The sequence below is a fragment of the Arcicella lustrica genome (assembly GCF_034930985.1).
GTDB classification, from domain to species: Bacteria; Bacteroidota; Bacteroidia; order Cytophagales; family Spirosomataceae; genus Arcicella; species Arcicella lustrica.
On record NZ_JAYGIM010000001.1, the window covers coordinates 173,015 to 230,685 of the forward strand.

Annotated in this window: 38 protein-coding genes (2 of these 38 running past the window's edge); 28 read left to right on the forward strand and 10 right to left on the reverse strand. The window is 34.8% G+C overall.

Going from position 1 to position 57,671, the window contains the following annotated elements:
• Together VB798_RS00765 and VB798_RS00770 are read right to left on the reverse strand one after the other, a co-directional pair.
• On the reverse strand, positions 1-710 hold the 5' portion of the coding sequence (locus tag VB798_RS00765; RefSeq protein ID WP_323254931.1) for a hypothetical protein. 496 nt of this gene lie to the left of the window's left edge; the window shows 710 of its 1,206 coding nt (coding positions 1-710); it begins with the start codon at positions 708-710; the stop codon falls past the left edge of the window.
• 116 nt (positions 711-826) lie between these two features.
• Entirely contained in the window at positions 827-1,363 is a 537-nt protein-coding gene (locus VB798_RS00770) for an RNA polymerase sigma factor (protein WP_323254933.1), read from the reverse strand.
• A 643-nt stretch (positions 1,364-2,006) separates the two neighbouring features.
• Here VB798_RS00770 and VB798_RS00775 point away from each other — a divergent pair.
• The 3 genes from VB798_RS00775 to VB798_RS00785 all read left to right on the forward strand — a co-directional run bounded on the left by VB798_RS00775 (position 2,007) and on the right by VB798_RS00785 (position 14,069).
• Positions 2,007-10,472, forward strand: a complete 8,466-nt coding sequence (locus VB798_RS00775) for an Ig-like domain-containing protein (protein ID WP_323254935.1) — start codon at positions 2,007-2,009, stop codon at positions 10,470-10,472.
• A gap of 111 nt (positions 10,473-10,583) precedes the next feature.
• Positions 10,584-11,570 (forward strand): PorP/SprF family type IX secretion system membrane protein, encoded by a 987-nt coding sequence (locus VB798_RS00780; RefSeq protein ID WP_323254937.1) that lies wholly within the window; start codon positions 10,584-10,586, stop codon positions 11,568-11,570.
• Between the two features lie 84 nt (positions 11,571-11,654).
• Entirely contained in the window at positions 11,655-14,069 is a 2,415-nt protein-coding gene (locus tag VB798_RS00785; RefSeq protein ID WP_323254939.1) for an OmpA family protein, read from the forward strand.
• Between the two features lie 278 nt (positions 14,070-14,347).
• On the opposite strand, the gene VB798_RS00790 is transcribed toward VB798_RS00785, so the two are convergent.
• From VB798_RS00790 to VB798_RS00805, 4 genes are all read right to left on the reverse strand, one after another.
• Positions 14,348-15,442: a hybrid sensor histidine kinase/response regulator gene (locus tag VB798_RS00790; protein WP_323254941.1), complete on the reverse strand. Its 1,095-nt coding sequence runs from the start codon at positions 15,440-15,442 to the stop codon at positions 14,348-14,350.
• A gap of 91 nt (positions 15,443-15,533) precedes the next feature.
• The gene (locus tag VB798_RS00795) at positions 15,534-15,950 is read right to left on the reverse strand and encodes a response regulator (protein ID WP_323254943.1); all 417 of its coding nucleotides are present in this window, start codon (positions 15,948-15,950) and stop codon (positions 15,534-15,536) included.
• Positions 15,951-16,356: 406 nt separating this feature from the next.
• Positions 16,357-18,165, reverse strand: coding sequence for a PAS domain-containing sensor histidine kinase (locus tag VB798_RS00800; RefSeq protein WP_323254945.1), 1,809 nt, complete (start codon positions 18,163-18,165; stop codon positions 16,357-16,359).
• A 399-nt stretch (positions 18,166-18,564) separates the two neighbouring features.
• Positions 18,565-19,629 carry a phosphatidylinositol-specific phospholipase C1-like protein gene (locus tag VB798_RS00805; RefSeq protein WP_323254946.1) on the reverse strand — a complete coding sequence of 355 codons (1,065 nt, stop codon included), beginning with the start codon at positions 19,627-19,629 and terminating at the stop codon, positions 18,565-18,567.
• A gap of 179 nt (positions 19,630-19,808) precedes the next feature.
• On the opposite strand from VB798_RS00805, the gene VB798_RS00810 reads away from it, so the two are divergent.
• The 21 genes from VB798_RS00810 to VB798_RS00910 all read left to right on the forward strand — a co-directional run bounded on the left by VB798_RS00810 (position 19,809) and on the right by VB798_RS00910 (position 51,047).
• Positions 19,809-20,315 carry a rhodanese-like domain-containing protein gene (locus tag VB798_RS00810; RefSeq protein ID WP_323254948.1) on the forward strand — a complete coding sequence of 169 codons (507 nt, stop codon included), beginning with the start codon at positions 19,809-19,811 and terminating at the stop codon, positions 20,313-20,315.
• 79 nt (positions 20,316-20,394) lie between these two features.
• Entirely contained in the window at positions 20,395-20,796 is a 402-nt protein-coding gene (locus VB798_RS00815) for a nuclear transport factor 2 family protein (RefSeq protein ID WP_323254950.1), read from the forward strand.
• 11 nt (positions 20,797-20,807) lie between these two features.
• On the forward strand, positions 20,808-21,401 hold the full coding sequence (locus tag VB798_RS00820; protein ID WP_323254952.1) for a GNAT family N-acetyltransferase: 594 nt from the start codon (positions 20,808-20,810) through the stop codon (positions 21,399-21,401).
• A 9-nt stretch (positions 21,402-21,410) separates the two neighbouring features.
• Positions 21,411-22,313, forward strand: a complete 903-nt coding sequence (locus tag VB798_RS00825; protein WP_323254954.1) for a carbon-nitrogen hydrolase family protein — start codon at positions 21,411-21,413, stop codon at positions 22,311-22,313.
• A gap of 79 nt (positions 22,314-22,392) precedes the next feature.
• Positions 22,393-25,317: a sensor histidine kinase gene (locus tag VB798_RS00830; RefSeq protein ID WP_323254956.1), complete on the forward strand. Its 2,925-nt coding sequence runs from the start codon at positions 22,393-22,395 to the stop codon at positions 25,315-25,317.
• A gap of 133 nt (positions 25,318-25,450) precedes the next feature.
• Positions 25,451-26,083 carry a response regulator transcription factor gene (locus VB798_RS00835; RefSeq protein ID WP_323254958.1) on the forward strand — a complete coding sequence of 211 codons (633 nt, stop codon included), beginning with the start codon at positions 25,451-25,453 and terminating at the stop codon, positions 26,081-26,083.
• A gap of 126 nt (positions 26,084-26,209) precedes the next feature.
• Positions 26,210-27,901 (forward strand): hypothetical protein, encoded by a 1,692-nt coding sequence (locus VB798_RS00840; RefSeq protein ID WP_323254960.1) that lies wholly within the window; start codon positions 26,210-26,212, stop codon positions 27,899-27,901.
• Between the two features lie 19 nt (positions 27,902-27,920).
• Entirely contained in the window at positions 27,921-34,160 is a 6,240-nt protein-coding gene (locus VB798_RS00845; protein WP_323254962.1) for a hypothetical protein, read from the forward strand.
• Between the two features lie 132 nt (positions 34,161-34,292).
• Positions 34,293-36,461: a fibronectin type III domain-containing protein gene (locus VB798_RS00850; protein ID WP_323254964.1), complete on the forward strand. Its 2,169-nt coding sequence runs from the start codon at positions 34,293-34,295 to the stop codon at positions 36,459-36,461.
• 139 nt (positions 36,462-36,600) lie between these two features.
• Positions 36,601-37,218: a TetR/AcrR family transcriptional regulator gene (locus VB798_RS00855; RefSeq protein WP_323254966.1), complete on the forward strand. Its 618-nt coding sequence runs from the start codon at positions 36,601-36,603 to the stop codon at positions 37,216-37,218.
• A gap of 79 nt (positions 37,219-37,297) precedes the next feature.
• Positions 37,298-38,620, forward strand: a complete 1,323-nt coding sequence (locus tag VB798_RS00860; RefSeq protein WP_323254968.1) for a TolC family protein — start codon at positions 37,298-37,300, stop codon at positions 38,618-38,620.
• 32 nt (positions 38,621-38,652) lie between these two features.
• The gene (locus VB798_RS00865) at positions 38,653-39,702 is read left to right on the forward strand and encodes an efflux RND transporter periplasmic adaptor subunit (protein ID WP_323254970.1); all 1,050 of its coding nucleotides are present in this window, start codon (positions 38,653-38,655) and stop codon (positions 39,700-39,702) included.
• A 15-nt stretch (positions 39,703-39,717) separates the two neighbouring features.
• Complete coding sequence (locus VB798_RS00870; RefSeq protein ID WP_323254972.1) at positions 39,718-42,861, forward strand: efflux RND transporter permease subunit; 3,144 nt, start codon at positions 39,718-39,720, stop codon at positions 42,859-42,861.
• Positions 42,862-43,361: 500 nt separating this feature from the next.
• Positions 43,362-44,696, forward strand: a complete 1,335-nt coding sequence (locus VB798_RS00875; RefSeq protein ID WP_323254974.1) for an inositol-3-phosphate synthase — start codon at positions 43,362-43,364, stop codon at positions 44,694-44,696.
• Positions 44,697-44,755: 59 nt separating this feature from the next.
• Positions 44,756-45,217 (forward strand): phosphatidylglycerophosphatase A family protein, encoded by a 462-nt coding sequence (locus VB798_RS00880; RefSeq protein ID WP_323254977.1) that lies wholly within the window; start codon positions 44,756-44,758, stop codon positions 45,215-45,217.
• Positions 45,218-45,220: 3 nt separating this feature from the next.
• The gene (locus VB798_RS00885) at positions 45,221-45,634 is read left to right on the forward strand and encodes a GtrA family protein (RefSeq protein WP_323254979.1); all 414 of its coding nucleotides are present in this window, start codon (positions 45,221-45,223) and stop codon (positions 45,632-45,634) included.
• On the forward strand, positions 45,615-48,227 hold the full coding sequence (locus VB798_RS00890; RefSeq protein ID WP_323254981.1) for a DUF5686 and carboxypeptidase-like regulatory domain-containing protein: 2,613 nt from the start codon (positions 45,615-45,617) through the stop codon (positions 48,225-48,227). The genes VB798_RS00885 and VB798_RS00890 overlap by 20 nt, the downstream gene beginning before the upstream one ends.
• A gap of 27 nt (positions 48,228-48,254) precedes the next feature.
• On the forward strand, positions 48,255-48,959 hold the full coding sequence (locus VB798_RS00895) for a CDP-alcohol phosphatidyltransferase family protein (protein ID WP_323254983.1): 705 nt from the start codon (positions 48,255-48,257) through the stop codon (positions 48,957-48,959).
• Positions 48,949-49,485, forward strand: coding sequence for a DUF4833 domain-containing protein (locus VB798_RS00900; protein ID WP_323254985.1), 537 nt, complete (start codon positions 48,949-48,951; stop codon positions 49,483-49,485). The genes VB798_RS00895 and VB798_RS00900 overlap by 11 nt, the downstream gene beginning before the upstream one ends.
• Positions 49,466-50,413, forward strand: a complete 948-nt coding sequence (locus VB798_RS00905; protein ID WP_323254987.1) for a phosphatase PAP2 family protein — start codon at positions 49,466-49,468, stop codon at positions 50,411-50,413. The genes VB798_RS00900 and VB798_RS00905 overlap by 20 nt, the downstream gene beginning before the upstream one ends.
• Positions 50,414-50,792: 379 nt before the next feature.
• Entirely contained in the window at positions 50,793-51,047 is a 255-nt protein-coding gene (locus tag VB798_RS00910; RefSeq protein ID WP_323254989.1) for a SemiSWEET transporter, read from the forward strand.
• Between the two features lie 49 nt (positions 51,048-51,096).
• Here the strand turns inward: VB798_RS00910 and VB798_RS00915 are convergent, their stop codons facing one another.
• Together VB798_RS00915 and VB798_RS00920 are read right to left on the reverse strand one after the other, a co-directional pair.
• Positions 51,097-51,651, reverse strand: a complete 555-nt coding sequence (locus tag VB798_RS00915) for an NADPH-dependent FMN reductase (protein WP_323254991.1) — start codon at positions 51,649-51,651, stop codon at positions 51,097-51,099.
• Positions 51,652-51,728: 77 nt separating this feature from the next.
• Positions 51,729-52,205, reverse strand: coding sequence for a YdeI/OmpD-associated family protein (locus VB798_RS00920; protein ID WP_323254993.1), 477 nt, complete (start codon positions 52,203-52,205; stop codon positions 51,729-51,731).
• Positions 52,206-52,374: 169 nt separating this feature from the next.
• Between VB798_RS00920 and VB798_RS00925 the strand changes: the two genes are divergently transcribed.
• Complete coding sequence (locus VB798_RS00925; protein WP_323254995.1) at positions 52,375-52,938, forward strand: hypothetical protein; 564 nt, start codon at positions 52,375-52,377, stop codon at positions 52,936-52,938.
• A 247-nt stretch (positions 52,939-53,185) separates the two neighbouring features.
• Here VB798_RS00925 and VB798_RS24345 read toward each other — a convergent pair whose 3' ends face one another.
• Positions 53,186-53,422 carry a helix-turn-helix domain-containing protein gene (locus VB798_RS24345; protein ID WP_407654132.1) on the reverse strand — a complete coding sequence of 79 codons (237 nt, stop codon included), beginning with the start codon at positions 53,420-53,422 and terminating at the stop codon, positions 53,186-53,188.
• A gap of 233 nt (positions 53,423-53,655) precedes the next feature.
• Here VB798_RS24345 and VB798_RS00930 point away from each other — a divergent pair, with 233 nt between their 5' ends.
• The 3 genes from VB798_RS00930 (at position 53,656) to VB798_RS00940 (ending at position 57,027) form a co-directional block, all read left to right on the forward strand.
• Complete coding sequence (locus VB798_RS00930; protein ID WP_323254997.1) at positions 53,656-55,689, forward strand: hypothetical protein; 2,034 nt, start codon at positions 53,656-53,658, stop codon at positions 55,687-55,689.
• Positions 55,690-55,698: 9 nt separating this feature from the next.
• Entirely contained in the window at positions 55,699-56,253 is a 555-nt protein-coding gene (locus VB798_RS00935) for a hypothetical protein (protein WP_323254999.1), read from the forward strand.
• A 111-nt stretch (positions 56,254-56,364) separates the two neighbouring features.
• Positions 56,365-57,027 (forward strand): SH3 domain-containing protein, encoded by a 663-nt coding sequence (locus VB798_RS00940; protein ID WP_323255002.1) that lies wholly within the window; start codon positions 56,365-56,367, stop codon positions 57,025-57,027.
• Between the two features lie 138 nt (positions 57,028-57,165).
• Here the strand turns inward: VB798_RS00940 and VB798_RS00945 are convergent, their stop codons facing one another.
• Positions 57,166-57,671 carry the 3' portion of a YceI family protein gene (locus tag VB798_RS00945; protein WP_323255004.1) on the reverse strand. It continues 145 nt past the right edge of the window, so only the last 506 of its 651 coding nucleotides appear in the window; the start codon falls outside the window, past its right edge; it ends in the stop codon at positions 57,166-57,168.

The following is a 57,671-nucleotide window of genomic DNA, read 5'->3' on the forward strand; positions in this document are numbered from 1 at the left end:
AAACCTTTACTGTTGTGGTAGCCCAATACAGTTCTAAAACCAAGTTGTGAACCACCGCCACGTTCTAAAAAATCACCAAAAGGTACTTGAACACCAGCCAAAGCCCCAATTGAAACAGATTTTGGTATCAACGAAAAATGATTTTCTGTAATAAATGAATCTTCTTCAATTTCCACTGATTTAAAAGATTCAATCATATTTTTTTTATCAAGGGATGGAGTATATAAAATTGGACTTTTGAAATTCAATTTATTGAGTCCCATATACTTTTCTCTTTCAATTAAAGATTGTTCTCCAGTAGTTTTATTATCATATTTTTCGAAGTAAGCGTTGTTTTGGTTATTGGTAAAGTTTTCAGTGGAATTGGGTGTTTGTACTATTGTTTTGGTGACGAATACTTTTTGATAAATGGTATCGTACACCACTGTTTTTTGAAAAACGGTATCAGGTTTGCTTGAATATTTAGCATGAACTTCTACCAAACGGTTCTCTAATGCTGCTAGTTTTTGCTGAGTCTGATTTAAATAATGGTACAATACCGCAGAAACGCCAAACATAATAGTTGCTATTGAGGGGATAGCCCACATTAATCTGGTTATTTTCCGCTTTAAATCTCGTCTTTCCAAACGCCCTTCCATTTCCCGCCAGTCACTTCCCGCAAAATTTGGGAGCTGCGAACCAAACAGTCGGTCAAAATCTTGTTCATCCATGATTTCAGTGCTTTATTAACTAAAAATGAGTATCTTTTTTTATCGTAAATGGCTAGTAATTAATGTTTTGAAGTGTTAATCACCATCGCTATTTAAAAGATAATCGTTGAGGTTATTTAAAAATTATTAGTTAAAATCAATTCTTGTAATTTTTTTCGGGCTTTATGAAGGTTAGAAAGTGAAGTGCCAATTGAAATATTCAACATTTCAGCAATTTCTTTATGTTCATAACCTTCTATAACGTGTAGATTGAAAACAGTTCTGTAAGCAGGTGGTAATTGCTGAATGAGGATAGCAATTTCTTCAACCGAAAACTTTCCAAACAAATCCATTTCCATTCCCATTTCCGATGCTTCCACTAATTCAGCAGTAGGAATTTCTTGATGTGATTTCCGAAGGTGATTAATACAAGTATTCACTAAAATCCTTTTGAACCAGTTGACAAAGGGATAATCAGGCTTGTATTGATCTATATTACTAAACACTTTCATGAAACCATCATTTAATAATTCTCTCGATGTATCAATATCTGCCACATAACGTACACAAACCGACAAACCATATCTATAAAAGCTTTCATAGAGCTCACGCTGTGCGTTACGGTCATTCTTTCGGCACTGTTTTAATGTATGTAGTAGTTGTTCTGTCCTCATCTGTATCAGAATACACCGATTGTTTTCTTCGTATTGCTTCTATCTGAAAAATATTTTTATTTTTTTCTTCATCGTTCGCTATAAAAGGAAAAAGCCTTTAATACTTTCTGAAAATACTTGAAATTTTATGGAAATAAAAACGACGATTTGCTTCCAGTTTTGCTTTTGTGAAACGCCCTTATTCTTATTTGTTGAAAAAATATTCAACGAATTGATAAATGCCCATTTATGGATTTAAAGTCGATATTTTGAGTGTTAAAAATAGTTTATACTTTTTCGTTCTTTGGCACAATTTTGGATGCTTTTTGCATGTGAATCAACCATTTGACGATAAAAATAGCTCCAAAATCTCTGGAAATATATTTTGTTATCGTTCAAGGTGCTGAATTTCAGCACTTTAATTGTTTTGTATTTAATGTGTAATTTTTAATAACTCAAATAGCTCTTTTAGTGATTTTTATCAGAAAACTAAAAATTGAAGCGAGTTTAAATATATTTTAATCAATTTGATTAGACACTCAATTGTTCATCTAACACATTCAGAGGAGTATTTCAGGATATAAAAATGGACAATCTACTAACTGTACGGATAATGAATCAATTTTTTTACCAAAGCAACTCGATTGATAAAAGCAAAAAACTAATGAAAACAACACTGTTGAATTGGTTTAGTGACTGCTCGTTTGAAGTAGTTGCCAAAAATCGTGCACCAAAAATAGCTGCTAATTTTTTAGCGTCATTTTGGGCTGTGTTATCATTATTTAGCAATACTAAGACACAAAACCGTTATGCAATGGTTGTTTGTCGTGCTTTTGTTGGAGTAATGTTTCTGACACTGATTTCATCATTCAAAACTGTTGCTGCCTTGCCAGATTTGTCGGTAAGTACAAGCGTCAGCAATCAAAGCCCAGCAGTTGGTACAGACATTACTTATACCGTAAAAATTACCAATATCAATCCTGATAAAGCCACAGGAGTAGAATTAACCGATGTCTTGCCTCAAGGTGTTACGTTCAAATCATTGAATGTAAATGGTGTTGGTTCTGCTACAACTAGTACAACATCTGGCATTACGAGTGTAATTTGGAACGTTGGCGAAGTAGCTGGAAGTACAGCAGAACTAACGATGACCATCGTTGCTACTGTTACACAAAGAGGCTTTTGGTATAATACTGCAGAAATTACGAAAGAGACAGAACAAGATACAGATTCTACACCAAATAATCATTTGATTTTAGAAGATGACCAAGATGCTACTTGTTTTTCAATTGAAGAGTATTTTTATAATGGAGATGAATATACAACGAGTTTACCAACAGGTTTCACAAATATCGTTTGGACTAAAAAAGTAGGAGTTTCAGGTACTCCAACAGTTGTTACCAGTACTACTTCTGGTGTTACGCTTTTACCAGATGGAAACATCAGAATAACAGCAATCACTGATTATACAGAATTTGCTTTTACAGCCAATAACGGACGTTGCCCAGTAAATGGATGTTGTGCAATTAAATTTATACCGGGTGCATTTGGTTCGATTGGAAGTGTTGTTTGGAGTGATGTTGATGGCAATGGAATTAGAAATACAGGTGAAGCTGGTTTAAATGGTATTACGGTTGAATTGTATGATGCTACTGATAATACGCTTTTAGCAACGGATGTTACTGCTGACGGTGGAAGATACTTATTCAGTGATTTAATGTCTGGTTCTTACAAAATTAAATTTATTTTACCATCTGGAAGAACATTTGTAACACCTAATGCTCCTGGAAGTAATGTTAATAATGACTCTGATGCAGGAACAGGTGGTTTTACAAACAATATTGCAATTGATGTAACGAAACCTTCTGGTGATGTTGGTAGAGATAATCTAACAATTGGTGCTGGTTTGGTTTCAGATTGTATTATTGGAACTGGAGCTTTAACCGCAACCAATACAAGTTTGTGTTTGCCAGCGGCAGGTGGAACGGTTGTTCTTACTGCAACAACGGGTGTATCGCCAACAGTACCTACTAATTATTCTGTAAGTTATATTTTAACAAAAGGGACTACTAATACAATCCAACAAATTAGCAGCACACCTTCATTTACAGTTGGGCTTCCTGATGATTATAAAATATTTACTTTAGTATATGATGCCAATTCAGCTAATAGCAATTTCTTGAATTTATCATCTGTCATTTTTGGGGTTACTAAAGCAAGTGATTTAGTAACGACCATTAATACAAGTGGAAAATGTGCGCAATTAGATGCTGTAGGTGTAGGATTTACTGTAAAAACTACTTTGGCCGCTCCATTTATATTAGGAACAACAGTGTGTGCAGGCGGAACAGTAACGATAGGAACTCCAGGTGTTACAAATCCAATTTTCCAATGGTTTACTTCAGCTACTGCTACCACTCCATTTGCTACTACTTCTTCAATCACAGTATCTCCAACACAAACGACTACTTATTTTTTAAGTATTGTTAGTACAACAGGTAGTGCTTGTCCAAGTGAAAAAGCATCTGTTGAAATAGCAGTTACTCCGAAACCTACAACGCCATCAGTAATTGCAAGTATTGCTAATAATTGTGCCATTAATGCTAGTACAGTGAATTTAGCTGATGCCATTACAAGTACTGTTTCGGCAGGTGGAACTTTTGAATGGCATACTGCTAATTCAACTTCTTCGGCAGTTATTTCAAATCCTACTGCTATTGGTGCAGGAACTTATTTCCTTTTCGAAAAATCAAGCAATGGTTGTTACAGCGATGGCGCAATGGTTGTTGTAAATATTAATTCTTGTCAATGTACTAATCCTCCAGTAGTTAGTTTAACAGCACTTTTACCAATTTGTGGAGGTGTTGCAAGTCCTGTACAATTAAATGCTATTTTGAGTGGTGGTGCAACAAGTGGCGTATGGACGACAGATGGAACGGGAACTTTTGATAATGCCAATAGCTTAACAGCAAAATATACGCCATCTGTAGCTGATATGACAGACGGTTCAATTGTTTTAACATTTACATCGAATGACCCAGACGGAGCAGTTTCAGTTTGTAATGCAGCTGTTGCTAATACGATATTAACGATTAAAGCAAAACCAGTAGCACCTTTAAACTTGAAAAGTGACACGCTTATTTGCTTAGGAAGTTCAACTAAATTATTTGCGGTGAGTGCAGGTAATACTATTAAATGGTACACCTCTGCCACAAGTATAACGGCGATTGGTATTGGCTCTGACTTAGGTTTTGCTGTAAGCCCAACTAGCGAAGGTACTTTTACATATTTTGCTGAAGCGACAAGTCCAGAAGGTTGTGTGAGTGACCGTACTTCAATTTCATTCAAAGTAAAAAAATGTTTTACTGATTTAGCTGTTGTAAAAACGGTTATTACTTCTCCAGATGCTTCAACTTCGCCTTCTTATTTATTAGGTCAGGAAATTGCCTATACAATTGATGCTAGAAATATTGGTACGTTAAATTCTAACAATGTAACAGTTACAGATTTATTACCACAAGGAGCCACTTTTGTAAGTGCTATTCCTACAGGTCAATATAATAGTACAACGGGTGTTTGGAATGTTGGCAGCTTATCGGAAGGTTCAAATAAAATACTTTTAATTAATGTAAGATTAACCAGAACAGGTTCAATTGCCAATACTGCAACAATTACTGGTACTGAAGATGATCCCAATTCATTAGCTAACAATACTTCAACAGCAACCGTAACGGTTACTCAACGTGCAGATTTAAGTTTGGTAAAAACGGTTTCCAACCTTACTCCAAATGTAGGAGATACGCTTACTTATACTTTAACGGTAAGCAATGCTGGGCCAAACGTTGCGACCAATGTTGAAATCAAAGACATTATTCCTGCAGGTTTAACATTTATCTCAAGTACAAACACAACGCATACCTCTGGCGTTATCACTGGAACGATTGCTAGTATTCCTGTTGGTTCTTCACAAGTATTTACTTACCGAGCAAAAGTTGTTTCTGCAGGAACAATTACAAGTGCAGCCGAAGTAACAAAATCAGATCAGCCAGATCCAGACTCAACTCCTGCGAATGGTACGAATAATACAGAAGATGATAGAAGTTCAGTAACAATTGTAGCGACTGAATTATGTAATCTTGTTGCGCCAGTAATTACTGCAACAAATAGTACAATTTGTTTGAATGGACAAACTACTTTAACGGCAACGGGTTGTACAGGTTCTACGATAGTATGGAGTTCTGGTCAGACAAATGTGGCATCAATTACAGTGAGTCCAACAAGTACAAGAACTTATACAGCGTCTTGTCAAAGAAATGCTTGTCAAAGTCCAGTTTCAAATGTTATCAGTATTACAGTTACAAATATTGCTTCGCCAAGTTTAGCTTCATCACAGGGTTCAATTTGTGTAGGCGAATCTTCAGTATTGACAGCAACAGGTTGTAGCGGAGTCGTTGAATGGCAAGTAGCAGGTTTACCAACAGGAAATACTTTAACAGTAACACCTTCTACTTCGCAAACATTTACAGCAAAATGTAAAGCTTCTGGTTGCGAAAGTGCTTTGGCTTCAATCAGTATCATTGTTACTCAGAAACCAAATGCTCCAGAAATTTTAGCAGAGAAAACGGAAATTTGTCCTTCTGAATCTGTAACCTTAACAGCTTTAAATTGTAATGGTTCAGTAAGATGGAATACTGGTCAAACAACAACTTCTATCTTAGTAACTCCATTAGTAGAAACAAGTTATACCGCTACTTGTACAGTAAATGGTTGTATCAGTAATGCTTCAACTGCTAAGGTTATTAAAGTAGTACCGATTCCAGCACCAACGATTAATACAACTGGTTTAACGATTTGTCCAGGTGCTTCTACTACTTTATCGGCAAGTGGTTGTACAGGTATTGTAACTTGGTATTTTGATGATAAAACGGCTACTGGAGCAAACCTTACGGTTACACCAACTCGTTCAACTTCTTATGCAGTGACTTGTAGTACAGCTTTTTGTACTTCTGTAAAATCACAACAAGTAGTGGTTGCCGTTGAAAATCCTGCTATTCCAGTAATTACTTCTGCTACTTCAAGTATTTGTTTGGGAAGTGCTGTACAACTTACAGCTACTGGTTGTGCGGGTACAGTTAACTGGTCGGATGGTCAAAGAGGTACAATTGTATCAGTAGCACCAACAACTACAACATCTTATACTGCAACTTGTAGTATCGGACAATGTACAAGTGCGGCATCATTGAGCAGAACGATTACTGTTACAAGAACTACAGCACCAGTTATTACTTCAGACAAAACAACTATTTGTTTAGGACAAAGCATTACTTTAACAGCTACAGGTTGTAGCGGAACAGTAAGATGGTCGGATGGTACAACAGGAAATCCTAAAACTATTTTGCCAAGTGCTAATGTTAGATTTACTGCTACTTGTGAAAGTTCAGCGTGTATTTCTCCAAATTCAAATGAATTATCATTGGTAGTGAATACTACTTCAACAATTAGTTCGCCAGTTAGCATTAATACAATTATTGCCGCAGGTGCAAGAGCTAACTTGACTCAACTGGTTACAAGTAGCACACCAGCAGGTACTAATTTAGTATTTAGAACTACGAATTCTCCATTATCGACTGCTGTTTTAACCCCAACTACTGTTGGTGCTGGTACTTATTTCGCCTTTTATCAATCAGCTGAAGGTTGTTACTCAGCAGGTGTAAGAATCATTGTTTATGATGGAAGCAACGCACAGAATGCTGATGTTGCGCTTCAAATTTCAGCAGATAGAACGACAGCTAAATTGGACGAGAATATCAATTTCTTGATTTCTGTGACTAACAATGGACCAGATGTTGCGAGAAATATAATGATTACCAATCCGCTTCCAGCTGGTTTAACATTTGTTTCTAGTTCAAGTGGATTAACTGTTTCAGGTGGACAAATCCTAATTAATCTTGATTCGCTTGAAAGAGGACAAGTAAGAACATTCGCTTATGTTGCTAAAATGAACGTAAGAACAAGCGTTGTGAATCCAGCTTCGGTTACTTCATTTAAAGATAGTAACCTAACAAACAATAATGGCTCAGTAACAATTATTGGAGAAAATGCAGATTTAAGTTTGGTAAAAACGGTTTCGAAGCTTACACCAACTGTAGGAGATACGCTTACTTATACTTTAACGGTAAGCAATGCTGGACCAAATGTTGCAACCAATGTTGAAATTAAAGATATTATTCCAACAGGTTTAATATTTATCTCAAGTACAAACACAACGCATACTTCTGGAGTTATCACTGGAACGATTGCTAGTATTCCTGTTGGTTCTTCACAAGTATTTACTTATCGGGCAAGAGTTGTTTCAGCAGGAACAATTACAAGTGCAGCCGAAGTGACTAAATCAGATCAGCCAGATCCAGATTCAACTCCTGCGAATGGTACGAGTAATAATGAAGACGATAGAAGTTCAGTAACAATTGTAGCGACAGAATTGTGTAATCTTGTTGCGCCAGTGATTACTTCTGATAAAACAACGGTGTGTTTAGGACAAGCCATTACTTTAACAGCAACAGGTTGTGTTGGAACAATAAGATGGTCTGATGGTTCAACTGGAAGCCCTAAAACTATTTTGCCAAGTGCTAATGTGACATTTACGGCTACTTGTGAGAGTGGAGTATGTATTTCTCCAACTTCAAATGGATTATCATTTGTGGTGAATACTACTTCAACAATTGCTGCGCCAGTGGCTATTAATACAAGTATTGCGACTGGAACTACTGCCGACTTAACCAGACTGGTTACAAGTAGCACACCATCAGGTACAATTTTAGTATTTAGAACTACAAATTCACCAATATCAAATGTAGTATTAACACCAACTGCGGTGAGTGTAGGTACTTATTTCGCTTTCTATCAATCGGTTGATGGTTGTTATTCTGCTGGAACAAGAATTATTGTTGATAATGGAAATACTAGCATTGAAGCAGATGTTGCAATTAAAATTGAAGCGGATAGAACTAGCGCAAAATTGGATGAGAATATTAATTTCTTGATTTCTGTTACTAACAATGGACCGAACACAGCAAGAAATTTAGTGATTACCAATCCACTTCCAGCTGGTTTAACCTTTGTTTCTAGCTCAACAGGATTGACAATTTCAGGTGGACAAATCTTAATTAATCTTGATTCACTTGAAAGAGGACAAGTAAAAACATTTGCTTATGTAGCCAAAATGAAAGTAAACACTACAGTTGTAAACCCAGCTTCGGTTATTTCATTTAGAGATAGTAATCTTACGAATAATAACTCTTCAGTTACAATTAATGGAGAAAACACTGGTGTAGATTGTAAAATTGGATTAGCGATGTCAGTAGCTGATACTTCAATTGTAAGACCTGGAGTTTACAATGTTAGATATCGTTTAATTGCCAAAAACTTCTGTAGCGATACGCTTAAAAATATCAGCTTAACCAGTAGCTTGGCAAGTACTTTCAAAAGCCCAGTTACGGTGACAGTAATTCAAAATCCAACTTTAGGAAGAGGTTCTAGATTAGTTGTAAATAATGGTTTTAGTTTGCTAGATTCTAATTTAGTTAATAAGGCTACCAGTTTAATGTTACCAAATGCTGTTGATACAATTACTTATGTTGTTCAAGTGGTAACTGGCGGCAATACTGGCCCTTACAACAGCCAAGCTTTAATTACTGGAACTCGACCAAATGCTGAAGTACTTACAGCAAAATCTAGTGATGGAACAAATGTAAACGCCACTCCAAGTATTACGAAAGTACCATTAGGTCCACCAAATACAATAATTGGTTTAGCGAAAGAACTTGTAGCAACTGGACTAAAACGTGATTCTGCCAATGTTTGGACGGTTCCTTACCGAATCAGAGTCGTAAATATGGGCGCTTTTGATATTAAAAAGCTGAGTGTAAAAGATAGTTTGGATGGCGTATTTACTTTTAAAGGTGCAGTATCGTTAGGAAAACCAGTAGTAACAAGTACGAAAGCTGGCATTACAATTAATCCAAATTATACGGGTAAAGGCACTAATACCAATTTATTAGTTGATTCATTGAGTACATTGCTTAGAGGAGATTCAGCCATTATTAATTTAACAGTAAGGGTGAATGTTGCTGCTGCTACAGATTCTGTTTTCAATAACGTTGCAGTAGGAATAGGACTTGGTGTAGATAATAAATCTTATACCGACGTATCAACGAATGGAGTAAGTCCTGATGTAAACAAAGATGCTAATCCAAATAATGATAATGTTGCCACACCAGTAATACTTAAAAAAGAAAATGGTTTGAATTCTCAGGCTTCGATAGGTCTTGCTTTAGCAGCTGTAACAGATACTGTTGCTCAGTCAGATGGTTCATACAATGTTACTTTAACGCTAGTTGCTAAAAACTACGGACCAGTATTGTTGAATAAAGTTGCTTTGAGCAATGATTTAGAAACGACGATTGGTAAGCAAGTTGGTTCATGGACTATTTTAGGAAGACCAACAATGGTGAAAGGAGTGAATGCTGTTTTGAATACAACTTTCAATGGAAGAAGAGACACAGTCCTTACAGTGGCAGAAAATACGGCTTTGGCAGTAGGAGACAGCATTGTGATAACTTATGTGGTAAATGTTACCAAACCTTTGATTGATACATTATTCACTTTCGCTCATGCAAAAGCTGTGAGTGTAGAAAGTACTCCAGTTGATGTAACAGATTCATCAGTAAATGGTGCTAATCCTGATCCAAATAAAGATGGTAAACCTTTGGAATCGTCGCCAACACCAATGGTATTCCCTAAGAAGATTACAGTAATATCAATTCCTCATGGATTCTCGCCAAATGGTGATGGGGTGAACGATACATTTGTAATTGATGGAGTAAATGCTGATGAAAGAGCCAATCTAGAAGTATATAACCGTTGGGGAAGTTTGGTGTATGCTTCTACTGATTATAAAAATGACTGGAACGGAATGCCAAATACTGGTCTAAGAATAATAGAAGTTGGAGATGGCTTACCTTCTGGTACTTATTTCTACGTGGTAACGGTTTACAAACGAGTATCAGGTGATAAAGTAGCATTACCTGTAAATGTTGAGCCAGTACGTTACATGACAATTTCTCGATAGAACATCATTTGTTACCATTTCAAATACGGAATGGCAACAAATGAAATCCAATTAATCTTAGAACAGAATTGAAAATTCTGTTAAAACATAAAAAATTTAAATTTGAATCACATGAAGTTCAAAGGTTTGCTTTCAGGAATTAAATATGTGACAGCCCCATTGTTGTTAATCATCGCTGTACATTCGGTTCGGGCCCAGCAAGAGGTTCAATATTCTCAGTATATGTTCAATATGCTACCCTTGAACCCTGCTTACGCTGGTAGTCGTGATGTACTGAGTGCCACTGTTGTACACAGACAGCAATGGGTAAACATTACTGGTGCACCTACAACGCAATCTTTTTCAATAGATAGCCCAATCAATGGAGAAAAAGTAGGTGTTGGTTTCCAAGCGTATAATGATAGAATCGGGGATTATAGAAATGTAGGAATGTATGGTTCTTATGCCTACAGAGTAAAAGTTACGCAAAGAGCTACTTTAGCAATGGGGATTCAGGCTGGTGCAACTAGTATTTCTGGAAATTTAACACAAACCTTAGTTACTCAAACAGGTGATCAAGCCTTTACTTATTCATTTAATAAATGGTTGCCGAATTTTGGAGCTGGCGTATTTTTGAGTGACGACCGTGGTTATATCGGTTTTTCATGTCCTAGTTTGATGAGAAATAAGCTGACAAGTACGCAGACTGGTACCGCTACCGATTCAGCATCTCGTCAGGAACGTCATTATTTTATCATGTTGGGTTATGTATTTCCATTAGGAAGCTCGTTTACTTTAAAGCCGTCTTTTTTATCAAAAGTTACTCGTGATGCAGCTTCTTTTGATTTGAATATGAACCTTTGGTATAACGATAGAATTGCTTTAGGGTGCTCTTGGAGAACCAATAACTTGAAATTCTCTTCACCATTTACCAACCAAAATGGCGATGCAGTTATTGGAATGTTGGAAGTACAAGCTACCGATCAAATCCGTTTTGGCTATGCTTATGATTATGCAATTAATGGTTTAAAAAGTTTACAAAAAGGTTCGCATGAATTTATGCTTCGTTATGAATTTGGTTATCGTAAAACGAAAATTCTTACACCACGTTATTTTTAAAAAATCAATACTGAAAGAGTTAAATACTCAAAACCAAAGAGAAACCTTCTAGTAAAAACCATAGCTAGTAAAACATTTAAAACGATGATTAATTTGAATAAAATTATACTCACTTTCTGTATGGTGTTGCTTGCAACAGCTTGTACGATTGCTCAGACATTAAAAGATGCGGAGTATCATTTCAAGCAGATGAGTTACCTAAATGCTTCTGAATTGTTTGAACAGGTGCTAAAAGGTAAACTATCAGATGCAGACCGACAGGCTGCGATGATAAAATTAGCTTATTCATACAGACAAATGCGTGATTCACAAAACGCAGAAAGAGTTTATCATGAACTGGTATCAAAAGGAGTAACATTTTCTGGTGCTGATACAAAGGTATATTTATACTATGCCCAAGCATTGGCTTCTAATGGAAAATATAAGGAAGCACAAGATGTTTATGAACAATATTCAAAAGTAGAAATTGCAGATAAAAGAAGCGGAGGTTTCCAGAAATTATATAAAAACGTTGATGTTTTAAACAGAAATGCTACTTGTTATAAAGTAGATTACTTGTCAATCAATACCGACCATGCCGATTTTAGCCCAATGTATTACAAAAATGGTTTGGTTTTTAATTCAAGTAGAGTTAATGAAATTGGTTTGAAAAGAATGTTTTCTTGGGATAATTCACATTTCCTAGATATGTATTATTTAAGTGATATTAACCAATTAACGGCGACAACGCCTGCTGGTTTGGGAAGTTCAGCAGATGATAAATTGAAGATTGGGAAAAAAGGAAAAGCTGTCGGTGAAGATGTATATACTCCTCCAACTGCCAATGATACTCGAACAATCGGAACATTCAGTGGGTCGAATATCTATCGAAATTTCGTAGAAACACCAGGTGTAAAAACGGAAAGTTTTAGCAAAAGCTTAAATACTAAATATCATGAAGGACCAATGACTTTTACCAGTGATGGAAAGAGAGTAATTTTTACTAGAAATAATTACAATAACGGTAAATACAAAACTTCTGCTGATAAGGTTAATAAACTGAAAATCTATACTGCTGAAGAAAAGGGTGGAGAATGGGTAAATATCAAAGAAATTCCATTTGATAATAACGATTATTCAACGGGACACCCCTCGCTTACGAAAGACAATAAACTGATGTATTTTGTTTCGGATATGCCAGGAGGTTATGGTGGAACTGATATTTATGTTTGTGAATACAACGATGGAAAATTTGGTAAACCTATTAATATGGGACCAACCATTAATACTTTAGGGAATGAAATGTTCCCATTTGTAGATGAAAGAGGTAATTTATATTTTTCATCAGATGGTCATCCCGGATTAGGCGATTTAGATATTTTTTATGTGAAACTTTCAGGTACAAAAGTATTGAGTAATGTCTCAAATATGGGAATGCCAATCAATTCAAGTAAAGATGATTTTGGATTGATTACTGATGGAGAACGTAAATCAGGCTATTTTTCTTCGAACCGAAAACGTGGAGGAACTGATGATGATATTTACCGTTTTACTCGTGAGTGTGATGAAAAACCAGAATGTCAAGAACTGCAAGTAATTGTATATGATGCAGATTCAAAAATGCCTTTAGATAATACTGATGTTGCCGTAGTTGAAAATGGCAAAACAGTGATGAAAAAGACAGATTCAAATGGTTCGTTCAGAATTTGTATTGATTTGAACAAGCAATTTGGTTTCAATGCAAGTAGAGATAGTTATTTGCCTAATAGTGTTTCGTTTACAAGTACTGAAAGTAATATGCTGAGAGCGCTTGAGATTCCTTTGATGCGAGTACTCATGAGTGACAGTACCGATGTTGCGGTTTCTAAAAATACCTCTCCTTGCCCTGCAACTAAAATTGTAAAAGGAAGAGTAACAGTGAATAAAGATAAATCGTCGTTAGGTGGTGTAAAAGTTACACTTACCAATGAATGTGATGGCACAATACAAACTGTTGTGACTGGTCCAAACGGGCGTTATCAGTTTGAAATTTGTGAAGGATGTGAATATACGATAGATGCTTCTAAAGATAATTTTGCTTCAAAAGGAAACAAAATAGATAAATTAGGAAAAGACGGCCCACAAGAAATCAATGCTAATTTAAGTATGTTTGAAGAAGGCGATGTCATTGCTATCGACAATATTTACTATAATTATACCAAGTACAATATTCGTCCTGATGCAGCTAAAGAATTGAATAAATTGTTGTTATTGATGCGCCGTTATCCGAATATGAGAATTGAAGTTCGTTCTCATACTGATAGTAGAGCAACAACAGAATTCAATCAAACGCTTTCTGAAAATCGTTCAGCTTCGGTAGTTCAATATTTGGTAAAAAGAGGGATTGCCGCTAACAGATTTGAGACTTCTGGCTATGGCGAAACACAATTATTAAACGAATGTGCCGACGGAATAGAATGTACAGAAGAGCAACATCAAACCAACAGACGTTCGGAGTTTAAGATTATTCAGTTAAAATAAGTGGATTAATAATCAAAAACATGAGTCATCCCGAATTTTAAAATCATAAAAAAGCGGTCGAAAAGCTAATTTAGACCGCTTTTTTATGATTGATGGGTAACGAATTCCTACTGTTTGAGCGGAGCGAGTTTAGGAATTCTTGATTTTTTTGTTACTTTTTGCATCAAGGCAAAAAGTAAGGACGAGAATAAATCTCAAAAACATTGAAATCTTTTAAAACTTGCTTTTTCAAGAGAAAATTCGGGATGACTCATGTTTTTGATATAAGCTTCTGAATACTATTTCAGTACTCTTGGCAATGTAATATTTACTTCAAAAATACTATTTGTACAGGTTACTTCTAATTGCCCACCAATACTTTTCACCCATTCATTTACGATGTATAAACCTAAACCTGTACCATTCTTATCTTTGGTAACATGTGCTTGGTAAAAAGGTTTTATCGCCTGAGTATCCATTTCATAAATACCCAGAAAGTGATTTTTTAAATTTAGTATCAGTTCTGAATCGGTAGTAAGTATTTCAGAATAAATTCTATAATCTATATTCGCAAATTGAATGATATTTTGATACAGTTCTGAAAGTATGTTCTCAAGAAAAATGCCGTCGTAGCCTTCAAGAGGCAAGGCTTTATGATTTGCAATTAAATGGAAATCAGTGGATTTGCTTTTCTTGAGTTGATTGAATAACTTATTTTCAAGCTTTACAATATCTACTTGTTCTTTGGCTGCATGTTTCCAAGGATTTATGCCATTGATTAGCTGATTGTACCAAAGTAATTTTCTTGTAATTCTGAGCATCCTATTGCCCGAAAGCCTAATGCCATCAATCAGTACTTGAAGCTCGTTGATGTCTAATAAATCAGAATTGTCAATATGTTCTGACATCAAATCAGTAAAATTGACAATGCCATTTAGTGGAGTAAGGTATTCATGATTCGAGATACTCAGAAAAATATCGGTAGCATTTTTTCTGATTTCGACATCAGCAGAGGCTTTTTTAAGAGAGCTAATTTCTAACCTAGAATTAATCGTCTCTACTAAATCTTTGGTGGTAAATGGTTTCGTCAGGAAATCATCCGCACCCAAATTCATTCCTTTTCTTTTGTCAGATAAATCGGCTCTTGCTGAAAGAAAAATAAATGGAAGATTGACCAAACCTTTTTCATAACGGATAATTCTGAGAATCTCATAGCCATCCATTTCACCAAGCATAATATCACAAATTACGATGTCGGGTTGAATTTCCTCAATTAATTGAATCCCGATTTCTCCTTCTTCTGCAACAAAGCAACTAAATCCGCTTATTTCTAAAATTGTTTTTGTATTATCTGCAAGCAAAAAATCATCCTCTATCAATACGATTTTAGTCATAATTGTTTTTGTAAAATATTGTTAATCATAAATCAAAAATCACACTTTTTTGCTAAAAAGCTTTTTTGATGTAGAAGAACATCTATATTGATTAGAGAACCGAGTTGAAGTTGTTAGTAGCAAGAAGGAGGGCTTCTTGTAACCTGTTTTTACTTACAGGTTTTTCGAGATACGCTGCAGTTTTTAACGTAATTCCAGCTAGATTACACAACTCATCGAAACTATTTTGGCTGGCTGCTGATACGATGATGATTTCAATATGTTTGTCAGAAAATTCTTCTGGATTGCTTTCTAAGTAAAATAGAAATTCGTAACCATCCATTACTGGCATATTCAAGTCTAATAAAACAATGAGTTCTTTTTCAGTAGATTGTTTTATCCATGCTATAGCCTCTTGACCATCGGTGGTTTCGCTGTAAGATATATTAAATGATTGTAGTGAACGAGAAAGTAAAATTCTGTTGAGATGTTCGTCATCTACAATTAAAGTCTGGGGAATATTATTCATTTCGTTTCAAAATTTTATTAATAGAGATCAAATTCTCTTTTAATAATTTTAAAGAGACTGAGTTATTAATATCGTACCGAGTACCTAAGTTTATAAAACTCAATAACTCAATTTGTTTTATTGACCGATTGAAATTGTATTATACAATCGGTAGATTTAAAATAAGTTTAATAATGGAGTACTTTCAATTGCTGTAAATACTCTTCAGGCAATTGAAGTAATATTTATAGTTTATTAAGTAATTTATAAATTTATACTAAGGCAAATTTTACTTATTTTTTGATAATTATCAAGAAATACGCTTTTGGCTAAATTACTTATTTATTCATTAATAACAAAAATTATAAATGCTCTTTTTTGATTGTTCGTCTCTTTTTTACTCCGACAATTATTATATTTATTTTTATTATAAATAACTGAAATGAAGGATGAATGTTGAACCTTTGCTTTCTTCGCTCTCAAAATTGAGCTTACCTCCATTTAGCCTAACAAGATTCTTCGCAATGACTAAACCTAAACCCGTTCCTTCAATTCTCCCAACATTGCTGGCTCTGTAAAATGAATTAAAGATTTTATTTTTTACTTCTGCTGGAATACCAATGCCGAAATCTTGAATAATAATTTCAAAGGAATTTTCATAAAATGACAAACTCAGTATTGGATTTGGTCGATTTCTGGAATATTTAAAGGCATTTGAAATCAGATTATCAAGTATGAGATTGAGATGGAGTGGGTCTATTTCTGCAATAGCTGGTATGCCTGTTACTTTAAATTCAATTGTACGACCATCTTTTTGCAAGGCATTTTGTCCTTCAAAGCAAGATTTTACTAGTTCGATAACATTTACACGTTCTTTGTTGCAACTCAAATTGTTAGATTCAATTTTGCCAACAATCAATATTTCGTTCATCAAACTCGTGATTCTATCAATTTGACTACCAATAATATTAACATGCTTTTTGATATGCGGATTTTGGTCTTTGTCTATCAACTGAATAATCTCAGTACTTGAACGAATTGTAGAAAGTGGCGTTCTGAATTCATGCGATGCTACATTGACAAAAAGCGTTTTTAAATCATTCAATTCTTTTTCTTTTTGTAAAGAAGTCATTAAAATTTCTTCAGTACGTTTTCTATCGTTGATTTCCCTTGAAGAAGTAATGATGCGATGTGTGAGGTCGTAATCGTCAAAAAATACTTTAGAGTTTGTTTCTAGCCAAACATATTCGCCATCGGCATTTCTGAAACGATAACTAATATAGGATGAAGTAGTTCCTGCAAAAGGTAGTTGTTCTTTATCAACCAGTTTTAAATCGTCGGGATGATAATAATCCGAGAGTTTCTTCCCAAGTAAATCTTGTGGTTCATAGCCTGTAATTTGCTTAATTGAGGGCGAAATGTACAACAATGTGCCTTCTAAATCGTGAATACAGACTAAATCCTTAACATTGTTGGAGAGTAATTCGTAGATATGAGCATTTTCCTTTTGTCGGGTAATGTCTCTGAGTGTACCGGTAGCGCCAATTACAAATCCTTTTGCGTCTGAAATAAAAGTTACAGAAGCTTTAATCCATTTTATTTCACCTGTTTGGGTGATAAACCTAGCGAGATGTTTACTGGTAGTTTTTTTTTCTCGAATGAGGGCATCAAAAAGCTGCTCTTTTTTGTCAGCATCTTCAGGGTGCATGAAATCGTAGAAAGGTTTTCCTAATGATTCCTCATTGCTATAACCAAGAATTTTAGTCCATGAATCATTCAGGAAAGTCCAACGCCAATGTTCATCTGTTTTAAATATAATATCACTTATGAGGTTGATTACTTCATGATATTGACTTTCAGAATAAAGACTGTTTTCAGTGATGAAAGGTTTCGCATCATCTGGTAAGTAAAATTGAACTAAAATCATCGAAATTTCGCCATTTTCGTCATTAATTGGCGTAAACTTATGGTTTAGTTTTTGAGGTTCAATACTTATTTCACGTCCTTCAAATGCGTTTTGATAACTTTGGGCTAAAGAAATAAAAAACTGTTTTTGAGATGTTATTACTTTGCTTACTTTATTGATTTGTGGTCTTTCATTAAAACTATAAACATAATTTCTAATATAAGTTTCATTAAAATACATGAAACGGTATTCTTTATCTAAAATGTAAACATTGCCTTCTAATGAATTCAATATTACTTCTGATAGATAATTAATTGAGGAAGATTTCATCTGGTAAATGGCGGTTTTAATTTTTCAAAATGATGATAACTCACTACTCAATCGGACGGCTATTTATATAAGAGATAAAACAAAAAAGTATTCATTTTTAGCGAAAACAAATACGCAAGGTTTCATCAAACACCTGATTAGCAATATCATTTGCTAATTGTATAATTTAATTTTTGGCAGTTTTAATCTATATTTTGAAAAGGCTAATTTAATGTTGTGCGGTATCAAAATAGCTTTTCGTTACTCATGATAAAATTCCGAAACCCAAAAGATTTCGTGTTTAAAAAATGTAGATATAGTTAATTTGATAAAAGGAAATTAATTAATCGTAGAGACTTTGCATGAAGGATTGCGAATTCAAAATTACAAATTGAGCTTAATTTACCCAATTGTTATTTACTAATTAAATAATGGATTTTTCCTGATAAATACATCCTGCTCGAAAGATACTCTATATTCAGATAAAAAGTGAGTACTTTTTAGATAATAATCTGTAGAAATGATTTGAGCACCCGAAATTTTAGCGGCTTCAAATTGAGAATAATCATTTTGGCGAGCTTGAACGGTTTCTGCATCAGCACGAGTTCTGACGATGTAACCCTTTGATACATATTCTTTGATTAATGTTTGATTCTTTTTGGGGTCATTTAAAATTAATATAGCTGCTTCAGGAGTATTAGGAATGGCATTAGCAAACATTATTCTGCCTTTTAGAGATGGATGCCCTTGGATAAACATTTCTCTTTTTTCATCTTGTTCATCTAAGATAAAAACAAATTTTCCACGTGCATCTTTTAGTTTTGGCCAATTAAACTTTTGCACGGCATTTTCTAATGTTGAGTAATGTCCTTGAATATCAGAAGGTTTGATGATTTTTGATGTGCCCAAATACTTTTTTAGTATTTCTTCAAGGGCATCAAATGTTTTTGCGGTGAACTTTTCTGGTACTACAAAACCTGCTTTTTTAATTTCATCATCTTTGGCATTGATGGTGATATAAATTGGTTCGTGATTTGGGTTTTTATCAGACCAGTTTTTTAGTTCAATTAAATAATCTTTGAAAAGTGGATGATGACTTCTGAAATCTATATCTTGTACATGAAAAACTTTGAAACCCGGCAGTAACATTTGTTTTTCGGTATCGAAAGGAGCTTGGTTTTTTACCAATTTTAAACCCAGTGGATTGGCATATTTTCCACCGAGGGAATCTGAATAAACATCAAGTTCTAAATTTCTTAAACCTAAGTCGAGTTGAGTAGAAATAGGAGGGTGGCTATACTCCAAACCAGATAAATCGGATTGGTCTTTACTCTTGATAAGTTGAAGTAGTGAAGCGTCTATCGCTACTTTATAACTATTATGCGAACCAATTACTTGAATTTTATTAATGGTAAGTTGGTCTAAATTTTTAGTCGGAACTGAAAAACAAAATATGATAAAAAACGTACTAAGTATAAGTTTCATGAGGGCTGATTAATTAAAAATTGACGTAATGCTTGTGTGTTGAGATACATGATCTTTAGCGATTCTTTAAAATTAGCTAATTAAACTACATTCTTTATAAGGTCTTGTCTTAATTAATCCAATGATATTTATTTTGTAATATTTTGATAATTATGACTTATTCAACTTTGATTGATAGCATGAAAAAACTAATTACTTTGCTGATTTTTATTGCGATTAATTTTGGTGCAATAGCTCAGCATATTCAGGTTGAAAATACAGCTTATCAGCTTTTATTAAAAACCTTACTTTCACACAGCGTTCCTGAAATGTCTGTAAATGAATTGACTAAGAAAAACAATACTGTACTTTTATTAGATGCTCGTGAACCTAAGGAATATCAAATCAGCCATTTGAAAGATGCAAAACTAGTAGGCTATGAAAAGCTAGATTTGTCGTCCTTAAAAAACACTCCTAAAAATCAGCCAATTGTAGTATATTGTTCTGTAGGTTATAGAAGTGAAAAAGTAGCCGAAAAGCTTTTACAACAAGGTTTTATCAATGTCCATAATTTGTATGGAGGAATTTTTGAATGGAAAAATCAAAACCAAGCACTTGTTAATGAAAAGGGAATCACAGATGAAGTACATGCTTACGATAAAACTTGGGGAATCTGGTTGAAAAAAGGGAAGAAAGTATATAAATAACTACAATCTGAAACATTAATTACACATATTTTGTATTTAAAGACAAGTAAATATTTTATTCATTAAATTATTATTCACAATGACTTCATTAGAAACTGTAAAACAATACTACGCTTGTTTTAACAACAAAGATTGGGCTGGAATGTTAGCACTTTTACATCCAGAAGTACGCCACGAGCCAAACCAAGGCGAACCTAGAATTGGCATTAAATTATTCACGGAATTCCTACAACACATGGATGAATCTTATGAAGAAACGCTGACCGAAATGGTATTTTTTGATGAACCAACAGGCGAACGTGTAGCTGTGGAGTTTGTTGTAAACGGAATTTATAAAAAAGGAGAAGAAGGCTTGCCAGAAGCCCATAACCAAACTTATATTTTACCAGCAGCAGCTTTTTTAGGTTTGAAAGATGGTAAAATCAGCAGAGTAACTACTTATTATAATCTCCCTTTGTGGATTCAATTGGTTTCTGAATAAGGCTAAATTTTATGCAAACACTTTCATTTATTCAAAAAAAAGGGGCAGAAATTACAACTGTTTTTGAAGATTTAGCCAATTTAAGAATCACCGTTTTTCGTGATTTCCCCTACCTTTATGAAGGTTCGGTAGATTATGAAATGGAGTATTTGAAAATATATTCCCAAGCAGAAAAAGCATTGCTTTTTGCAGTTTACGATGGTTCAAAAATGGTTGGAGCTACTACTTGTATTCCATTGGCAGACGAAGCTCCAGAAGTACGTTTGCCTTTTGAAAAAGCAGGTTTAACAATAGATTCAATCTTTTATTTTGGCGAAAGTATTCTGTTGAAAGAGTACAGAGGTTTAGGTTTGGGTCATCGTTTTTTTGATGAACGTGAAGCCCATGCTCGAAGCTTTGGTAATTTTAAAACTACTTGTTTTTGTGCGGTTGACCGTGGCGAAAATCATCCTTTACAACCAGAAAATTATCGACCAAATGATGCTTTTTGGTTGAAAAGAGGTTACCAAAAAGAACTTTCTTTGCAAAGTACTTTTGAATGGCCAGATATTAATGAAAGTGTATCAACACCCAAAACGATGATTTATTGGAAACGAGCTTTATAAAACAAACCTATGACAGTTACTTTTGCCTCAGCACAATATCCAATCAGTGAACATGCCGATGTAGAAAGTTGGCGAAAACATACCGAAAATTGGGTTTTGAATGCTGTTCAACAAAAAGCACAATTATTACTTTTCCCAGAATATGGTTCTATGGAATTGGTAAGTGTTTTTTCCAAAGCAATTCAAGTAAATATTCATCAACAAGTACAAGAACTACAAAGTTTGAAAGATGAATTCTGTGTTTTTTTTGCAAGCTTAGCCATTAAGTATCAAGTAATAATTGTAGCACCAAGTTTTCCTGTGCTTGAAAATACTAAGATTTTTAATCGTGCTTTTGTGTTTTCGCCAAAAGGTTTGGTGGGTTTTCAAGATAAATTTTTCATGACTCGTTTTGAAAATGAAGAATGGGGAATTGATGCCGCCGAACCAAAACAATTAACACTTTTCGAAGCTGATTGGGGTTCATTTGGCATTCAAATTTGCTATGATGTTGAATTTGCTTTGGGTTCACAATTACTTGCTCAGGCAGGTGCTTCTTTAATTTTAGCGCCAAGTTGTACCGAAACCATTCGTGGCGCTACTCGTGTGCATGTTGGAGCGAGAGCAAGGGCTTTGGAAAATCAGGCTTTTACCATTGTTTCTCAAACAGTTGGTAATGCAGTATGGTCGCCAGCGGTGGATATTAATTATGGTTTTGCTGGATTTTATACCACGCCCGACAAAGAAATGCCCGAAGAAGGAATTATTTCAACCAAACAGCCACAGGAAATTGGTTGGTTGATTGAAACCTTAGATTTTTCAGTAATTGAAAAAGTAAGAAACGACGGACAAGTATTTAATTATAAAGATCATCGGCGTTTAAGCGTTGGTTTTATTGATGATGAGATTGGGGTGATAAAGAAAAGAGTGTAAAGTTTATATTTAAAACTAGACGATGTACAACAAGCCATTTTTTTGTGTAATCTTTTTTTTGTTTTTCTACTTGAAAAATGTGCAAAAAAACTTTGCTCAAATTAAGGTCAATGAGCTTGAAACCATCTCAACGAAGGATGGTTTACCAACCAACGAAGTATATCATTTGGCGAAAGACAAAAAAGGTTTTTTGTGGCTGGCTACCAGAAAAGGATTATTTCGGTATGATGGTTATGAGTTTTTGAGTATTGGTCCAAAAGCTTTTGCCGAAAAAATCAGCTTACTTGATAATCAGCATTTGATTGTCTCGCTTTCATCAACTGGTATTTTCAACATTAATACTGAAACGTTTACTGCTACCGAAATTGCTTCTCCCAAATGGTCGGATGATAATCCTGATAATGACCATTTCAATAATGTTTTTGTAGATGCTAAAAAGAGAATTTGGTGTGGTGATTTTCATCACGCCAAATTTTATGACGAAAAAAACAAACGTTGGCATTTATTCAGACTTTTCACCAATACTGCTGAAGATGTTACTTCTATTCGTTTTTTTCAAGATAGCCAACAAAAAGTATGGATTTTGGCATTGAATAAGCTTTATTTTTTTGATGAAAAACGTAGAAAACCTGTACTTTTTAAAACCTTTTCTAAGTCAATTACTTTAAGGACAATCGCTGAATATGGGAATTCTTTTTACTTAGGTACTTTGCAAAAAAAGCTTATTGCTTTGAATATCAACACGAAAAGTATTCAGGAGTATCATGAAGGATTAAACGATACCGAAATCAATGATGTGCTTTTTTATAAAGATTTAGGTTTACAAAAGTGTTTGGTGGCTACTTCTGGTGGTTTATATACTTTTGATATTTTTAGCCAAAAATTTTCGCATATCGACCAATTTAATCAGATAAAACCACGATTTACTGCTCTTTATTTAGACAATCAATTACAAAAAATCTGGATTGCTAGCGACGCTGGCTTACTGAAATATCAGAATGGGAAAAAAAGTTGCGAAACAATTTTTATTCCTCCTTCAGTAACACAGTTGCCAGTAACGATTAATGCTTTTTTGAAACCAAATTCCAATGAAATCTACTTAGGTTTGTCGCATTCGGGGATTTTGAAGTATCATCAACAAAATGGTAGGTTCACGAAATTTGATTTACCTTCAGATATTTCCGTCAATAAAATGGCAATAACGCATGAAGGTGATTTATTGATTGCCACCACAAAAGGCGTATATCAATTGCCTAAAAATGAGAAAGTATTGAAACGAATTTTCCCTTCGATTTCTTCCAACATTAAAGTTATTTGTAACGATAGTAAAAATCAGGTTTGGCTGAGTGCTGAATATCAGCCTATCCAAGTATTTTCTTATCCAAAACAACAAACGTTGAAGTTATGGAGCGATAAAGTGAAGAATGAGTTTTGGACAAAAAGTCTTGTCAATGATATGTTGCTATCCGATGATGGAAAAGTCTGGTTAGCTTCTTGGTATTCTCCTGGTTTTGGAATCTGTTATTTTGATGAAAAGAAACAAGAATTTATACAAGTAGCTGATTTAAAGCAGAATATAAAAAGGCATAATCAGTTTATTGGAGATTACTTTTTGGCATTGGCTAATCGGAATCATCAAATATTTGCTTCAGGCTACGGAGGTTTTAATGTGCTGGATAAAGAAGGAAAAATTTTGTCGGAATTAGAGGTCAATAAAGCAAAAGATAATTTTCCTGATGATTATTTTGCCAAAATAGATGTTGACCGACAAGGAAGTATTTGGGTCGGCACTTTTGATGGTTTACTTCGTTTTAGTCCAGATTTCAAACAATATGCAAAATTTATCGAAGAAGATGGTTTAATTAGTAATAATACCAGCAACGGTTTTTTGTTAGATGATGAAAGTAAATTATGGATAGGGCAGAAGAACGGCATGAATATTTTAAAAATTAATGAACTTGCCAATAGCGAAGAGCCAGCCGTATTCCTGAGTACATTTGAAACACTTGATGGCACAAAGATTTCAAATCAATCAGCTTTAGTAAAATTGTTGCGTTACCAAAACAATTTAAGCCTGAGTTTTTCACCATTAAATTTTGCGCCAGCAGCAAAAAATCAATTTCGTTATCGCTTGCTTGGTATTAATCAAAATTGGGTGAACAATGGCACGAATAATCGACTCATTTTTGTTGATTTACAACCTAACACTTATCAATTAGAAGTTTCAATTGGAACAAATCATGGCGTTTGGAGTAAAAAACCGTATCTGATTACCTTTACCATTGAGCCTAGTTTTATAGAAACAATTTGGTTCAAGTTGTTGATTTTAGTGTGTTTATCGTTGATTGCTTATGTTTTTTATCGTTACAGAATTAATCAAATCTTGAAAATTGAACAACTAAGAACTGAAATTTCAGCAGACTTGCATGATGATGTTGGCGCAACATTGAGCAGTATTTCTATTCTTTCTACGCTGGTTCAACATCAAGTAAAAGACTCGCCAACAGCCCAAAAATACTTGAATACGATTTTGGAAGATACTTCTTCGTTACAAAATAAATTAGAAGAAATTGTTTGGAGTTTGCGTTCCGACCGTGATACCGTCGGGCAATTAACGGCAAGAATCCGAAGAATTGGCGCTGAAATTTTTGAAGCCAAAGGAATTAATTATGAATTTGAAGTAGATGATTCAATCGGCCATTTAAAACTTTCGATGGATTTCAGGAGAAATCTTTTACTGATTGCTAAAGAAGCTGTGAATAATTTAGTCAAGTATTCGGAATGTAAACAAGTGAAAATCTCGATTCTGAAAGTAAAAGGTAACTTGGAATTAATTGTTAAAGATGATGGGAAAGGATTCGAAAATACCAACATTGAAGGCAACGGATTACGAAATATGAGAGCCAGAGCCAGTAAAATGAAAGGGAAACTTACCGTTTACTCAAAAATAGGTGTTGGTACGGAGGTTAAATTAGTGGTTTCTCTCACACAAATAGGGGATTGACTTTGGCGATACTGATGGCGTAATTTGTTTTTATTTTAAACCACAAAATTGATTTACTTTGAGCGAAAAATTATCATCACTCAAAACACATCAACAATCCTGACTCCTAATTTTAAACAATCTGCCAAGAAAGATGCATCAAATCCTGATTTATGAAGACAACGAAAGACTGAGAAATTCCCTAGAATTACTCCTGAAAGGAATGCCCAATATGAACGTTGTAGGTGGTTTTGGAAATTGTGATAAAGTAATAGAACAAGTAAAAAACTTAATGCCAACCGTCATTTTAATGGATATTGATATGCCGGGCGAAGGCGGAATTATTGGCGTAGAAAAAGTAAAAAGGCATTTTCCAGAAGTATTTGTGTTGATGTTTACTGTTTTTGACGACGATGAACGGCTCATGGCTTGTTTGCGTTCGGGAGCAAATGGCTATTTATTAAAGAAAACCTCTCCCCTACAAATCATTGATGCCATTGAAAATGTAGCTTCAGGCGGTGCACCCATGACCCCAGAAATTGCCCGAAGAGTATTAGAAACCTTCAAAGTAGAACGTAAAATTCCTAGCGATTTAGGGCTTACTCCTCGTGAAATGCAAGTGCTAGAATTGTTAATAAAAGGGCATACTTATAAAATGATTGCTCATGATTTTTCTATTTCTGTTGAAACCGTTCGTTCACACTTAAAAAATATTTATGAAAAAATGCACGTAAATAATGGTAACGAAGCCGTTGCCAAGGCTTTACGAATGCGACTTTTTGAATAAATTCGAGTCAATTTTCTCTTTTTCATTCTCCGTCATCCCCCAAAAGTGCTATTGATAGCTTCCTGCTAATTTTTCAATTTTGATGTGTATTGCAGTTGTAAAAACAACGCTTAAACATCAATGGTGATGAAAAAAATATACCTCTTTATTTTTCTGTGTTTCATGCAAAAAGGTTTTTCACAAGACCTTAATAACTTGAAAAATCAAAAACCGATTTCGGTTTCAGGAGGAATTAATGTTAATATTGGTACTTACAATAGTTTATCAGGCGGAAAAACCCGCCTTGATCCTTTCTCTTGGACACTCAGTGCTTCGCCAACGCTCAATCTTTATGGCGTTCAATTACCTTTTTTCTTTTTACTGAACAAACAATCTCGCTCGCTTGCTGGTCCATTTCAACAATTTGGCGTAAGTCCAAGCTACAAATGGGCAAAGCTTCATTTGGGTTATCGAAACCTGATGTTTTCGCCTTATACTTTAGGCGGAAGGCTTTTTAATGGAGCTGGTTTGGAATTGAATCCTGGTAAACTTCGCTTTGCTGTGATTTATGGACAATTCCAGAAAGCAGAAATGGGCTATTTAGATACAAATAATCCAACGAATCCGAATTTACCAAACGGATTATCGCCTGCGTACCAACGCAATGGTTTTGCTGCAAAATTGGGTTTTGGTACTACACAAAACCATTTTGATATTACTTTCTTGAAAATTAAAGACGACCAAAAATCTATTACTTTTCCTGCTGATTTTGGCAAAGTAACACCAGATGAAAATACGGTAGTTGGTATTTCTCAGCAATTTCTTTTCTTCAAACATTTATTCTGGAAAAGTGACATTGGCGTGAGTTTATATACTCGTGATGTGCGTCGAGAAATGGTTGATCAGCAAGATTTAGAAAAGTATTCCTTCATTACTAAAATTGTGGACATCCGAAAAGGTACTTCACTTGGCTGGGCTGGCGAAACTACGGTTGGTTTACAATTCAATACTTTTAGTATTCAAGGACAATACAAATTGATTTCTGCTGATTATCAGTCGATGGGAGCGTATTTTTTCAATACAGATATGGAAGAATATTCGGGGGCAGCTTCTATTTCGGCTTTACAAGGAAAAGTACAATTATCAGGTACTTATGGTATTCAGAAAGATAATGTCAGTAAACTCAAAGAATATACCACCACACGCAATATTGGTTCAGCTAACTTGAATATTCAGTTTTCTAGAACGCTCGGCTTATCTGTGAATTATTCAAATTATGGTACTTCACAAAACATTCCCAATCAGATTATTGATACCGTAAAAATTTCGCAATTGAACCAAAGTTTGATGATTGCTCCACGTTGGTTTAAAACTTCTGGAACAGTTTCTCATGCCGTAAACGGAGTACTTTCATATCAAAATGCCAACGATTTAAACACCATTTCAAAAGTACGCACAGACTTCAATAACCTATTCGGTTCGCTTACTTACAGTTACGGAATACCTACTCGAAAAATGACTTTTACGCCCGGTTTATTATTCATTCGCAACCTTTTGCCGATTTATAATACTTCGTCGATGGGGCTTTCATTTTCTGCACAAAGAGGAAGTAAAAAGAATAATTTCAATACTTCGCTTTCGCTGAATTATACCCAAAATGCACAAGAACAAGTAAATACAGGAAGTACTTTCAACGCCCGTTTGAATACTACTTATCGCCTGACCAAAAAGCAGCAATTCAATGTAAGTCTTTCAACGATTGTTAATTCCGACAATAAAAACGAACGCAGAAATTTTTCAGAATTATACATGAATGCTGGCTATGGTATTTCATTTTAAAATAATAAACAACGGTAAGATGAAACGAATACTTTTTTACTTATTGCTCTTGCTTGTAGGCTTTCAAAAGGTGCAAGCACAACAATTAAAAGTAACAGTTCAACTGATACTTTCACCTCCTTTTAGTCCGAGAGTGATTGACTTTGTGGATAATCCTAACAAACAAGCAGCGATTGTATTAATCACAAATAATGGTGAACCTGTGAATACGCCCATCAAAATTGTTGGGCAAATCACCAATCGTTCTACTGGAGGACGGATTTTTACGTCCGCCAATTATAAACCTAATGTTCCTCTTTTATTAAATCCAGTTGGGCAACCTTTACAAGTAAATTTTGGACAAGAAAATAGTGGTTTTATTGATGCAAACAATACGCAAGTAGTAGGTTTTGATAAAGCTACAAAAGACCAAATTGTACTTTCGGGGATTTTCCCACAAGGATATTATGATTTTTGTGTGTATGCAGTGCCTTATGATGCCAACGTAGAAAGTTTTCAAAATCTTTCGGGACAATGCCAAAGTATTCCTTTGACTTTTGTAGAACCACCACGTCTTACTTTGCCTTCTTGTGGCTACAAAATGATAAAACGTGAGAACGTTCCGCAACAACAAGTATTTACTTGGTCGCCACCAGTAGGGAATATTTCTGGCGCTCAAATTCGATATGATTTTTATTTGCTGAAAGTACCCGAAGGACAAAACCCGAACGATGCGATGGATAATGCCATTAAATTTAATGTCGGAAATCCCTTCACCGAAAAAGATATTGTAAGTACTTCACTCAATTACACACAAGCCGAACCAGAATTGACGGTTGGTAAATACGTGTGGCGAGTAGTATCAAAAGACCAAAGTGGCGAGGCTGTTTTTCAAAATGATGGGCAAAGTCAAATCTGTACTTTTGATGTAGAAGTACCACCAGCAATTCTTGCACCACCACCGCCGCCACGCCAAGCACAAGTAGCTTTGGTAGGAGCAAGTTCTTGTAAAGACACCCAATTGCCTGCCGATAAAACTGCCATTTATCCACAAGAAGAATTGGTAGGCAAAACGTTGAAACTGGGCAAATTTGAATTAAAAGTAGATGAAATCAGCAAAAAAGGTGATGGCTATGATGGCAACGGACGAGTATTTTGGAATTCAGTTCCGATAAAAGTCGTATTCACGAAAATCAATTTTAATGCTGCTTACGAGATTTTCAGTGGCGATGCTCAAGCCGATAATACCAAATATAATTTCCCCGACCCCAAAGAAATTACCAAGATGAGTACTTGGAAACAATTGGCAAAAGGCGGACAAGGCTTTGATATTGGTAGTTATGTTGATGCAATTGAAGAAAATTCTCTCCAGAAAGTAAATGCTTTATTGGCGGTAAAGTTGCCTGTTGGCGTGCCAACAAAGGCAGGTTTTATCGGCATAAATTATATGCGTTTTAGTCCACATGGGGCAGATATGGGTGCATTGTTCAACCTAAAAATGCCCGAAGCGAACCAATTTCTTTCAATGGCGGCGGTGGACGTTTGTATGGTTCCCAACAAAGCTTTTGCAGGTGAAGCCAATTTGATTTTGGTTGATGATTTAAAAATTCCAGCATTACCTTTCAATTTTATTCAAGGAAAATATCCAAATCCTGATGATTCGGGTACTTATGCACGCATTGCAGGCGATAGTTTACAGCACGTTCATGCCGTGATGGATTTGAATTTTGGAGATTCATTCTTAAAACTCGATGACGGCACAGGCAAAGTAATTGCTGGCGACGTAAAGGCAAGAATGGTAACAGATTTCTTGACTTGGAACGATTGGGTGGCAACGGTAAAAATGCCAACATTTACGGTAGATGGACTAAAAGATTTTACCATTAATGGCGTAAATGCTTTTTATGACCATTCAGATAAAAGAAATCCTGTTGATTTTCATGTGCCAGACGAGTTCAAAGGCGACCGGGGAATGACTTTCCGTGGGCTTTACATGAAAAAAACAGAAGTAAAATTACCTACCAAACTCAAAGGCACGAACGAACAACGTTTGGGTTTTATCACGAGCGATTTTATCATTGACGATAGCAACGAAATCACGGCAGTGATTGAACCAACCAATAAGCCTGTGGTGGATTATTCAACGGGAAAGATTGGCGATTGGGGTTTTTCAATTGATGATTTTAAAATCAAAATTGTTCAAAATCGCTTTGAGTTGGGCATGATGAAAGGCAAACTTCAATTCCCGATTAGTAACGATTACTTGTCGTATTCCTGCAACCTCCGCAGTAATTTAGATACGATGCAGTTTGTGATTGATGCCAAAGAAAACTACGATGTACCGATCATGTTGGCAAAAATGAAATTGGATAAAAACTCTAATTTCCTGCTGGAATTCAACGGAGACAATAAAAAAATTGATTTAGATTTAAGCGGTTCTGCCAGTATTGGTTTATCACAAAAAAGCCCAATCGCTATTCCTTTAGTGAAATTTGAACATTTTAGAGTATCAAATACCAAAATAAAACCTACCATGCAGGGCGAAAAAGAACTGTATTTGGACGAAGGACAATGGACACTTTTGGGCGGTTTGTGGGATAATAAAAAAGACGAAAAAGATAAAGGCAAACAAAGCGGCGGGCCGTCTGTCAATGATGAATTGCTATCAACTTACACGCCTGTCGAAGATGAAAACAAAGCCAATTTAGTAGGCTTTCCGATAGAATTAACGCCACCAAAATTTGTTTACCGTGGGCTCGATGCCATCGGCTTTGGCTTTGGAGTAAAAGTAAACGTCGGCGGAGATGATAATACCATCGTCGGTGCAGAAACCAAAGTAGAAATTTTGGGAAAACTGAGCTACGTAAATGGAAAAATGTCGCCCGCTTTTTCTAAAGTCAATCTCGAAAAAATCATGATAAAAGGGGCTGTTGGCCCCGCAACCGTTGAAGGAGAACTTCGCCTTTTTGATGAAGATGCCCTTTATGGAACAGGTTTTATCGGTTCAGCCAAAGTAAAAATCCCGAAAGTAGCTACTGTTAAAGCGACTCTACAATTTGGCAATAAAGGTTTTTATTATGGATACGTCGATGCCAGCGTATTGCTCACGCCAAGTATTGCGGTTGTACCGCCTTTAATGTGTTCGGGTTTTGGCGGTGGCATTTATTTCAATATGAAAATGTATACGCCTTTATCGCAAACGATTAAAGATGTTGCTCCCAACACGCAAACGACTCGTGCAGGCACAAATAACACAGGCATCAATTATACGCCGATGCTTGGAAGTTATGGCATTAAAGCCAATGTGTATATGAGTTTGGCGGATAAAAAAATGATACTTGCCAATTTGGGCATTGAGGCAAGTATTGCCAATGGTGCTTTCAGTAATTTCACGGCTTCGGGCAAAGCAAAAGTATTGAGTTTAGACGAAGACCCTACTCGCAACGGACAATGTTTGTTGATGGCACAAACTTCTGTAACAATCACGCCAAGTAGTTTTGATATGAATGCCGATGTGGAAGTAGAACCAATTCCCGGTTTTCCTAAAGTTATTGTTCCGTTCAGAATGCACTTTGCTGATACTTGGCACGTAAAAATTGGCGACCCAGCCGAAGGCAAACAAAAAGTAGAGTTTAAATTATTACAATTGGGTAGTGAAGATGATGCCCTTTACGCCTACTTGGCGGCAAAAGCTTACTTCGCTTTTGGAAATGATATTGGAGGTATTCCAAATTTACCTTCGGAAGTACAAACTTTTTTATTAGCTAAAGAAAATGTAAATGATACCCGAAACGACGTAGTGGATGCCGCCAAAACCAAAGGCGAAATGCAATTTAATGAAGATGGCGAACTCATCGGAAATCCGCTAACATTCAGATTACTGGCAGGAGCAAGAGTTGACGGTCGTTTGAAAGTAGCTGTTGGCCCATTATCCGCCGATGCTACTTTGATTGCTGGTTTTGATGCGGCTTTATCTAAGGGTTTAAAATGTAATGGACAAGAAATTGTCGGGCTTTATGGCTGGTATGCCAATGCTCAAATTTATGCCTACGCCAACGGAAAAGTATCAGTAGCAGGCAAAGTTTTCGGCAAACGTTTCAATGTAAAATTGATGGATTTAACGGCAGGAGCTTTGCTTTGGGGTGGTTTACCAGAGCCAACTTGGGGCGAAGGCAGACTCAGAGTAAAAGGTGAAGTACTGGCTGGCTTGGTAAAAGTTGATACTGACTTTGATTTTGATTTCGGACAAAAATGTAAACCAGTTTTCAATGGCGACCCTTTGGCGGATATTAAAGTAATTTCAGAATTGAGTCCGAAAAAAGGAGAAAAAGAGGTGGATACCAACGGAGATTTACAGGCTGTTTTCAATATGAGTATGGATACGGATTATAGCATTGCTTTACCTGACGGTCAGCCGAGAACTTATTATTTTACCGTTCAAGAATATTCATTGACGAATCAGAAAACGCATGAAAAATTTGCGGCAATTGGTGCGAAGCAATGGGTGAATAATAACGAACAATTGATTTTGCCTTTGAACGGACACTTGAAATCTGAAACTAATTATGCTTTCAAAGTACAAGTACGCCTTTGGGAACGTGTAAATGGCGGACTTGAAAATCCTTATATCGACGAAACAGGTGTGCGTGAACAACGTTTTGAAGAAGCTGAAAATATTTTTACTTCTGGCAAACAACCCGATTTTGTTCGTTGGGAAGATGTGGCTTATACTTGGCCAATGGATGGACAAAATTACTTCTTGAAAAACCAAACGACCAAAGCTGTTATTTCTGGAGATATTCCTGATGAATTATTAGAAGGCATCAATGCCAATAACTTTCTTCTAAGAGATTACGATTTCAAAGCTTATTTCATTGCCGAAAATGGCAGCGATACTTTGAAAACCTCTATGCAATACCAAGCTCCATACGCAGGTGGACAAGGTAAAATTTTAGCGGATATTCCAGCGGGTTTACAAAATTCAAAAGTCTATCGTTTGGAATTGCATAAAATTAAAATCAAGAAATACGAGGTCGCCAATTTCACCAATACTATTCAAAGAACCTATCAAAATGCAGGTAATGGCAACAATGCAGCCGCTTATCAGATTAGATTCAATGCCCTAAAACCGCTTGATAAAAAAGCGGCACAAAACGATAAAGTAATGTTTTCGCTGGCTTTCAAAACCAGTCAATACAATACTTTTCAGGAGAAAATGGCAGCAACAACTTTCCAGAACTCTAAGTACGAAGACGAAATTACGCCACAATCAAATGCTTATTTGTTCATCAAAGCTGTGCCAACGGATGGTACTGAAAATTTTGAAGATGAGGAAATGAAAGAACATAAATTCTCAAGTCGAGGAGCTTTACAACCAGCTTTATTAACGGTAAATACGCCAGCGTTCAGTCAAGGTACTTCCGAATTTGACCGCTTTGCGAACAGTAATATTTACAGTATTCTTACAGAAGTTCAATATGGTTATGTCGGACAAGTAAGTCCAAATTATAATGATTTACGAAATATCGCTTATCAACCCAGCAAAAGCGTTGTAATGGGAAGAGCCTTACCCCTTTTAAGAAATATTGGCGTTCGTGACCCTTATAATGGAAATATTTCAGACATCCTCAACGGTAATAATACGCTCACAAAAGATGAAAATGGTTTGGGTGCTTCCATCGGAAGTGCCAGTAGCAAAATGATTTCGATGGATGCTTCTATCAGTAAAACGGTGGCTTCACAAATGGTATTTTTATCAGGAATTTATGGTTTTGCCATCAATGACGCTCCAACAAAACCGTATCAGTTTACCATAAAAAGTGATTTTGTTGCCTACAATGACTTTATGGCGGTACGAAGTTTTGGCGAAAAAGTACAAAGAGTAAGAAATACTTATCAGCAATATTTTGGGAATAACTGGAGAACTCAAATGGCAAAAACGGGAAATACAGAAATTTCATTCGCCAGTAAAACCCTTGGGATTACAGCTTCTTACGCTGGACTGCTGAATAATCCAGCCACATTCGACCGCTTTGGCGATTATACTTCAGTAGATTATTATATTTTTAAAAAGCGTAAAAATGGTTCGACTGTAAAAGTAAACTTAACTTATCAGCCATATCTCGGAGCAAATCAAGTAACGGTGACGAAAGATATTCAGTTGGGAGCTTCGCCAATTTCATTAGCACCTGTGTATAATCAAGCAATCCCAGCCAATATTCCAAATGCAAGAGTAGCTGGCTATTTTTCAAATCCTGCTTGTTTTAATTGTGATAGATAAGCGGTATGCGGTAGGCAATAGGCTGTATGCTTTCCATTATCGAGCGAATTTTTTCGCTCGATAATAGAAATTTGAAAATCAAAAATCATTAAACTCATCGCTCAAGGCTGATAACTAAAAGCTAAAATACACATGAAAAAAATATTATTATTCCTCCTGTTTTTCAGCTTTATATCTGTGGAAAATGCTTTCTCTCAAAAAGTAAATCCTACAAAAAAAGATACTTTAAGCAAGATTAAAAAGCCAAAAATTATGCTTTTGGCTCGTAATTATCGTGATTCTGTGGTTTTGCGTTGGTCGCCAAATATGCCTGCTTACTGGTTGGCTGGCACTGTGCGTGGCTATATCATCGAGCGTACTGAGTATAGCAAAGAAAATCAACAAGGTACTCGACAAATTTTAACGCCAAAACCTTTAAAACCGTGGACTTTAGAGCAAATGAAAAGTCGTTTGGCAGAAGATGAAAAAGGAATAAGTGTAGTCGGGGAAATGTTGTACGGGTATCCAAACGATAAAAATTTTAAGCCTGATTTTTTCAATATCAAAAAAATCAGTCAAGAACAAAATGTTCGATTTGCCACAACTTTGACGGCTGCGGAATTTTCAAAAAAAGCCGCCGAAGCCGCAGGTTTGCGTTTTGTGGATAAAAACATCAAGAAAAAAGATGCACTTTATACTTATAAAATCTATTTGGCAGAAAGTGAAATGCCAACAAAAACTAAAATTGTACTTGATACAGCACAAGTGGTTGTAGAGGCTGGACAAAGTTTTTTGACTTTCGCACCCTTTGTCGATAAACCCGAAAATGGCGATAGAAAAACCACTTTAATTTGGGACAGATTAGGGCCAGAAGGTGATTTTTCGGCTTTTTACATTGAAAAAAGTGAAGACGGCAAAAACTTCAAAAAAGTAAATCAAACACCTTTTGTGATGGGAAAACCCGACCCACAAGAATTAGCAAAAGATACTTTATTGAAAGCACAATTTGCCAAATGGGAAAACAAAGCTTTTTACATCGACAGTCTCGCTAAAAATTACCAAAAATATTACTACCGCATTCGTGGCATTGATAGTTTCGGCGAAGAAAGTAAGCCTTCTGAAACCATTATCGCAATGGGTAAAGATTTAACGCCACCAAAATCTCCTGATGATTTCAGAGCGAAAAATATCAATAATACTGCGATTATGCTTACTTGGAAAAAACCTGTAAAAGAAGCAGATTTCAAAGGTTATGTGATTGGACGTGGGCCAACAGTAAATGGCCCTTTTCAGCCGATTACTCAAAATATCATTCCGCCTAATTCTTTAAGTTTTACAGATACTGAACCACAAGCCTATATTGGGGATTATTACATCATCGCTTCGGTTGATACTGCTGGCAATTTAGCTTATACTTTGCCGATTGCTGGCGGTATTGAAGACCGTTTGCCACCTTCGTTTCCGACAGATTTAGTCGGGAAGGCAGATTCTTCAGGAAGAGTAAAACTTAGTTGGAAAAGTCCGAAAAATCCTGATGTTGCACTTTTTAAAGTGTATCGCTCGTACACTGCTGAAAACAAGTATTATACCCAAATAACGCCTGTTGGTATTTCAAGTAATACTTTTACGGATACTTTAGCCAATAAAATGCTCAACGAAAATGTGTATTATAAAGTAGTCGCCATTGATTTAAGTAACAATCATTCTGCTTTTTCAGAATATTTAAACGTAAAATTACCCGATAAAAATCCACCAACTACGCCAGTGATTAAAGACGTGTTGGTGACAGAAAAAGGCGTGAGTTTATCCATTGTAGGCAGCGAAAGTGAAGATGTAGTTGCCCATATTATTTACCGAAAAGAAGGAAATAATGACTGGATGACTATTAAAGAAATTGCTAAAAACCTGCTTTCAAGTGCATTACTTTATGAAGATGAATCCGTCGTTTCTAATAAGTCTTATCAATACGCCGTAGTTGCCAAAGATGATGACGGTTTACTTTCACCAAAATCTTTCCCGATTCCAGTGAAGTATTTTAGAAAAACAGATTATGCTACGGTTTCAAAAATCAATGCAAAAATTGATTTGCAGAAAAAACAAGTAAATCTATCTTGGTCGCCAATTGTTAGTCAAACAATAAGCCATTATTTAATTTACAGAGCCGTCGATGGAGAAGGTTTAGCAATGATTGGTTCAAGTAAAGAAAGTAATTATACCGACAAAGATTTTAAAGCTAATACTTCTTATCAGTATGCTATAAAAGTGGCTTATCATGATGGAAAATTTTCAGGAATAGGAGAAATCAACCAAGCAGCGAAATAGTTTTTTGGCCTATTATTTAACTTTTCTTTTACAGAATTTGATTTAACCAATAATTTTAATCAATTGATTAAAATTATTGGTTAAAGATTTGTTTTTAGTTTTTTGTTCTATACCTTTGTCTCATTAATCAATTGAATTTATGAAGTGCCTAACAAAATCAGCAGAAGATAGAATCAAGGAAGCTGCCATAAAAGTTTTTTTAGAGAAAGGCTTTGATGGCACTACCACTCGTGATATTGCCAAAGAAGCTGGTTTGAATAGCGCTTTGATGAATTATTATTTTAGAAGTAAGGAAAAGCTATTTTCAAGTGTTTTTGAAGAAATGCTTCAATTGTTTTTCAAAGGTCTTCTTGAAGTTTTAAATAGACCAATATCGTTAAAACAAAAAATTTCGGCTGTTATCGATCATGATTTTGAAATGTTCAAAACAAATCCTGATTTGGCTAATTTTATTATTAACGAGCTACACCGAAATCCAGACCGTTTCTTTAGTGTAATTTCCTTTGATAAAGTATTAGTTCATTCTGTATTTGCTCAACAGTTGAAAGTTGCAGTTGACAATGAAGAGATTAGGGAAATTAAAATTGAACATGTTCTACTTTTAATCAAATCGAATATCCAATTTATATTTCAAGGTAAAGTAATGACCTGTAAGATTTGGAATATGAATGATAAACAATTTGATGAGTTTGCTGAAAATCATAAGATAATTATTACAGATATGATTACTCAGTACTTATTCAGCTCTGAAAAATAGAGCATTTTTTTTGCTCAAATTTTAATCAAACGATTAAAGCAAAATGTTAAATCAAAAAGATAAACTAAACGATTAAATCATGATACATGCAAAATGGTCTTTCATTTTTGTAATGATGTTGTTGGCATCAGGAACGAAAGCTCAAGATCTTACTCTCGACCAATTAGTTGACCAGTCATTAAAAAATAACCAACAAGTTCAGTTGTCAAGACTGAATGAAAAACAAACAGATGCTCAAATCAGTGAAGTAAAAGCAAGAGCCAGACCACAAGTGAATTTAACTGGAGACTACAAGCGTTATTTGAAAATTCCGGGTCAAGTAGTTCCAGCTTCAACTTTTGGTGGTGCCGAAGGAAGTTACCAAGTATTGGCTTTGGGTTTGCCTTATAATTTATCTACTTCGGTTCAGGTTTCGCAAGCACTTTATAGCCCGTCAATCAACATCGGTTTAAAAGCTGCCAAACTAAGTGTTGATTTAGCAAGCTTACAAACCTTGAAAACTCAGGAAGAAGTAGCTTACAGCGTTTCTAATACTTATTATAATTTACAGACTGTTGCCCAACAAATGGCATTTCTGAAAAGTAACATTGCTTCGTTGGATAGACTGATTCAAGTAACAGATTTATTGTACAAGAATAAATTATCACAAGGAATTGATGTTGACCGTTTGAGAATCAGTCGTACACAATCGCAAACACAATTAGAATCACTTCAAGGTTCGTATCAAGAATTAATCAATGCCTTGAAATTTCTTACTGGAACGCCACAAACAGAACCTTTGAGTGTAAAAATCGACATCGACCAAAGTGCTTCTGTACCTGCTTTGATTGCTAATGATGCTGTGAACAGAACAGATATTTTGATTTTGGAACGTCAGAAAGCTTTAAACGAACAAAGTACACTCAATACCAAAGCAAGTTTTTTACCAACGCTTTCGGCTTATGGTGTGGCTAATTCTACTTTTTTTGGAAAAGATGGAGAAAACAGCGTACTGAAAAATGTTCCGGGTTATTGGCTTGGTTTGCAGTTAAACTGGAATATTTATGATGGTTCTGCTAGAAAATCAAAATTGGTTCAGCAAAAAATTGAAAGTCAGAAATTGTCGATTCAATCAGACCAAACCAAAGAAAATATTTCGATGGATATTGCCAATGCTCGAACCAAATTTTACGTAGAACAAAGAAATATCTTAGCCAGTCGTGACCAAGTAGCTTTGGCAGAAAAAGTTTATACTCAAACACAATTACAATTCAAAGAAGGCACAACTGCTTTAACAGAAGTAATTCAAGCTGAAAATGCTGTAAGAGAAGCTCAGAATAACTATCTGAATACTTTAATAAACCTCCGTTCGGCTGATTTGAATTGGAAAAAAGCCTCTGGAACAATTATTCCTAAACAATAAATTTCATTTATAAAAAATCAACATATCAAACAATGAAACGTCTTACTATCATATTCGCCATTCTTGCCACACTTGGTTTGACGGCATGGAAATTATCTACTAATAAAGAAAAAGTTGAAAAGAAAGTTTATCAACCAGATGTAAATCTAAAAGTTGGTGTAACTACTTCGGAGGCAGCATTGAGAAATCTATCTCAAGAAAATGAATTTTTAGGTTCATTTACGCCAAATCGTGAAATTGAAATTAAACCTTTAGCGGGCGGAGAAGTAATTCAATTGCCAATCAATGAAGGACAAGGTATTAGAGCTGGACAATTGATTGCCAAATTAGATGACGAACAAATTCGTCTTCAGATTGAAGCACTTCAAGTGACTTTAGAAGGTTACCAAAACGATTTAAAACGTTATGAAGTATTAGTAAAAGGCGATGCCGTGCCAGCAGTGAACTTAGAAAGAACGCAACTGAGTATCAGAGGAACGCAAGCACAAATCAAACAATTGAAGAAACAATTAGAGAATACAACGGTTACTGCTCCTTTTGCTGGTATTGTTACTTCAAAATTGATTGAAAAAGGTTCAGTAGTTTCTGTAGGTGCGCCGATTGCTACCATTACTGATATTTCTGCTTTGAAATTGGTGGTTAATATTCCTGAAAAATCTATCAATCAATTTAAAGTTGGACAAACTATTCCGATTGAAACACAAGTATATCCTAACGTATATTTCAACGGTAAGGTAAATATGGTTGGTGTATCAGGCGATGCAGCGCATAATTATCCAGTTGAAATTCTTGTTCAAAACAGAAGTACAAATCCACTTAAAGCAGGAATGTACGGCTCGATTGTGAATGACAATCAGTTGAAAGCACAGTCATTATCAGTACCTCGCCAAGCAATTGTAGGTTCTACCAAAAAAGCACAAGTATATGTTGTTGAAAATGGGAAAGCTATTTTGAAAGATGTAACAATTGGTGTGGCAAATAATGAATATTATGAAATTACTCAAGGCATTAAAGCAGGCGACCAAGTAGTTGTAAGTGGACAAATCAACTTACAAAATGGTACAGCAGTAGTGGCTCAATAAATCTAAAATAAGATTATGAAATTTGTAGAAACCATCATAAAACGCCCTTCTGTTATCATTGTGCTATTTGCCGTGTTAGTATTAGGAGGGATTGTATCGTATAATAAGTTGAGTTATGTGTTATTACCTGAGTTTTCAGTAGGAACACTTACCATTACAACGATTTATCCGGGAGCCGCACCCACAGAAGTGGAGTCGGAAGTAAGTAAAAAGATTGAAGATGCTATTTCTGGGCTTGATAATATTGATATCGTTACTTCAAAATCTTTAGAAAGTGCCTCAATCGTGATTGTTCAGTTTAAAGCTGGAACAGATATGGATAAGGCTTTGGAAGATGCACAAAGGGATGTCAATAATGTAATTAGTGATTTACCAGACGATGCTAAAACACCATCGCTTTCAAAAATTTCACCAAGCGACCAGCCAATTATGCAATTATTGGCAACTTCAAGTTTGCCGAATTCAGTTTTTTATCAACAAGTAGAAGACAAGTATTTGCCTGTTCTTCAGCAGATTGAAGGTGTTGCAGAAATCACGATGGTAGGAGGGGAGAAACGTGAGATTCGTGTGAATGTGGACGATGATAAATTGAATTATTATGGTTTATCACTACTTCAAGTAACGCAAGCAATTGGTCAAGCGAACTTAGATTTCCCGACAGGAAAAGTAAAAAGTAAAGCTGAAAACATGACTTTACGTTTGGCGGGTAAATTTACTTCTTTAGAAGAAATTCGCAATTTGGTCATTAGTACTCCACCAAATGGAAGTCCGATTCGTGTAGGCGATGTGGCTAATATTTCAGATGGTTTGGGCGAAATTGAAAGCGTAAGCCGATACAATGGTACAGATGGAATTGGTTTGTTTATCAAAAAACAATCGGATGCTAATGCGGTAGAAATTAGTAGATTAGTACAAGAAAAATTAGCCGTTATCGAAAAAGCAAATGCAAAAGATAAGGTAAAATTCGCCATTGCTTTCGACAGCAGTATTTTTACTTTAGCTTCTGTAGAGGCCGTAACGCACGATTTATTTTTAGCCATTATATTGGTTGGTGTAGTAATGCTTTTGTTTTTACATAGTCTTAGAAATGCCTTTATTGTAATGGTTTCGGTGCCAGCATCTTTGATTTCAGCATTTTTGTTCATGTTTGTAATGGGCTATTCGCTTAACCTGATGACCTTATTGGCACTTTCATTAGTAATCGGGATTTTGGTGGATGACTCAATCGTGGTCTTGGAAAATATTCAAAGACACTTAGAAATGGGCAAAAATCGTTGGGAAGCTACTTTAGATGGTATGAGTGAAATTGGTTTTGCTGCTGTTGCTATTACGCTTGTAATTGTGGTGGTTTTCGTGCCAATTACTTTCGTAAATTCAGTGATTGCAGATTTACTTCGTCAGTTTTCATTAACCGTTGCTTTTGCAACAATGGTTAGTTTATTGGTAAGTTTTACGCTTACGCCTTGGATGACCTCTCGTTTGGCAAGACTGGAACATTTAGATGCTAAAAATCCTTTCCAAGCATTTTTACTTTGGTTTGAAGGCGGCTTAACAGCATTGATAAAATGGTATCATGGAAGTTTAGAATGGGTAATATCACACAAGATTGCCTTTACTGCAATTTTAGTTTCACTTTTTGTTGCAACTGGTTGGGTAATGTCACTTGGAATTATCGGACAAGAATTTGTGGCGCAAGGTGATCAAGGTAAGTTTTTGTTGACAATGAAGTTAGATAAAAGCGCTTCGCTACAACAAAACAACTTGAAAGTAAGAGAAGTAGAGAATTTTTTACGCAAGAATCCGGCCGTAAAAACAATTTTCTCGAATGTCGGTGGTGCAAGTACTGGCTTAAATAGTACTGGTCAAGGTGAAACAAATAGAAGTGAGTTGACAGTAGAATTATTACCTGTTGAAGAAAGAGAAAATCATTTGGCAACAGAGAATTTCATGATTGATTTACGTAAAGTATTAGGTCAGAAATTTGCGGGAGTAGAATTTAATTCGTCTATCATAGGGATGGTAAATTCAGGAACTGCACCGATTGAAATATTTCTTGGAGGAGAGAATTTACAACAATTATTAGTTTCTGCGAAAGATTTAAGTAATCGTTTAAGAATTACTCCGGGCGCAAACGATGTAAATGTTTCTGTAGATGATGGAAATCCAGAAGTACAAGTAAACGTAAATCGTGAAAAAATGGCTAAATTAGGTCTTGATATTCAGACAGTTGGAGCTACTTTGCAAAATGCCTTTGCTGGTAACGACGACTCTCAGTTCAAGGATGGTTCAGAAGATTATGATATTAGAGTAATGTTAGATGCTTTTGATCGTAAAAATCCTGAAGACGTAAAGAATATCAATTTTTATAGTCCACAAGCAAAACGTCCAGTGCGTTTAGCTGAATTTGCGAATGTATCTTTAAGTACAGGGCCATCAGTTTTAGAAAGAAAAAACAGACGCTCGTCTGTTACAGTAACCGCAAATACTTTAGGAATTGGTTCAGGAACATTAATTGCAACCATTAAAGCTGATTTAATCAAAAATCCACTTCCAGAAGGAGTAACCGTAACTTGGGGTGGTGATGCAAAAAATCAGGATGAAGGTTTTGGTTCGTTAGGTTTAGCCATGTTAGCCGCTTTGATTTTGGTATATTTCATCATGGTATTGTTGTACGATAGCTTCATTTATCCATTGGTTGTATTACTTTCTATTCCAGTTGCCATTATCGGAGCCTTACTTGCTTTGGCACTTTCAAGTTCGAATATTGGGATATTTGCTATGCTAGGAATGTTGATGTTGATGGGTTTAGTTGTGAAAAATGCAATTCTTATCGTTGACTTTGCTAACCAGCAAAAAGCAGAAGGTGTACCTTACAGAAAAGCTATTTTACATGCAGGGGAAGAACGTCTTAGACCTATCTTAATGACGACCATTGCCATGGTAATTGGTATGATTCCTATTGCTACTGCAACGGGTGCTGGAGCAGAATGGAAGAACTCTTTAGCATGGGTATTGATAGGTGGTTTAACCAGTTCAATGCTTCTGACAGTCTATCTTGTACCAATGGTATATTATTTAGTAGATAGGACAAAAGAGAGTTGGACAAAGTTTAGAATGAAGTCTTCAAAAGAAGTACCCGCTGTACAATTTGTAGAATAATTTATTTTTTAATTAAACCTTATTATTATTTAGTTGTCTAAGTCAGTTGGCATAGTTTTTTAATATTAAAATAAATTAGTGTGCTTTACATGAATGAGTTATAATAAGGTTTAATTAGTTTTTTTACTGATGTTCTGCTGTGATATTTATTTGAAAGTAAAATCATATAAATTTATTTTTACTTAAATATTAACTTTAGTTATATTTTTTCGGATATGTGTTTAATAAATTTGCATGTTCAGAATTGAAATTTAGGTAATCTAAAAATTTTGTATTATTCCATTTTTTAGTAGTTGAATTTTTAGGTCAAAAAAATCTTAATTCAAAGTTTAAAAACTTTGAACCTTTTGAAAGTTTCCATAGTTTATTCCAAATAGAGTAATAATTTATCTAAATACTTTTTTTTAATAATATATAGTTAATGTTATAATTCGAAGAGTTAGGATTATGCCAGTATGCTTTTTTAAAATTTCTTCGTAGCATTTTAAATTTTCAATCTTATGAAAGACATTATTGTACAACCAGCCACAGGCAAACTAGGAATTTTAATGCCAGGGATGGGAGCTGTTGCGACTACCTTTGTTGCAGGAGTTCTTGCGAGTCGCAAGGGGATAGCTCAGCCAACAGGTTCGCTTACACAAACAGCTAACATCCGTTTAGGAAAACGCACAGAAAATAGAAATCCCAAAATTAAAGATTTTGTGCCTTTAGCTAATTTAGATGATTTAGTATTTGGAGGATGGGATGTTTATGCCGACAGTATGTACGATGCTGCTGTAAATGCAGGAGTATTGGAAAGAGGTTTAATCGAACAAGTGAAAGATGAACTTGAATTGATTAGACCAATGAAAGCTGTTTTTGATAAGCGTTATGTGAAAAACCTTGACGGTACTAACGTAAAAACTGGCGCTACCAAACAAGATTTAGTCGATGCTTTGATTGAAGATATTGATAATTTCAAAATTGCGAATGACTGCGAACGCCTTGTAATGGTTTGGTGTGGTTCAACTGAAATTTATCATGAAGCTAAAGAAGTACACGCATCTTTAGAAAACTTCGAAGCTGGTCTTTTAAACAACGACCCAGATATTGCTCCTTCAATGATGTATGCTTATGCAGCGTTGAAATCAAATGTTCCTTTCGCAATGGGTGCTCCTAACTTATGTTTGGATATTCCTGCTTTAGAAGAATTAGCAAAAATTACTGAAACGCCAATTGCTGGTAAAGACTTTAAAACTGGACAAACTTTGATGAAAACCATCGTTGCGCCAGGTCTAAGAGCTCGTGCTTTAGGTGTTAGAGGTTGGTTCTCTACAAACATCTTAGGTAACAGAGATGGTTTAGTATTGGATGCTCCTGAAAACTTCAAAACGAAAGAAGTATCAAAAGGAAACGTATTAGACGGAATTTTAGATGCTAGAATCAATCCTGAACTTTATGGCGATATTCATCACAAAGTAAGAATTGAATATTATCCACCACTTGGTGATAACAAAGAAGGTTGGGATAATATCGACATCTTTGGATGGTTGGGTTACCAAATGCAAATCAAAATCAACTTCTTATGTCGTGACTCTATCTTAGCAGCTCCGATTGTACTTGATTTAGCTTTGTTTATGGACCTTGCTAAAAGATCTCAATTCTCAGGTATTCAAGAATGGTTATCATTCTACTGGAAAGCTCCACAAACACTACCAGAATTAGAACCAATCCACGATATTTTCAAGCAATTGGAAAAATTAGAAAACACCCTTCGTTATATCATGGGCGAAGAGTTAATCACTAATCTTGGTATGGATTACTACGAAGATGTTGATGCAGAAGTAGAACTCTAATTTCAGACTCAATAAAAGATGGCTCTTGCTTTTAAAATCTCAAGAGCCATTTTTCTATCATGTTGAATTTTCATAAAATCTTTGCTTCCGCTCTCGGTTTAGGATTTATCCCAAAAGGTTCGGGAACTTTTGGAGCATTGTTGGCTTGTGCTTTGATTGCAGGCATTTTTGGATTGGTGAACGATGTCTTTTATTACCATTCAATCTTAATCCTGTTAACAATCGTATTTACTTTGGTTGGAAGGTGGTCGTCTGCTGTGATGGAAAGCCATTGGGGCGAAGACTCCTCTAAAATAGTAATCGACGAAGTAGCTGGAATGTGTTTAAGTATTTGCTTTATTCCATTTTCATGGCAAAATCTACTATTAGCATTTATCTTATTCAGATTCTTTGATATTTATAAACCATTCAATATTCGAAGTTTTGAAAAATATGAGAATGGATGGGGCGTAATGTTAGACGATGTAATGGCAGGAATTTGGGCAAATGGATGTTTGCAGCTCATCATCTTTTTCCTTTAAACCATGTCAGACTTCTTTAAACCTTTTTTCCGCTTTGTTCCAGTTTCAGGGCTGGCAACTTTTGTAGATTTTGGTGCATCTTATTTAGTGTTCAACTATTTAAGTTTTTCAAATGTTTGGGCTACAGTATTTGGCAATTTTTTAGGTGGAATCGTAGGTTTTATTTTGTCGAGATTTTGGGTTTTTCAAGATTCAAAAACGGAGAAAAGTCGTTGGCAATTAATAAAATATATACTTGTTTCAGCCGGGAATTCATTGATGAATACTCTCGGTGTTTTAGGCCTTAGTAAAGTTATAACAGCAGATTATCTAATCATAAGAGCATTGGTAGGAACGTTCGTATTCGTAGTATATAGTTATGGATTGAACAGATGGTTCGTGTTTAATGCAAGAAATCATGAAAAAATATCTATTTAATAAAATAACAAATCAGAACATTAGTAATACTTTACGAATGGTATGTTATTTATTCATTAGCGTCGTTGCGATGACGCCCGTTTTTGGACAACAAACGAAAGTAAAGGGTAAAATCATTGACAGCAAAACCAATGAAGCCATTCCCTTTGTAAATATTATTGTATTGGGTACAAAGCAAGGAATCCAAACGGATATTAATGGTAACTATACCATGGATATTCAAGATGGACAAGCTACTAAAATCCAATATTCTTCTATCGGCTATAAAACAGAAGTAAAAACTTTCAAAAGAGATATTAGCCAAACTATCTCTATCAAACTTATTCCTCAATCTCAAAACTTATCTGAAGTAACGGTAAAAGCCAAAAAAGATAAGTATCGTAATAAAGACAATCCTGCGGTGGTTTTAATTAGAAAGGTAATTGCCCATCGTGATGAAAACCGCAAAGAAGGAATGGCTTTTTATCAATACGAGAAATACGAGAAGATTCAATTAAACCTAAATAACATTGATGAAGATTATAAGAAGAAGAAAGCCTTCAAAAACTTTCAATTTATCTTCGATAATCTTGATACTTCAAAAACAACAGGAAATGTTTCTTTACCACTTTATTTAAAAGAAACCGTTGCCGATGTGTATTTCAGAAAAAATCCACAAGAAGAGAAAGTATATATTAAAGGAGAAAAGAAAATTGGTTTAGACCAATACATTGATAACAACGGTATTGCCTCATACATCAACCGTTTGTACGAAGATATCAATATTTATGATAGCAATATCAGTTTATTGACCAACCAGTTTATTAGCCCAATTTCTAATTTATCACCTACTTTTTATCGTTTTGTAATTTTGGATACACTTCAATTCCAAAACATGAAATGTGTGAATTTAGGTTTTTCACCAAGAAATCCTACCGACTTTGCTTTTGTTGGAAATATGTATATTTCTTTGGATTCTAATTTTTCGGTTAGAAAAGTAAAATTAGGCGTGCCAAGAAGTATCAACCTGAACTTCGTGAACGAGCTTTTGGTGGAACAAGAATTTGCTCCAGTAGAAGACAATAAATTGATGCTCACTAAAGATGAGATTTCAATAGATTTTGGATTTAGCAAAAAAGAAAACAAAAGAGGGATTCTAGGAAAACGGTCGGTTTCGTATCAAAACTATGTTTTAAACAAACCGATTGAAAACAGTATTTTCAAGCCAATTCAAAAGAATATCTTGATGGATATGGCTTTAGACCAAGGCGATGATTTCTGGGCAAATGCAAGGCATCAAGGCCTGAACAATGTTGAACAAGGCATTTATAAAATGGCAGATAGTATTCAGCAAGTACCTGCTTTTAAAAGATTGATGACTGTGGCAGGTTTAGTGCTGTTTGGTTATAAAGATTTTGGTGATTTTGAAATTGGTCCAGCTAACGCATTTTATAGTTTCAACCCCGTTGAAGGCTTCCGTTTGCGTTTCGGTGGTAGAACGATGGCAAAATTGAATCCAAAATTATACTTGGAAACTTATGCCGCTTATGGTTTTAAAGACGAACGTTGGAAGGGTTATATAGGAGCAACCTATAATTTAGGAAAGAATTCTATTTATGAATTTCCAAACCATTATATAAGAGCGTCATATCAAGAAGAAGTAAGAATTCCAGGTCAGGAATTACAGTTTATTCAGGAAGATAACGTGTTACTTTCTTTCAAAAGAGGTGTAAACGATAAAATGACTTATAATAAGATTTTCCGTTTAGATTATCGTCATGAATCAAGAAATGGTATCAGTTATGAATTAGGCTATAAAAACTTAACGCAAGAAGCCGCAGGTTCTTTGAAATTTGAAAGATACAATACTTCGAATACTTCGCCAGATACGCAATTGTATAACGAGAAAGATTTAACAAGTTCTGAAGTATCGGTCAATTTAAAGTTTGCTCCGAACGAGCAATTCTATCAAGGTAAAAACTATAGAATTCCGATTATCAACAAGTATCCGATTTTCCAATTACGCTATAGTTTAGGCATTGCTAATTTCTTGAAAGGCGATTATAATTATCATAATGTTACTTTCAGAGCCAACAAACGTTTCTTTGTTTCGCCCATTGGTTATACAGATATTACGGCAGAAGGAGGAAAGATTTTTGGAACAGTACCTTATCCATTATTGATGATTCACCGTGCTAACCAATCGTATTCTTATCAGTTAGAATCTTATAACTTGATGAATTTCTTGGAATTTGCTTCTGATAAATATGCAGCGATTTTTGTAGATCATTACTTCAATGGTTTTATTTTCAATAAATTACCTTTAATCAAAAAACTAAAGCTTAGAGAAGTAATTACTTTCAAAGGGCTTTGGGGTGGAATAAGTGCCAATAATTTACCAGAGAATAATTTAAGTTTGTATCGTTTTCCACAAGCGGCAGATGGTACTATCTTAACGAATTCATTGGCGAATGGGCCTTATATGGAAGCTAGTGTTGGCGTATCTAATATATTCAAAATCTTTAGAATAGACTTAGTGAAACGTCTTTCATATTTAGATAATCCTAATGTATCTGAATATGGTATTCGTGGTAGATTTAAGTTTGATTTTTAATGCTAACAAAAATAATCTCATAAAGCTATGTACACATTAAAATCTGCGGGACAACAAGTAATTTATCAAATTATTAATCCCTTTATAAAACTATTAATTGCGTTAAAAGTAACTCCCAATATTGTTACAACAGTTGGTTTAGTATTGAATATTGCAGCGGCGGGTATTTTTGTATATGCTGCTGAAGCATCTTTCAGAGGCGACTTTAGTTATATCGGTTGGGGCGGAGCGATGATTTTATTCGCAGGAGTATTTGATATGATTGATGGAAGGCTGGCTCGTGTGGGTAATATGTCGAGTAAATTTGGGGCTTTCTATGATTCAGTATTAGATAGATACAGCGAAATGTTTATGTTTCTTGGAATCTGTTATTACCTGATTTCTCATCATTACTTATTCAGTTCGTTTTTCGCATTTTTGGCTTTGATTGGTTCTTCAATGGTAAGTTATACACGTTCAAGAGCCGAAGGTTTAGGTGTGAAATGTGATATAGGTTGGATGCAACGTCCTGAAAGAATTGTCATCATTGGTGGCTCTGCATTACTATGTGGCATTTTAGCACCAATCATTGGAAATGACTTTAGAATAGAAGGTTTTTCACCACGTATTCCTTGGTTTGAAACCATTTCAATCTTTACAATTCCATTAACCTTGGTAGCAATTTTATCAAATTATACTGCTTTACAAAGAATAGAACATACCAAAAAGGCTTTGGAGGAAAATGGAAAATAGACGATTGCTATATTATTTTATACTTGGCTTAATATTCACTTTATCAACAAGCTTTTCTCCAAGTAATTATCCAAAAGTTCCTGATTCGCCTGTAAGGTTATTTTATATCCAAAGAAGTGCTAATACAAATACCATTGTGTATGATGCGAATTTATTGCCTAATGGAGATTTTGACAAAGAAAATCCTGTGAGCGTATATTGGTTGCGTTATCAAGAACAAGGACAAAAAAAAGAACTTACTTGGATTCAGAATTTCCTTGCCTACGGTATCAGTGCTAGAGAAACTAATAAAGAAAATGACTTTGAAGCTTGGATAGTTTCTTATAAAAAAAAGAAATTGAAAATTGGTTTTGACAAACACAAAAAGCCTTTTGCACAATTAGAAATAAACAATAAACAAGCAAAACTGAGCCATGTTTTTGTAAAAACTGAAGGAAGTAACCTTCGTCCTAAAGTACTTTATGTAGAAGTATTTGGCAAAGACTTGAGTACTGGAGATGATATTTATGAAAAAATTAAGCCTTAATCGTTTTTGGGCAATAGAAGAGAATCACAATTTTTTAAGGTTTACCAAGCAAAATATTGTCCTAGCTTTATCCATTTCGGTTATATACTTTATTTGGTTTAGTCAGGTAGTGCCGTATCGCCCTGAACATTCAACACTTTACTTTTTAATCCTTACTTTATTTTATGTAAATGGGGTAACTCGTAGCTTTTTGAAAGCGATGTTACCTTTTATTATCTTCTGGATACTGTATGATTCTCTGAGAATTATTCCCAATTATGTTGTTAATCCTGTGCATATTAGGCAACCTTATGAGATAGAGAAGTATTTATTCGGAGTAAATGACAATGGTGTAAGACTTACGCTGAATGAGTATTTTACAAAACATCATACGCCCTTTTTAGATTTACTTTCGGGTCTATTTTATATCAATTGGGTACCAGTACCTTTTTTATTTGGCATTTATGCTTTTTGGAAAGACAAAGCCCTTATTTATAGTTTCACTTACTGTTTCCTTTTTGTCAATCTAATCGGATTCGTGGTTTATTATACTTATCCTGCCGCTCCGCCTTGGTATGTTGCCGAATATGGTTTTATAGAGCATTTTAACATCATGGGAAATGTAGGAAATCTAAAACATTTTGATGCGCTCGTGGGCGCACCAATCTTCAAAGGAATTTATGAGAAGAATGCCAATGTTTTTGCCGCCATGCCTTCATTGCATTCTGCTTATCCTTTGATTGTTTTATACTTTGCAGCCAAAAAAAGAGTAGGATATTTTATCGTTTTCTTCGTTATTTTTTGTGTAGGCATTTGGTGTTCGGCAGTATATTCCAATCATCATTATGTAATTGATGTATTAGCGGGTATGACTTGCGCTGTTCTTGGAATAGTGTTATTTAACCTTTTTGTTAGAAAACCCATGATTAAGTATATACTACCTTTGTAGTTTTATATAAGGTAGAAGTAAGAAGAATAACCTCATCCCCCAACCCCTTCTCCTGTAGAGAAGGGGAGCCGTTGGAGAGAATTTATCATTAATAATCAGATACTTATAAACTTGTGTATAACTTGTGGCTCCTTCTTTAGAGAAGGAGCTTTTTTTGCGCCAAAAACTCCCCTCTCAACAGGAGAGGGGCAGGGGGCGAGGTTTCAAAACAAAGAAAATCCACTTCCACCTTCCAACAATAAGGCTAACAAACAATAAATTGCTAAATTTTAAAAGTGAATAATTGTATTATTCTAATAAAATGAGCCAGTTATGAATAAAATATATAATAATTCCGTTATGTTTGTGTTGTAGAACTAAAATTAAATTCATTACAAACATGGAAACTTTAGGTTATTTCGCTGGTATATTAACTACCATCGCCTTTGTGCCACAAGTAATACAGATTTATAAAACTAAATCTGCAAAAGACATCTCTTTAGCAATGTTTCTTTTGTTTACTGTGGGCGTTACTTTTTGGTTAGTATATGGAATTAGTACAAATGCTGTTCCAGTAATTGCTGCCAATGCTATTACCTTAATGCTATCTTTATTAATTCTGTTTTTTAAATACAAATACAGAAAAGCAATGTAAAAAACCTTTAAACGACCTTCTAAGAAAGGTTTTTAAAGGTTTTTTTTGATTATCCTTTCTCTGCAATAGACGCTGCGATTGTCTCAATAAATCTTTGTCCTAATGCTTTCACATCGGATAAAGTATCTTTATCAATTATCTCTCCTTCTTGACTAACCTTTGTTCTGATAAATTGTATCAACAAATGCAATTGTTCAATATTTTTTGCCTCAATTACCCTCAATACTTCTAAAAGTGCCTGATGCCCAATTGTTCCATCAGTTGATGCAGTGATTAAAGCCGTAGGTTTTCCTGAAAATTCGCCTGAACCCACCGTCCAATCAATAGCATTTTTTAAACTGCCCGGAATTCCATGTGCGTATTCTGGTGTACAAATAATAACGCCATCTGCTTTGCTAATTTGACTTCTAAAATCAGTAACAATACTAGCAATATTTTCTGTTTTAGTATCTGGATTAAAATGAGGAAGCTTATCAATACCATCAAATGTGTTAACAATCAGCGAATCAGAGAATAAACTTGCGAAAGCGTTGATAAGACGATGATTAGAGGAATTACTTCGGGTACTACCAGAAATGGCTAAAATGTTTTGTTTAATTTTCATCAGATTAAATGCTTTTTAGACACTGTAAATATTGTTAATAAGCTGTCGTTATAGCCTGATAACAAATTTTAAAGCAATTAATCTCTGAATTTCAATCCTTTTAATACTTTATTGACGGTCTCTGCCATACGTTCAATCTTTGTCTCTTCTTTTTTAGCACCTAATATCCAATCAATATAGGCTTTTTGTTCACTTTCTGTATATGTCAAAAAGTTTTTTAAAGCTTGAGGTTCATCTTCCAAACAAAGCATTAATTCTTTAGGAATTTCTAGTGCATCATTGTCGGCAAAGAGTTTTACATGTACCCAATCGCCGTCTTTTTTACCTATCTTTTTACGAATTTCAGCCCTAACAGGCAAGAAAAGCATCCCATTGCCCATAGGCATTAAGCGATAATTTTTCAATTCGAAATCATCAATAAAGCCTTTAACCTTTACCCAACCAAAATGTGCATGTTTATCCTGTAAAATCTCAGGAATAACTGCATAAGTCCATCCACCTTTTCCGGGGAACTTCTCAAGTAAATATTTTTTATCAATTAAAGGCTTTTCCAAGATGCTTGATGTTTAATAAAATTGAACAACTAAAGCTATTAATGAATGTAGCAAAAAACAAATTCAGCAAGGTGAAATAATTTATAGAGAAAAGAACAAAACAAAGCCTATTAATGATAAAGCAAGAGCGGGAAATAATCTTGCAAAGCCCGCTAATGATAAAGCAAGGGTGAGAAATAATCTTGTGAAGCCCGCTAATGATGAAGCAAGGGCGGGAAATAATCTTGTGAAGCCCGCTAATGATGAAGCAAGGGCGGGAAATAATCTTGTGAAGCCCGCTAATGATGAAGCAAGAGCGGGAAGTAATTTTGTGAAGCCCGCTAATGATGAAGCAAGAGCGGGAAATAATATTGTGAAGCCCACTAATGATGAAGCAAAGGCAAGAGAGAATTCTGTGAAGCTCACTAATGATGAAGCAAAGGCAAAAGAGAATCTTGTGAAGCTTGCTAATGATAAAGCAAGAGTGGGAAATAACCTTGTGAAGCTTGCTAATGATGGAGCAAAGGCAAAAGAGAATCATGTGAGGCTTGCTAATGATGAAGCAAAGACGGGAAAATATTTTGTAAAGCACTCAAATATTTTTGAAATCATGGGAAAATATTTTGTGAAGTACGCTAATGATAGAGCAAAGACAGGAAAGAGTTTTGTAAAGCACTCAAATATTTTTGTAAAAAGCTCAGGTACTTATAAAATAGTACCTAAAGGAATTGAAAAAATAGCTAATAAAAATTGATTTAGCTATAGGTTGATTGGCGTTAAAGTAATGGGAAAAAAGATGATAAGATTAATATATAGTAAAATGTCTCAATTAAGCCAGTAAACTAAAGTAATGTAACAAGAAAATAAACCATATCAGTTCAAGTTTTAAACACGTTGTAAGCTTAACTTAAATAGAATAATTTCTTTTGAAGCTGGAATTAGAAAAGAATAAATTATGAATTTGAATCAGTAAAATGACTTGATATTTATATCAACGAATACTAAAGTTTTAACTTTTCTAAAATCAAAATTGCTAATTGGTGTGATATACGGGTTTTGCCATTTTCAATTCTTGACAATTTATAAGATGAAATCCCGACTATGTATGCGAGATAAGCTTGTTTCCATCCTTTTTTTATTCTTAGTTCTTTGATAAGAGTTCCGTTTAGAGCTGGAAATGTTGTTAGTGTGTCATTTTCTACACTGAGGTTGTACATTTTAATATTCATAGGTAACATAGATAGACTTTGCAAACAGTTTTTATGCAAGTATATTTCATAGAAGAAAATACCATAGAGTTAAATAAGTTGAGCGTTAAATTAGTAGTATTTACGTAGAAAAAAAAGCTTTTTATTATAAATCACTTGCACTTTTTGCAAGTGATTTATAAGAGTATTTCCGTAAAATATATAATTATATTGTGTAGTTTCGACACGTAAATTTAATACGTCTAAACAGAAATCATTTAAATATGGAAAAAACTACATTTACTAATCAATTTTTTTTTAAGCCTTGTTCTGAAATATTTACACCATTAGTAAAGAGAATTATATTGTTTTCTCTTTGTTGGATTGGAAGTATATGTCTGACCTTTTCACAAGCAAATAACTCAGTTAAACTACTGACAAAACAAAAAGTTATTTTAGATACTTTTTCTATAGCTACCAATAAACCATTATCTAGTTTAAGAACACAGGTTTATATTGACTATCAGAAACCTAACTCAAAGAAGTTCTGGAAAAACCTTGCTCTTTTTTCAGGAACGCTAGTATTACAATCACAATTGAATAAAACGAACCTATACAAAGAGCCAACAGTTCCTTTACTTACACAAAATAATCAGAACGTACTTCTACCAAGTATTTCGTTGGGGCTATTACCTAGTCTATGGAAAAATAGACCAAGAAAAATACCAAAACTAAATCTTAAAGTTGTCCATAAAAGCAGTGATGGCAATATCCTTAATGTTTGGGAAAAACCATTAACAAGTAAAGCAAAAGAAGGTGCTGAACTACTGGATTTAAGTATTGATTATTCCATTCGTTTAGGTAAAATTGAAATAAGTTTAGAAAATTATTCCGATAGAAAAGTTTATTTTTGGGGCAATGCAACTAATATTATTACTAAATCTGTAATAGAAGAAACTCCAATAGAGGAAATTGCACCTTACAAACTAAAAAGAGTTAGTCGATATCCTGGCAAATTAATTGAAAGTGTTGTTGATGAGAAAATTGTAGTACTACAGAAGACTAATAAAGAAGTAAAGGGTTCAAGTAGTTTTTTAGATTTTACAAGCACTTTATCTCCACAAACATTTGATGTAACAAATGTAAAGCCAAAGCAAAAACCTGTTTACAGTAGTGCTACTACTACTGCTAAAGAATCGGATTGTAAAGCATTAGAGGGGCAAGTATGGGATGGTACAAAATGTGTTTTTAATCCTGACGTTTTTTGTAAAGCGAATTTTGGAGATGATTTTTCATATAATTCATCAACTGGAGCCTGTGATTTTAACGACCCTTATGCTAATGAATCATGTCCAAGTGGAGAAACCTATCAAGCTGGGGTAGGAGATGGGTGTCCTATTTCCGAGTGTGAAGATAGTGGCGGAGAATGGGAAAATAATGCTTGTAACAATCCTTCTTTGGACTGTGTAAATGGAGGAGGTTCTTGGCAAGAACCAAATTGTCTATGCTCTTCTGGACTAATTTGGGATGATGATGTAAAAGAATGTATTATTGATGTCGAAGTAGGTGTAAATCAATGCCCTTCTGGACTAATTTGGGATGATTTAATGAATATATGTGTTATTGATGAAGATATAGTAGTAGGTGGACAAAATTGTTTAATTCAAGGGAAAGTGTGGGATGAAGCTACACAAAGTTGTATTACACCTTCAACTGGATGCCCTTATGGTTATTATGATGATGGTTGGGGTAGTTGTATTTTTGATTATGAGCCAATACCACCAACTGGTACACTTCCTCCGGTAACGCCGCCTTCCTTACCACCTGTACAGTATGGGACAAGGACGTATTATAATCCTGAAACACGTGCAAATTATTATTCATCAGAAAAAAAGTGTGAAGGTATTCAAGATATTTGGAACAACGCAGTTTCAAATAATAAAGAAGTTTTGGCATTTTTACTCTCCGATGGTACTTTGGTAACTTTGCCATATAATACAAGTACAAACATATCAGCTGTTGTACCACCAGCTTCTTATAATGGTGAAACTGCAGGGACTTATTTCAATGGGGTAGATAGTTTTGTGCAAATTGTAGCAACTATTCATACTCATAATGAATGCATAAATGACCATTCAGATGGTGTATCTGGGCTATCTAATGATGATGTTAGTGTTTTTCAGACTTTTTTACAATTTAGTCCTCCGATCAAGCATTATGTAATGGGATGTGGTGTAGTTGGAGAAACAGATATTAATGGAAGCATCAGTAATAAACAATGGGGTACTCCTTCTCAAACTTGCTGGAATATTAAATAAACATAATTTATGAAAAAATACCTTATTATATTCTTACTACTCGTGTTTTGTATTACGAAAAGCAAAGCACAAACAGATTCATTGCCAGATTTACCCCAGTTGGTTGTAAAAGATACTACTATGATTGCCTTCATCAAAAGCTCAATCAAGTATTTCAAAAAAGAGGATAAGTATTGGAAAGAGTATTATTATATAGAGATTGATTTAAGCCCTTGGGAGTTTCATCCTAAAAATAGTTTAATCACATTGGCTTATGCAACTTATGGAATAGCACCTTCGGGTGCATATCATTCTCAATCTTTTGAGAGAGACAAAGCTGATGTTATTGGCTATACATTTATTGATGATATACCTGTTTTATTTAAAAGAAAAACTGCAAGAATCGCAGGCTTTAGAGGAGACTTGTTCCAATTCTCCTCTAAAAGCTTAAAGCAATTATCCGATATTTTAAAAAGAAAAGATACAAGAGACTCCAATAAGAAAGGAGATATGATTGAGGGTGTATATACCATAGGTAATTTTTTATACTTAACTGAAGATAGAAAAATAAAATACGAACATTGATGTCGTGTTAAGTAGAATTTATGGGAAGTTTCTGCCGTTGTTCGTGTCTAACGAACAACTAATAGAAACACAAATCGTAGAATTGTTTGTGAAGACACAAACAATGGCAATATGATGGGAATTAAAAAAGTTCTAATTCTAATTTTACTAACTACATATACTGTATTTGGGCAGAATACTCAGCTAGATACCCTCAGACAATTTCAAGGACATTGGGTTTTTAAGATGGCAATTAATCCAGATTTTACAGAAGAGGAGTTAGCAAAAACTTATCCTGAAAAAGGACATAAAATTCATATACAAGGAACTAGAGTTTATGGAAACTTTATGGGAATGTATGAAAACCTTAACCTCAACCTAGCTACATTGGAAAGTAATGGCGATAAATGCTTTGTGTGTAATTTGGATAAAAAAGATTCTATTGCTTTGCAAAAATCAGGAGTGTATCCTCAGCCTTGGATGGGGATTTATCAATTTCGTTCACCAAGACTACCCTTGCCTTACCTTTCTCTTCAGCTTTTGTTAACACAAAAATATTTGAAGGTTGGAATTGACCAAACAATTTTTTTATTGGAACGAGATAAAGCAGAGTATCTTTTTTGTAAAGAGGATAATGTCAATTTGAGTATTACACCTAATGTGCCTTCATTTAATTCGATAAAAAAGAATGAGGAGTTAGAGGTGTTATTTCGATGGAAAGAGTGGGTGAAAGTTCGCTATTGGGGAAAAGCATTATTAGAAGGTTGGGTTAAAGCTGAACAGCTTACAAAATAAAAGTGCTGAACCAACTTTTTGGAACATCTTTCAAAAAAACATTATTCTCTGCCATTGTTCGTGTCTCACGAACAACTCAAAGGAATGCCGTCAAATTGTTTGTGAAGACACAAACAATGGCAAGAGGAATTCAACTGTTTATTTTTGTGCTACAATTTTTATATGATATTCAATGGAGTCTGACATCGTTTGATTGGCTAAATTATCATAGAATTTTGCTGATTTGTATCGGACATCCCATTTTGTTCTATCAATAACCAGCTTGGCATTTGCTTTGACAATCCCGTCCTTAACCTCTATTTGAGCTGGAAAAGTAACAGAATGTGTGATACCTTTAATCGTTAGGTTCCCTGTAATATTTTTATTCTCATCATTTATTGATGCAACTTTGGTTATTGCAATTGTAGAAAAGGGAAATTTTATAACTTCAAAAAAATCAGGGTCTTTTAAGTGATTAACAAGGTTATTATCAGTCCCATGATTTTTATCTTCAATAGTATTCATGTCAACTTCAATTATACCACCCATAAGTTGACCGTTTTCAATCATCAATTCTCCTTTTGATATATAGATGTACCCTGTTTGAGTGTTTAAACCATTTAGAGAAGAACCTTTCCATGTAACAACACTTTCCTTTGTATCTA

Coding starts and splice junctions, on each gene's coding strand:
- VB798_RS00885 (WP_323254979.1), top strand. CDS start 45,221: ATGTCAGACTTCTTTAAACCTTTTTTCCGCTTTGTTCCAGTTTCAGGG.
- VB798_RS00910 (WP_323254989.1), top strand. CDS start 50,793: ATGGAAACTTTAGGTTATTTCGCTGGTATATTAACTACCATCGCCTTT.
- VB798_RS00795 (WP_323254943.1), bottom strand. CDS start 15,950: ATGAATAATATTCCCCAGACTTTAATTGTAGATGACGAACATCTCAAC.
- VB798_RS00940 (WP_323255002.1), top strand. CDS start 56,365: ATGATGGGAATTAAAAAAGTTCTAATTCTAATTTTACTAACTACATAT.
- VB798_RS00860 (WP_323254968.1), top strand. CDS start 37,298: ATGATACATGCAAAATGGTCTTTCATTTTTGTAATGATGTTGTTGGCA.
- VB798_RS00875 (WP_323254974.1), top strand. CDS start 43,362: ATGAAAGACATTATTGTACAACCAGCCACAGGCAAACTAGGAATTTTA.
- VB798_RS00805 (WP_323254946.1), bottom strand. CDS start 19,629: ATGAAACTTATACTTAGTACGTTTTTTATCATATTTTGTTTTTCAGTT.
- VB798_RS00915 (WP_323254991.1), bottom strand. CDS start 51,651: ATGAAAATTAAACAAAACATTTTAGCCATTTCTGGTAGTACCCGAAGT.
- VB798_RS00820 (WP_323254952.1), top strand. CDS start 20,808: ATGCAAACACTTTCATTTATTCAAAAAAAAGGGGCAGAAATTACAACT.
- VB798_RS00880 (WP_323254977.1), top strand. CDS start 44,756: ATGTTGAATTTTCATAAAATCTTTGCTTCCGCTCTCGGTTTAGGATTT.
- VB798_RS00790 (WP_323254941.1), bottom strand. CDS start 15,442: ATGACTAAAATCGTATTGATAGAGGATGATTTTTTGCTTGCAGATAAT.
- VB798_RS00895 (WP_323254983.1), top strand. CDS start 48,255: ATGTACACATTAAAATCTGCGGGACAACAAGTAATTTATCAAATTATT.
- VB798_RS00845 (WP_323254962.1), top strand. CDS start 27,921: ATGAAACGAATACTTTTTTACTTATTGCTCTTGCTTGTAGGCTTTCAA.
- VB798_RS00815 (WP_323254950.1), top strand. CDS start 20,395: ATGACTTCATTAGAAACTGTAAAACAATACTACGCTTGTTTTAACAAC.
- VB798_RS00785 (WP_323254939.1), top strand. CDS start 11,655: ATGATTAATTTGAATAAAATTATACTCACTTTCTGTATGGTGTTGCTT.
- VB798_RS00775 (WP_323254935.1), top strand. CDS start 2,007: ATGAAAACAACACTGTTGAATTGGTTTAGTGACTGCTCGTTTGAAGTA.
- VB798_RS00855 (WP_323254966.1), top strand. CDS start 36,601: ATGAAGTGCCTAACAAAATCAGCAGAAGATAGAATCAAGGAAGCTGCC.
- VB798_RS00800 (WP_323254945.1), bottom strand. CDS start 18,165: ATGAAATCTTCCTCAATTAATTATCTATCAGAAGTAATATTGAATTCA.
- VB798_RS24345 (WP_407654132.1), bottom strand. CDS start 53,422: ATGTTACCTATGAATATTAAAATGTACAACCTCAGTGTAGAAAATGAC.
- VB798_RS00900 (WP_323254985.1), top strand. CDS start 48,949: ATGGAAAATAGACGATTGCTATATTATTTTATACTTGGCTTAATATTC.
- VB798_RS00780 (WP_323254937.1), top strand. CDS start 10,584: ATGAAGTTCAAAGGTTTGCTTTCAGGAATTAAATATGTGACAGCCCCA.
- VB798_RS00890 (WP_323254981.1), top strand. CDS start 45,615: ATGAAAAAATATCTATTTAATAAAATAACAAATCAGAACATTAGTAAT.
- VB798_RS00935 (WP_323254999.1), top strand. CDS start 55,699: ATGAAAAAATACCTTATTATATTCTTACTACTCGTGTTTTGTATTACG.
- VB798_RS00770 (WP_323254933.1), bottom strand. CDS start 1,363: ATGAGGACAGAACAACTACTACATACATTAAAACAGTGCCGAAAGAAT.
- VB798_RS00835 (WP_323254958.1), top strand. CDS start 25,451: ATGCATCAAATCCTGATTTATGAAGACAACGAAAGACTGAGAAATTCC.
- VB798_RS00870 (WP_323254972.1), top strand. CDS start 39,718: ATGAAATTTGTAGAAACCATCATAAAACGCCCTTCTGTTATCATTGTG.
- VB798_RS00825 (WP_323254954.1), top strand. CDS start 21,411: ATGACAGTTACTTTTGCCTCAGCACAATATCCAATCAGTGAACATGCC.
- VB798_RS00840 (WP_323254960.1), top strand. CDS start 26,210: ATGAAAAAAATATACCTCTTTATTTTTCTGTGTTTCATGCAAAAAGGT.
- VB798_RS00930 (WP_323254997.1), top strand. CDS start 53,656: ATGGAAAAAACTACATTTACTAATCAATTTTTTTTTAAGCCTTGTTCT.
- VB798_RS00865 (WP_323254970.1), top strand. CDS start 38,653: ATGAAACGTCTTACTATCATATTCGCCATTCTTGCCACACTTGGTTTG.
- VB798_RS00905 (WP_323254987.1), top strand. CDS start 49,466: ATGAAAAAATTAAGCCTTAATCGTTTTTGGGCAATAGAAGAGAATCAC.
- VB798_RS00810 (WP_323254948.1), top strand. CDS start 19,809: ATGAAAAAACTAATTACTTTGCTGATTTTTATTGCGATTAATTTTGGT.
- VB798_RS00850 (WP_323254964.1), top strand. CDS start 34,293: ATGAAAAAAATATTATTATTCCTCCTGTTTTTCAGCTTTATATCTGTG.